This window comes from Clostridium sp. OS1-26 (assembly GCF_030915445.1).
In the GTDB taxonomy this organism is placed as follows: domain Bacteria; phylum Bacillota; class Clostridia; order Clostridiales; family Clostridiaceae; genus Clostridium_AM.
On record NZ_CP133264.1, the window covers coordinates 1,095,061 to 1,152,731 of the forward strand.

Annotated in this window: 47 protein-coding genes and 6 pseudogenes (2 of these 53 only partly in view); 7 read left to right on the forward strand and 46 right to left on the reverse strand. The window is 30.4% G+C overall.

Annotation, left to right across the window (positions count from 1 at the left end; all coding sequences use genetic code 11):
- The 30 genes and pseudogenes from RCG18_RS05395 to RCG18_RS05540 form a co-directional block, all read right to left on the reverse strand.
- Positions 1 to 1,923: the 5' portion of a DNA polymerase III subunit alpha gene (locus RCG18_RS05395; protein ID WP_308040380.1), read on the reverse strand. The gene continues 1,563 nt to the left of window position 1, outside the view; only the first 1,923 of its 3,486 coding nucleotides appear in the window; it begins with the start codon at positions 1,921 to 1,923; its stop codon lies off the left edge, out of view.
- Between the two features lie 235 nt (positions 1,924 to 2,158).
- Positions 2,159 to 2,449: a Dabb family protein gene (locus RCG18_RS05400; protein ID WP_308040381.1), complete on the reverse strand. Its 291-nt coding sequence runs from the start codon at positions 2,447 to 2,449 to the stop codon at positions 2,159 to 2,161.
- 108 nt (positions 2,450 to 2,557) lie between these two features.
- Positions 2,558 to 3,862, reverse strand: coding sequence for a DRTGG domain-containing protein (locus RCG18_RS05405; RefSeq protein WP_308040383.1), 1,305 nt, complete (start codon positions 3,860 to 3,862; stop codon positions 2,558 to 2,560).
- A gap of 9 nt (positions 3,863 to 3,871) precedes the next feature.
- Positions 3,872 to 4,825 carry a DNA-binding protein WhiA gene (gene whiA, locus RCG18_RS05410; RefSeq protein ID WP_308040384.1) on the reverse strand — a complete coding sequence of 318 codons (954 nt, stop codon included), beginning with the start codon at positions 4,823 to 4,825 and terminating at the stop codon, positions 3,872 to 3,874.
- Between the two features lie 11 nt (positions 4,826 to 4,836).
- Positions 4,837 to 6,167 (reverse strand): annotated as a pseudogene (yvcK, locus tag RCG18_RS05415) (uridine diphosphate-N-acetylglucosamine-binding protein YvcK).
- Positions 6,164 to 7,047 (reverse strand): annotated as a pseudogene (rapZ, locus tag RCG18_RS05420) (RNase adapter RapZ). Before rapZ ends, yvcK begins: the two co-directional pseudogenes overlap by 4 nt.
- Positions 7,048 to 7,245: 198 nt before the next feature.
- Positions 7,246 to 8,172 carry a UDP-N-acetylmuramate dehydrogenase gene (murB, locus tag RCG18_RS05425; RefSeq protein WP_308040385.1) on the reverse strand — a complete coding sequence of 309 codons (927 nt, stop codon included), beginning with the start codon at positions 8,170 to 8,172 and terminating at the stop codon, positions 7,246 to 7,248.
- A 61-nt stretch (positions 8,173 to 8,233) separates the two neighbouring features.
- Positions 8,234 to 8,965, reverse strand: coding sequence for a phosphatase (locus RCG18_RS05430; protein WP_308040386.1), 732 nt, complete (start codon positions 8,963 to 8,965; stop codon positions 8,234 to 8,236).
- 12 nt (positions 8,966 to 8,977) lie between these two features.
- Entirely contained in the window at positions 8,978 to 10,843 is a 1,866-nt protein-coding gene (gene uvrC, locus RCG18_RS05435) for an excinuclease ABC subunit UvrC (protein ID WP_308040387.1), read from the reverse strand.
- Between the two features lie 78 nt (positions 10,844 to 10,921).
- On the reverse strand, positions 10,922 to 11,530 hold the full coding sequence (locus RCG18_RS05440) for a metal-dependent hydrolase (protein ID WP_308040388.1): 609 nt from the start codon (positions 11,528 to 11,530) through the stop codon (positions 10,922 to 10,924).
- Positions 11,531 to 11,804: 274 nt separating this feature from the next.
- Positions 11,805 to 13,231 (reverse strand): annotated as a pseudogene (locus RCG18_RS05445) (peptidoglycan D,D-transpeptidase FtsI family protein).
- Positions 13,232 to 13,233: 2 nt separating this feature from the next.
- On the reverse strand, positions 13,234 to 14,436 hold the full coding sequence (locus RCG18_RS05450) for an FtsW/RodA/SpoVE family cell cycle protein (protein ID WP_308040389.1): 1,203 nt from the start codon (positions 14,434 to 14,436) through the stop codon (positions 13,234 to 13,236).
- A 169-nt stretch (positions 14,437 to 14,605) separates the two neighbouring features.
- Complete coding sequence (locus RCG18_RS05455; RefSeq protein ID WP_308040390.1) at positions 14,606 to 15,043, reverse strand: FHA domain-containing protein; 438 nt, start codon at positions 15,041 to 15,043, stop codon at positions 14,606 to 14,608.
- 102 nt (positions 15,044 to 15,145) lie between these two features.
- Complete coding sequence (uvrA, locus tag RCG18_RS05460; RefSeq protein ID WP_308040392.1) at positions 15,146 to 17,968, reverse strand: excinuclease ABC subunit UvrA; 2,823 nt, start codon at positions 17,966 to 17,968, stop codon at positions 15,146 to 15,148.
- 49 nt (positions 17,969 to 18,017) lie between these two features.
- Positions 18,018 to 19,999: pseudogene (gene uvrB / locus RCG18_RS05465) on the reverse strand (excinuclease ABC subunit UvrB).
- Positions 20,000 to 20,002: 3 nt separating this feature from the next.
- Complete coding sequence (locus RCG18_RS05470; RefSeq protein ID WP_308040393.1) at positions 20,003 to 21,301, reverse strand: PDZ domain-containing protein; 1,299 nt, start codon at positions 21,299 to 21,301, stop codon at positions 20,003 to 20,005.
- Positions 21,302 to 21,446: 145 nt separating this feature from the next.
- Positions 21,447 to 22,609: pseudogene (locus RCG18_RS05475) on the reverse strand (S41 family peptidase).
- Between the two features lie 153 nt (positions 22,610 to 22,762).
- Positions 22,763 to 23,653: a permease-like cell division protein FtsX gene (gene ftsX, locus RCG18_RS05480; RefSeq protein ID WP_308040394.1), complete on the reverse strand. Its 891-nt coding sequence runs from the start codon at positions 23,651 to 23,653 to the stop codon at positions 22,763 to 22,765.
- Positions 23,643 to 24,329: a cell division ATP-binding protein FtsE gene (ftsE, locus tag RCG18_RS05485; RefSeq protein ID WP_308040395.1), complete on the reverse strand. Its 687-nt coding sequence runs from the start codon at positions 24,327 to 24,329 to the stop codon at positions 23,643 to 23,645. The genes ftsX and ftsE overlap by 11 nt, the downstream gene beginning before the upstream one ends.
- A gap of 289 nt (positions 24,330 to 24,618) precedes the next feature.
- On the reverse strand, positions 24,619 to 25,473 hold the full coding sequence (locus RCG18_RS05490; RefSeq protein WP_308040396.1) for a YitT family protein: 855 nt from the start codon (positions 25,471 to 25,473) through the stop codon (positions 24,619 to 24,621).
- Positions 25,474 to 25,705: 232 nt separating this feature from the next.
- Positions 25,706 to 26,647, reverse strand: coding sequence for a transketolase family protein (locus tag RCG18_RS05495; RefSeq protein WP_308040397.1), 942 nt, complete (start codon positions 26,645 to 26,647; stop codon positions 25,706 to 25,708).
- A complete protein-coding gene (locus RCG18_RS05500) occupies positions 26,647 to 27,471 on the reverse strand; it encodes a transketolase (RefSeq protein WP_308040398.1) in 825 nt (274 codons plus the stop codon). The genes RCG18_RS05495 and RCG18_RS05500 overlap by 1 nt, the downstream gene beginning before the upstream one ends.
- A 213-nt stretch (positions 27,472 to 27,684) precedes the next feature.
- Positions 27,685 to 28,035 carry a type II toxin-antitoxin system PemK/MazF family toxin gene (locus RCG18_RS05505; RefSeq protein ID WP_178906920.1) on the reverse strand — a complete coding sequence of 117 codons (351 nt, stop codon included), beginning with the start codon at positions 28,033 to 28,035 and terminating at the stop codon, positions 27,685 to 27,687.
- Positions 27,995 to 28,315: a CopG family ribbon-helix-helix protein gene (locus RCG18_RS05510; protein WP_211142708.1), complete on the reverse strand. Its 321-nt coding sequence runs from the start codon at positions 28,313 to 28,315 to the stop codon at positions 27,995 to 27,997. The genes RCG18_RS05505 and RCG18_RS05510 overlap by 41 nt, the downstream gene beginning before the upstream one ends.
- 522 nt (positions 28,316 to 28,837) lie before the next feature.
- The gene (alr, locus tag RCG18_RS05515) at positions 28,838 to 29,998 is read right to left on the reverse strand and encodes an alanine racemase (RefSeq protein ID WP_308040399.1); all 1,161 of its coding nucleotides are present in this window, start codon (positions 29,996 to 29,998) and stop codon (positions 28,838 to 28,840) included.
- 174 nt (positions 29,999 to 30,172) lie between these two features.
- Positions 30,173 to 30,781 (reverse strand): germination lipoprotein GerS-related protein, encoded by a 609-nt coding sequence (locus RCG18_RS05520; RefSeq protein WP_308040400.1) that lies wholly within the window; start codon positions 30,779 to 30,781, stop codon positions 30,173 to 30,175.
- A gap of 100 nt (positions 30,782 to 30,881) precedes the next feature.
- Positions 30,882 to 32,381 (reverse strand): NAD(P)H-hydrate dehydratase, encoded by a 1,500-nt coding sequence (locus tag RCG18_RS05525; protein WP_308040401.1) that lies wholly within the window; start codon positions 32,379 to 32,381, stop codon positions 30,882 to 30,884.
- The gene (acpS, locus tag RCG18_RS05530; RefSeq protein ID WP_308040402.1) at positions 32,341 to 32,757 is read right to left on the reverse strand and encodes a holo-ACP synthase; all 417 of its coding nucleotides are present in this window, start codon (positions 32,755 to 32,757) and stop codon (positions 32,341 to 32,343) included. The genes RCG18_RS05525 and acpS overlap by 41 nt, the downstream gene beginning before the upstream one ends.
- Positions 32,758 to 32,893: 136 nt before the next feature.
- Complete coding sequence (locus RCG18_RS05535; RefSeq protein WP_308040403.1) at positions 32,894 to 33,241, reverse strand: DUF6514 family protein; 348 nt, start codon at positions 33,239 to 33,241, stop codon at positions 32,894 to 32,896.
- 196 nt (positions 33,242 to 33,437) lie between these two features.
- Positions 33,438 to 34,022, reverse strand: coding sequence for a hypothetical protein (locus RCG18_RS05540; protein ID WP_308040404.1), 585 nt, complete (start codon positions 34,020 to 34,022; stop codon positions 33,438 to 33,440).
- A 239-nt stretch (positions 34,023 to 34,261) separates the two neighbouring features.
- On the opposite strand from RCG18_RS05540, the gene RCG18_RS05545 reads away from it, so the two are divergent.
- Positions 34,262 to 36,817 carry an FAD-dependent oxidoreductase gene (locus tag RCG18_RS05545; protein WP_308040405.1) on the forward strand — a complete coding sequence of 852 codons (2,556 nt, stop codon included), beginning with the start codon at positions 34,262 to 34,264 and terminating at the stop codon, positions 36,815 to 36,817.
- A gap of 41 nt (positions 36,818 to 36,858) precedes the next feature.
- Here RCG18_RS05545 and RCG18_RS05550 read toward each other — a convergent pair whose 3' ends face one another.
- The 9 genes from RCG18_RS05550 to RCG18_RS05590 all read right to left on the reverse strand — a co-directional run bounded on the left by RCG18_RS05550 (position 36,859) and on the right by RCG18_RS05590 (position 45,762).
- Positions 36,859 to 37,707 (reverse strand): YihY/virulence factor BrkB family protein, encoded by an 849-nt coding sequence (locus RCG18_RS05550; RefSeq protein WP_308040406.1) that lies wholly within the window; start codon positions 37,705 to 37,707, stop codon positions 36,859 to 36,861.
- Positions 37,708 to 37,849: 142 nt separating this feature from the next.
- Positions 37,850 to 38,395: a ferritin family protein gene (locus tag RCG18_RS05555; protein ID WP_308040407.1), complete on the reverse strand. Its 546-nt coding sequence runs from the start codon at positions 38,393 to 38,395 to the stop codon at positions 37,850 to 37,852.
- Positions 38,396 to 38,672: 277 nt separating this feature from the next.
- Positions 38,673 to 40,091, reverse strand: a complete 1,419-nt coding sequence (locus tag RCG18_RS05560; RefSeq protein WP_308040408.1) for an amino acid permease — start codon at positions 40,089 to 40,091, stop codon at positions 38,673 to 38,675.
- A gap of 158 nt (positions 40,092 to 40,249) precedes the next feature.
- On the reverse strand, positions 40,250 to 41,158 hold the full coding sequence (locus tag RCG18_RS05565) for a DNA-binding domain-containing protein (RefSeq protein WP_308040409.1): 909 nt from the start codon (positions 41,156 to 41,158) through the stop codon (positions 40,250 to 40,252).
- 5 nt (positions 41,159 to 41,163) lie between these two features.
- Positions 41,164 to 41,442: an ATP-binding protein gene (locus RCG18_RS05570; protein WP_308040410.1), complete on the reverse strand. Its 279-nt coding sequence runs from the start codon at positions 41,440 to 41,442 to the stop codon at positions 41,164 to 41,166.
- The gene (locus RCG18_RS05575) at positions 41,430 to 42,422 is read right to left on the reverse strand and encodes a histidine kinase (protein ID WP_308040411.1); all 993 of its coding nucleotides are present in this window, start codon (positions 42,420 to 42,422) and stop codon (positions 41,430 to 41,432) included. Before RCG18_RS05575 ends, RCG18_RS05570 begins: the two co-directional genes overlap by 13 nt.
- Before the next feature lie 56 nt (positions 42,423 to 42,478).
- Positions 42,479 to 42,658, reverse strand: a complete 180-nt coding sequence (locus tag RCG18_RS05580; RefSeq protein ID WP_308040412.1) for a hypothetical protein — start codon at positions 42,656 to 42,658, stop codon at positions 42,479 to 42,481.
- Positions 42,658 to 44,358: a methyl-accepting chemotaxis protein gene (locus RCG18_RS05585; RefSeq protein ID WP_308040413.1), complete on the reverse strand. Its 1,701-nt coding sequence runs from the start codon at positions 44,356 to 44,358 to the stop codon at positions 42,658 to 42,660. Before RCG18_RS05585 ends, RCG18_RS05580 begins: the two co-directional genes overlap by 1 nt.
- Positions 44,359 to 44,460: 102 nt before the next feature.
- Positions 44,461 to 45,762: a GGDEF and EAL domain-containing protein gene (locus RCG18_RS05590; RefSeq protein ID WP_308040414.1), complete on the reverse strand. Its 1,302-nt coding sequence runs from the start codon at positions 45,760 to 45,762 to the stop codon at positions 44,461 to 44,463.
- A 322-nt stretch (positions 45,763 to 46,084) separates the two neighbouring features.
- Here RCG18_RS05590 and RCG18_RS05595 point away from each other — a divergent pair, with 322 nt between their 5' ends.
- From RCG18_RS05595 to RCG18_RS05605, 4 genes and pseudogenes are all read left to right on the forward strand, one after another.
- Complete coding sequence (locus RCG18_RS05595) at positions 46,085 to 46,684, forward strand: tyrosine-type recombinase/integrase (RefSeq protein WP_308040415.1); 600 nt, start codon at positions 46,085 to 46,087, stop codon at positions 46,682 to 46,684.
- Between the two features lie 373 nt (positions 46,685 to 47,057).
- Entirely contained in the window at positions 47,058 to 47,216 is a 159-nt protein-coding gene (locus RCG18_RS05600; protein ID WP_308040416.1) for a hypothetical protein, read from the forward strand.
- A gap of 116 nt (positions 47,217 to 47,332) precedes the next feature.
- Positions 47,333 to 47,623 carry a DUF4372 domain-containing protein gene (locus tag RCG18_RS28985; protein WP_374119120.1) on the forward strand — a complete coding sequence of 97 codons (291 nt, stop codon included), beginning with the start codon at positions 47,333 to 47,335 and terminating at the stop codon, positions 47,621 to 47,623.
- A gap of 64 nt (positions 47,624 to 47,687) precedes the next feature.
- Positions 47,688 to 48,065 (forward strand): annotated as a pseudogene (locus RCG18_RS05605) (transposase); the annotation flags it as partial.
- Positions 48,066 to 48,438: 373 nt separating this feature from the next.
- On the opposite strand, the gene RCG18_RS05610 reads toward RCG18_RS05605, so the two are convergent.
- Positions 48,439 to 50,286, reverse strand: a complete 1,848-nt coding sequence (locus RCG18_RS05610) for a cell wall-binding repeat-containing protein (protein WP_308040417.1) — start codon at positions 50,284 to 50,286, stop codon at positions 48,439 to 48,441.
- Positions 50,287 to 50,511: 225 nt separating this feature from the next.
- On the opposite strand from RCG18_RS05610, the gene RCG18_RS05615 reads away from it, so the two are divergent.
- Together RCG18_RS05615 and RCG18_RS05620 are read left to right on the forward strand one after the other, a co-directional pair.
- The gene (locus tag RCG18_RS05615; protein WP_308040418.1) at positions 50,512 to 51,051 is read left to right on the forward strand and encodes a hypothetical protein; all 540 of its coding nucleotides are present in this window, start codon (positions 50,512 to 50,514) and stop codon (positions 51,049 to 51,051) included.
- A gap of 173 nt (positions 51,052 to 51,224) precedes the next feature.
- The gene (locus RCG18_RS05620) at positions 51,225 to 51,710 is read left to right on the forward strand and encodes a hypothetical protein (RefSeq protein ID WP_308040419.1); all 486 of its coding nucleotides are present in this window, start codon (positions 51,225 to 51,227) and stop codon (positions 51,708 to 51,710) included.
- 477 nt (positions 51,711 to 52,187) lie between these two features.
- Here RCG18_RS05620 and RCG18_RS05625 read toward each other — a convergent pair whose 3' ends face one another.
- The 6 genes from RCG18_RS05625 to RCG18_RS05650 all read right to left on the reverse strand — a co-directional run.
- Positions 52,188 to 52,493: a Tn7-like element transposition protein TnsE gene (locus RCG18_RS05625; RefSeq protein WP_308040420.1), complete on the reverse strand. Its 306-nt coding sequence runs from the start codon at positions 52,491 to 52,493 to the stop codon at positions 52,188 to 52,190.
- Positions 52,494 to 52,735: 242 nt separating this feature from the next.
- Positions 52,736 to 52,888, reverse strand: coding sequence for a hypothetical protein (locus RCG18_RS05630; protein ID WP_308040421.1), 153 nt, complete (start codon positions 52,886 to 52,888; stop codon positions 52,736 to 52,738).
- A 13-nt stretch (positions 52,889 to 52,901) separates the two neighbouring features.
- Complete coding sequence (locus RCG18_RS05635; RefSeq protein WP_308040422.1) at positions 52,902 to 53,552, reverse strand: hypothetical protein; 651 nt, start codon at positions 53,550 to 53,552, stop codon at positions 52,902 to 52,904.
- 987 nt (positions 53,553 to 54,539) lie between these two features.
- Positions 54,540 to 56,030 (reverse strand): Eco57I restriction-modification methylase domain-containing protein, encoded by a 1,491-nt coding sequence (locus tag RCG18_RS05640; RefSeq protein ID WP_308040423.1) that lies wholly within the window; start codon positions 56,028 to 56,030, stop codon positions 54,540 to 54,542.
- A gap of 75 nt (positions 56,031 to 56,105) precedes the next feature.
- Entirely contained in the window at positions 56,106 to 56,831 is a 726-nt protein-coding gene (locus RCG18_RS05645) for an MAE_28990/MAE_18760 family HEPN-like nuclease (protein ID WP_308040424.1), read from the reverse strand.
- Positions 56,824 to 57,671, reverse strand: the 3' portion of a protein-coding gene (locus RCG18_RS05650) for a DUF262 domain-containing protein (protein ID WP_308040425.1). 289 nt of this gene lie beyond the right edge of the window; the window shows 848 of its 1,137 coding nt (coding positions 290-1,137); its start codon lies off the right edge, out of view; it ends in the stop codon at positions 56,824 to 56,826. Before RCG18_RS05650 ends, RCG18_RS05645 begins: the two co-directional genes overlap by 8 nt.

Below are 57,671 nucleotides of genomic sequence, written 5' to 3' on the forward strand. Positions count from 1 at the left end.
CTTAGGTATCTCTGCCATTGGCCCCGGTCTGTAAAGGCTGTTCCCCGCGATTATATCTTCTAATGAATCTGGTTTAAGATCTTTCATGAATGAAGTCATTCCTGGTGACTCCAGCTGAAACACACCTACGGTTTTACCTTCACCTAGCATCTTATAAACATTTTTATCATCATAATCTATGGTGTCTAAATCTATTGTTATTTCTTTGTTCTCTTTTATAATATTTATTGCATCTCTAAGAACTGTAAGGGTTCTTAATCCAAGAAAATCCATCTTTAAAAGTCCCAACTCTTCCAAAGTTCCCATAGTAAATTGCGTAACTATATTCCCCTCATTTTTTTGAAGCGGAACGTATTTTACTAATGGCTGTGATGCAATAACAACTCCAGCAGCATGAGTTGATGTGTGTCTTGGTAATCCTTCTAATGCTCTTGCAACATCAATTAACTCTTTAGTCCTTAATTCATTGTCATAAGCAGCCTTTAGTTCAGGACTTAATTCTAATGCCTTGTCTATCGTTATATTTAAAACCGTAGGAATCATTTTCGCTATTCTATCAACTTCGGCATAGGGGTAATCCATAGCTCTTCCTACGTCTCTTATACAAGCTCTTGCTGCCATTGTTCCAAAGGTTATAATTTGCGAAACACTATCTATACCATACTTGTTTACTACATAATCTATTACTTCTCCACGTCTTTCATAACAGAAATCCGAATCTACATCGGGCATAGATATACGATCAGGATTTAAAAATCTCTCAAAAATCAAACTATATTTAATTGGATCTATTTTAGTTATTCCTAATGTATATGCTATTAGAGATCCTGCAGCACTTCCTCTTCCTGGTCCAGTCATTATACCATTTTCTCTTGCAAATCTCATAAAATCCCAAACTATAAGGAAGTAATCTACATAACCCATCTGTTTTATTACTCCAAGCTCATACTCCAATCTTTCGTTTAGCTCTTCTGTAATATTTTGATAACTTTCTCTTAACCCTTTATAGCATAGCTCTCTCATATAACCATAAGGATCCACACCTTCAGGTAGAGGGAATTTAGGTAACTTAGAGTTATGAAAATCATAGTCAAAATTACACTGCTCTGCAATTTTCACCGTATTTTCTAACGCTTCAGGAACATAAGAAAATAATTCATACATCTCTTCTGGAGATTTTAGATAAAATTCATCTGATGGATATCTCATTCTATCTTGTTCATCTACAGTTTTCCCAGTTTGTATACAGAGGAGTACATCATGAGATTTATAATCTTCTTTTCTTATATAATGTGCATCATTTGTAGCTACTAAAGGAATTTCTAGCTCTTTTGACATACTAATCAATTGCTCATTAACCTTCAGTTGTTCTTCCATTCCATGATACTGAAGCTCTAAGTAAAATCCATCTTTAAATATTTCTTTATAAAAAATAGCAGTTTCTTTCGCCTTATTTAGATTTTCTTTTAAAATATAAGATTGAATTTCTCCTCCTAAACAAGCACTTAATGCTATCAAACCTTCACTATGCTCCTTTAGAAATTCATGATCAACTCTAGGCTTATAATAAAATCCCTCAATAGATGCTGTTGATACTATTTCCATCAAATTCTTGTAACCAGTTTCGTTTTTTATCAACAACACAAGATGGTGATTTTCATTTTCTTTATCATTTTGTTTTATGTGCATGGATTTTGGTGCAACATATATTTCACAACCTATTATAGGCTTAATTCCTTGGGCTTTTGCTTCTTGGTAAAATTCTACACAGCCATACATAACCCCGTGATCAGTTATAGCTATACTTTTCATTCCTAGTTCCTTCGCCCTTGATATGAGCCGAGAAATCTTTGCTGAACTGTCCAAAAGTGAGTACTCTGTATGCTGATGTAGACTCACCCATTGTGGATTACCTATACTCATAGTTTCACCTTCTTTCCTAAAAAACATTTGAATATGCCTCAGCTAAAATATTGACAAATTATACTTAAATTATATCACTATAATCGACACATTTTAATACTATATGTTTTCCAAAAGCAAATTTTCCTCATAGAATTAAGTCATATTCAAACTTTCAGATGTCTAAAATCAATAAAAAAGAGCAACAAAAATAACCGCTGCCCTTATAATAGTATTAAATTTTTACAACAACAGTTTACCCTTCAAAGTCGACTGCTGCTGTTGATTCTAACATTGGTCTTAAATTTGCTAAAACTTCATCTACGTGAACTGGGTGAACTTGATATTCATCCATTCCCTCAAGAGAATCAAAAGTCGCAATTAAAGCTAAATCATAAGACCTAGCGGAGCGTACAACATCTACCCCGACTTTTATGCTTTTTAGAGTAGGTACTTTTCCTTCTACACGCATTATGATTTCTTTTGCCTTCTCTATATTTTCTTTGCTTTTGTCTTTCAATTTAAAAAATACCACGTGTGTAAACATTAATATCACTCCCATTATAATTATTATATGAAACTCCTTCTCCTATTGTCGAATGAGTAAGCGACCATATCAAAATCACAGATTTTGTATGCCTGCTTATGAAACTTCTCATCGTCTTAATATTTTAGCTGATAAAAAGGTCTTTGCCACTAAGTCTCTTTTGTTATCAAACATATCAATTTCAACTTTGCAAAAATTTCTCCCTGAATCTATTATGTCTGTATATATTTCTATCATACTATCCATTTGAACTGGTTTTATAAAATAAGTATTTATGCTATCTACTAGTATATTTATATTATTTTTTTGTCTCAATGTCATAATTCCCATAGTTGATAAAAGCATGTTTAGAGAGCCCCATGATGCAGTTCCTATGGGGTCCAACATTTCAGGAGTTATTTTACCATAAAAATGTCCCTTGTCCCCACTAGGTTTAAATTCAAAATTCTTTAACACTAAATCTTCTAGTGTTTCAGCTGCTTGAGGTTGCCTAGCCATATATTGAAGGGCTTTAATAACGTCTTTTCTTGTTATAACTCCAACTAATTTTTTATTTTTCACAACAGGAAAGAGTTCTATACCTTCCCATCCCATTATATGCGCTGCATATGCCACAGTTGTTTTTGGCGTTAAAGTTATTGGCTCTTTATGCATTACTTTTCCTATAAGTTCATCATCAGAATCCTTGCTTGATAAATCCCTTAAAGTAACAATTCCTACAACCTTATTGTCATCATCTACAACAGGATATCTTTGATGCCTAGTTTCCATAATTACTTTTTTCCATTTTGCTACCGTATCGTTTACATTCAAAAAGTAAGTATTAGTTTCCATGATGTCTTCAATTAGAACTATATCTTTCTTTATAAGGTTTTCTGATATGGCCTTATTTATCATACTGGCAACTGTAAAAGTATCGTAAGTTGTAGATATTATTGGTAGACACTTTTCATTAGCTAGTTTCTTTATTTCTTCACTACATCCAAATCCACCAGTTATAAGGACTCCTGATTGGTTTTCAAGAGCAAGTCTATGTGCTTTTTCTCTATTTCCAACAATAAGAAGACAGTCAGGTGTTATATATTTTGCCATAGCATCAATAGTCATAGCCCCTATAGCAAATCTGTGCAGGGTTTTATATATTCCATCCTTACCTCCAAGTAAGGCTCCATCCACAATGTTAATTACTTCTCCATAGGTTAAAGCTTCAATGTTTTTTTTCTCAACTTTTTCTACTCTTACTGTTCCAACTCTAGGAATAGTAGTAACTATTCCTAATGTGTCTGAATCCTTTATAGCTCTATACGCTGTTCCATCACTAACACCTAAAGCACTTGCTATACTTCTAACTGAAATCTTTGTGCCGACTTCAAGTGAAAGTATATACTTGATTATATCTTCATGCTTTGACATAATCTAAACCTACCTTCCTTCTTTCCTTAGTTCCTCCGCTATTTTTTCTATTCTTCTTAATCTGTGGTTAACTCCTGATTTTCCAACTACTGGATTAAGCATTTCACCTAACTCTTTCAAGGATTCGTCTGGATAGCTTAATCTAAGCTCTGCAATTTCTCTCAAGTTTTTAGGAAGTCTAGCAAGCCCTATTTCCTTTTGTATAAGCTTTATGCTTTCAACCTGTCTTACCGCTGCATTCACAGTTTTACTTAAATTTGCAGTTTCGCAGTTAACTAGCCTATTTACGTTATTTCTCATCTCCTTCATTATTCTTACATTTTCTAACTCTAAAAGAGATGCGTGAGCTCCTATTATATTAAGTAAATCTACTATTTGTTCTCCTTCCTTAAGATAAACTATAAAACTACTTTTTCTTTGTATTACCTTTGAGTTCAAACCATATTCATTTATAAGATTGCTTAGGTCCTCTGCATACTCATTATCATGAGTTACAAATTCTAAGTGATAGGTTTTTTCTGGATTACTGATGCTTCCTCCACCTAAAAAAGCTCCTCTAATATATGCTCTTTTACATTCTTCTGTTTCTATAATATTTCTAGGAATGCTATAGTCTAATGAAAATATATTTTCATTTTCTTTTAGTAAACCAACATCTTTAAGTAATTTGCGCACACCCATTTCTTCATCAATTAATATTATATACACATTGTTTTTTTTAAGAGAATTACTTCTTTTTACCATTATCTTTGTATGAATATTAAAATGCTCCTTCAGCATTTTAAATATTAGCCTAGCAATTGCAGGATTTTCAGTAGTAACTTTAAAGCTAAACTGTTTATTACCACCAAGCAGCAGTGTACCACTGACCTTCATTATGGCTGATAGCTCTGCCACTGCCTCCTCTTTGCCTATACCCGTATATCTACAAACTTCATTTTTAACCTTCAACGAAAAAGACATGCTCTCTCTCCCTATTTATTTTTATTTTCCTTTAATCGCTCTGACAAGTAGAAATACTCAATAATTTTCTTTCTATCAAACAACAATTTTTTATCCATAATAGTTTCAATTAATATGGAAGCTAACTTTTCAGAATTATGTCTTATTAGACCATTCCTAACTGTTATAAAATCACCTTCAATGATACTTACATTTAATTTTTTTAGTTCATTTTCATCTACTGAAACTAGATGAGATGCTTCTTCCTTATATTTTCCTTCTAGCTCATCATCAATTTTACCAACATTTATTACAACATAATCTATAACATTATTTCCAACATGTTTAAAGATTGATCTTATATGATCCTCAACTCCAAAGCCGTCTGTTTCCCCTCTTTGCGTCATTATATTTGATACATATAACTTTACAGCTTGAGTTTTATTTACAGCATCAGCAATATCTTTAACTAAAAGATTAGGAATAACACTTGTATAAAGACTTCCCGGGCCCAATATTATAGCATCTGCCTCTAATATAGCCTCTACAGCTTCCTTAAGGGCCCTTGCATTTTTGGGCTCGATAAATACTTTCTCAATTGAACTGTTCTGTTTAATAGCTTCTAGTGGAATATTTGATTCCCCTTCTACTATTGTTCCATTCTTGAGCTTAGCTTTTAATATAATATTATCTAACGTAACAGGCATTACCTTACCTGTTACCGCCAGAACAGAACTCATCTTATGAACTGCCTCTTCAAAATTGCTTGAGATTCCATCCATTGCTGCCAAAAATAGGTTCCCAAAGCTTTGATTTTTTAATCTACCATCTTTAAATCTATACTGAAGTAGTTCCTCCATAAGTGGTTCCGTATCAGCTAATGATAGAATACAATTTCTTATATCCCCTGGTGGAAGCATCCCTAAGTCTTCTCTTAAATCTCCTGATCCACCACCATCATCTGCCACCGTAACTATTGCAGTTATATTTGAAGTATAGTATTTCAAACCTCTCAGCATTGTAGATAAACCTGTTCCCCCGCCTATAGCCACAATTTTAGGCCCTTTTACTAACAATCTTTTTTCATATATTAAATTTTCAAGTTTCCTAGAATCCAAAGAAACATTCAGATATCCTTTATTTATTAAAGCAATAATTGAACGCATTCCTTGAGTTATAGACACGTATAAAATAAAAACTCCTGAAGTAATCAAAAAACATAAAATGATATATAGTACATGCTATAGAATCTTCTGTTTACAAATTCTAGTACACCAAATATTATAAACAAGATCCCCATGGCTCCAAGCATAACCCATCTTTTAACCTTTATGCCGGGCCTAAACCAGTCTACTATCTTCATAGTTTTTTACCACCTTTATTAGTGTCTTCCTCTATATCTCTATGATCAATATTCACCTTGTATCCATTATCCTTTAACTTATTAAATATTGAATTCGCAATAGTTACAGACCTGTGTCTGCCTCCTGTACAACCTATTGATACTATGAGCTGTCTTTTCCCTTCTTTTAAGTAACTAGGAATTAAAAAGCTCAACATATCCTCTAATTTACCAATAAATTTTTTAGTTTCTTCAAATCCCATAACATAGCTTCTAACGGGCTCATCATTTCCTGAGTATTTTTTCAACTCTGGAATATAATAGGGATTAGGTAAAAATCTTACATCAAATACTAAATCAGAGTCTACAGGTATCCCATATTTAAATCCAAATGAGAGCACTGTTATCATCAATTCTGTTTCCATCTGTCCTTCTTCTGCATAAATCTTCGTTATTTCTTCTCTTAACTCTCTTGTTGCAAGTTTTGATGTATCAATGATATTGTCAGCTCTATCCTTAACCTCTCTTAGTTTGTTTCTTTCTAATAATATGCCATTTAGTATTCTTCCATCTGGAGCTAAAGGGTGCTTTCTCCTGCTTTCTTTAAACCTTTTTATTAATACCTCATCAGAAGCATCTAAAAACAAAATTTCATACTTATATCCTTCACTTGTTAAGTACTTAAGACTCTCAAATAGATCATCAAAAAGTTTCCGCCTCTTATATCTATTACTAAAGCTATTTTATCAATTTTACCATCGGTTTGGTAGCAAGCCTCTGCAAATTTAGGTATTAATGTAGGCGGAAGGTTATCTACACAAAAATATCCTAAATCCTCTAGATTTCTTATAGCTTGAGTTTTTCCTGCTCCCGATAGACCTGTTACTATAACAAATCTCATAGTCAACCCTCCTGTTAGCGATTTACCTTTATTGTTTCTAATGTTAAAATTGTATATTCCAAATACAATAATATACATTCATTTTATAATTATAACACAACAATTTATAAGAAGGAATAGAATATAAAATGGAGAATTTAACATCAAACTAGTGTTAAATTCTCCATTTTTCTATTTTGTAATCTCTACTTTAAATTCCTAAATATTACTGCAATCTTCTCCTATAATTCTTACCTCAGTATATAAATCTACATTAAACTTGTCTTTTACCTTATCCTGTACAAATTTAATCAAGTCTAAGATATCTTTGGCTGTAGCTTCCCCCTTGTTTATTATAAAACCAGAGTGTTTTGCAGAAACTTCAGCTCCACCAATACTTACTCCCTTTAAACCACTATCTTCTATAAGTTTAGCAGCAAAATATCCTTCAGGTCTTTTAAATGTACTTCCAGCAGATGGATACTCAAGTGGTTGCTTTTCACTTCTTCTTCTATTTAGATCATCTATTCTATCCTTTATTTTTTGATGCTCACCTTTCTGAAGCTTAAATGTAACCTCCAGAACAGTATATCCATGTTTAAGTATAGAGCTCATTCTATATCCTAGCTCTAGTTCCTCTTTATTCAGAACTGTTATGTTTCCATTGTTATCTATGATTTTAGCACTTTCTATAACATTTGCTATTTCTCCATTATAAGCACCTGCATTCATCGCAGCAGCTCCTCCAATGCTTCCTGGAATACCGCACGCGAATTCAAAACCTGTTAAACTATTTTCTAGCACCACATCTGAAACGTCTTTTAATTGCGCTCCACTTTGTGCAATTATTTTTTCACCTTCTATTTTTATATCATCTAATTTACATAATTTAATAATTGCACCTCGTATTCCACCATCTTTTACAAGTAAGTTAGTTCCATTTCCTATTATGTAGTATGGAACGTTATTTTCTCTACATAACTTTATAACATCTAATACTTGTTGAAAGCTTTTAGGCGTCACTAATACATCTACTGGACCTCCTACCTTAAAGGATGTATGGTTTTTCATTAGTGCATCTATTTCTATATTTTCATCATCTAATATATTAGTTAACTTTGTACTAAAATCCTTAAATTTATTCATGGCATATTCTCCTTGAAAATTAAAATTACGTATCATTTTTAGTATAATGTATGTACAATTCTTAATCAAGATTAATATCTTGAAGCTTTCCTTTTTTCTTTAAATATTTTATAAATTTAGCCTCATTAACATTCATTATGAGATCTTCAGCTATACCTACTTTTTTTAATACCTTCTCTGCCTTTGGAAATTTTCCTATTTGGAAACAAGTGTGTGCATCACTTCCTAATATTATATTAGTACTATGCTTTTTACATAACTCTGCTATTCTAAGACAGTTGTCCTCGCTACCTTCTCTTGAATTGAAGGAACCATTGTTTATCTCTATAAGAATGTCTTTATCTTTAGCCTTCTTTATCACTTCTTCTTCCCAAATAGGGAAAGCTGGATTACCAGGATGACCGATAATGTGTACATTTTCATTATTCATGATATTCAATAATGCCTGCGTATTTTCATCTTTATTGCCAGGCTTTATACATACATCGTGTAGACTAGCAATAATAACGTCTAGTCTTTTTTGTGTTTTATCTGGTATATCCAAATTTCCTTTAAAATCTAAGATATTTGCTTCACAACCTCTAAGAATTATCACTCCAAATAACTCTCTTGGTAATACTTTTAGATTATTAAAATAGAATATATGTGGTCCACCCGGCATCTTAGGCCCGTGATCTGTAGTTGCTAAAATTTTAATTCCATTATTAGATGCCTCTTTTACATTTTCCAGCCATGTAGTATAGGCATGGCCACTAGCCACAGTATGAGTGTGTGCATCTAAAACATATTTCATTAAGTTACCTCCCTAATTTTGGCTCTTAAAATAGTCTATGATACTTTGAGCCGCCTTTTTATCTATAGAATGTGTATCAATTAATTCATCAAAAGTTGCTTTTTTTATGCTATCTATACTTCCAAATTTCTTTAGAAGCTCTTTTCTTCTTTTTTCTCCTATACCAGGAATATCCTCCAATATGGAATGAAGCACTCTCTTATTTCTTAAACTTCTGTGATATGTTATGGCAAACCTATGCACCTCATCCTGTATCCTTGTAACTAACCTCATAACATTAGAATGCATGCTTAATGAAAGCTCTTCATTATTATATATTAAACCCCTTGTATTATGTTTATCGTCCTTTACCATCCCGCATACAGGTATACTAATATTAAAGCTCTTTAATACATCTAAGGCAATATTCACCTGTCCTCTTCCTCCATCCATTAATATTAAATCTGGAAAAATACAGAACTTGCCTGAACTTAAATCTAATTGTCTCTCTTGTATACCCTTTATTTCTTCTAGTCCATGCTGAAATCTTCTGGCTAAAATTTCTCTCATGCTATCATAATCATTTGCACCTTTTACTGTATTTATTTTAAATCTTCTATAGTCACTATTTTTAGCTCTACCTTCTTCAAAAACAACCATAGTTCCAACAGAGTCCACTCCCTGTATATTTGAAATATCATATGCCTCTATCCTGTGAGGAATATCCTCTAAATTAAGTATATCGGAAATCTCCTTTAAAGATGTCTTGTAAAGTTCTTTTTCCTGAATAATTTTTAATTTAAAATGTTCTAATGTCATCTTTGCATTTTTTTCTACAAGATTAATAGTATCTTTTTTTTCACCCTTTTGAGGTATTTTAATAATTACCTTTGAACCTCGCTTCATTCCCAGCCATTCCTGTAAAAGATCTTGGTCCTCAATAACTGGAACATATATTGTCTTTGGAATATATGCTGTACCTCCATAAAATTCTTTTATGAAGGTAGAAACAACTTCCTTCTTGTCTGCATCAACAGTATTTTCTATAATAAAATGCTCTCTGCCAGTTATTTTACCACCTCTTAAGAAAAACACTTGAACGCAGCTATCTTTTTCATCATTATATATATTTATAAAGTCTTCATCCTCAAAATTTCCTGTAATTATCTTCTGCTTTTCCGTAATTTTTCCCACAGCTAAAAGCTTATCTCTTAAAGCAGCTGCCTTTTCAAATTCTAGATTTTCAGAAGCCTGCTCCATTTCTTCTTTTAAGGATTTTAATATATTTTTGTCTCTTCCTGATAATAAGTCTATTATATCAGAAACTATCTTACCATAGTCCTTTTTACTGATATGCCCACCACAAGGCGCATTGCACAAGCCTATATGATAATTAAGGCATGGTCTTGTTTTTTCTCCATCCTCTTTTATAGATTTTTTGCAGTTTCTCACAGGAAATATCTTCTTGAGTAGCTCTATTGTTTCATAGACAGCAGAAGTATCTGTATAAGGCCCAAAATACTTAGCTCCATCTTTGGCTAACATTCTAGTTGTAAATACTCTTGGAAAATCTTCATTTGTTGTTATCTTTATAAATGGGTAATGTTTATCATCCTTAAGTAGAATATTATATCTTGGTCTGTATTTCTTAATTAAATTACATTCTAGTATAAGTGCTTCCATTTCTGAATCTGTTACTATATATTCAAATTCAGATATATTTTTCACCATAGCCTTAACTTTTTCTGAATGATTTTTTGAACTTTGAAAGTACTGTCTAACTCTATTTTTTAATACCTTAGCTTTTCCAACATATATGATTTCCCCTAAGGAATTTTTCATTAAATATACTCCAGGTTTGTCTGGCAAAACCTTTAATTGATATTCAAAATCAAACACATAATCACTCCTATTAGGCATATTCAAATAAATATACTGTCATACTAACTTGTTATTCATTTGAATATGCCTTAATTCTTATTTACAAAAAATCATCGGAATCTTATATATTGCAAATAGAAGTCCAAATATTGCAAGCAATTCTTCTATAGTAGTTCCAAGCCTCGAATTTGTCTTATATGTAACAGGAAATTTTACTTTTTTACTTCTAAAAGGATATAGAAGAGGAACTCCCCTATTAGTTGTCATATCACATAATAAATGCATGCCATATCCTATCATGAAATAATATACTAAAAAATGTATGTTGTACATATTTCCTATGTATCCTGCAATAAATGAGAAAATAATCATTCCTGAAAGACTATGAGTTAACCCATTTCTGTGCGAGGATATTGCAATTATTATAAAAGATATTCCCACTGCTTTCATAATAGGTTCTTTTGCATAAAGATAATCATACCATAATATTACTACGCCAATACACATATAAAGAATAATTTTAGTTGCTTTATTTTTAAAGGGAAGTATATACTTATTTATAATGCTTTTAGGGTGGTCAATATCTGGCAATATGGATGCCAAAATTACCACTATAATGCCAATGTAATTAGACTTTTCCGGTAAGCTGTTGTAAAGTGATAAGAAAGTGACTACTCCAATCCCAGCATGAGTTTTACCCTTCATAATTACTCCTCTTAAAAATAATCTAATACAAACTTTAGACATATTTATACTAAATTATTTTTATATCTCGATTATTGTCTATATTATATCACTAAAGCTTTAATAATTTTACTTTTTACAACAAAAAATTTCCCGGGAAAATATACAATGTAAAAAAATAAAATGTCAGTAGAAATTTTCCTATATCTACCGACATTTTATTTGCTAATTTACCAAATTAATCCATTTACTTGAATATATTATAGTGGTAAATGAAAAATTAAAGAAATATATATTATTTTCTTAATGCCGTTCTCATCACTTCAGATGCTATTCTAGCTGCAGCTTTACCACCTTGACCTCCATCTTCCACAATTACTGCTACTGCTACTTGTGGATCATTATAAGGAGCGAAACCTATAAACCATGAATGAGGTGGAGCATCTTTTCCTTCATATTGGTGATCTGCTGTTCCTGTTTTTCCGCCAACCTCAATACCCTCTATAGCTGCATTAACACCAGTTCCTTCCTGAACAACAGACTTCATAAAGTCTTTCATAGTATTTGCCGTATCAGTAGAAATAATCTGACCTAATGATTCAGGTTGAATATCCTTAACTAACTGTCCTTTACTTGTAACAATGTCTTTTACTAGATATGGTTTCATCATTATTCCGCTATTAGCTATAGTACTTGTAATTACTGCCATCTGAAGTGGGCTGGCAAGGTCACTACTTTGCCCTATAGCACTTTGAGCAATACTTCCTTTTTCATTCTTTTTCAATGTAGGAAATTTGCTAGCTTCAACCGGAATACCATCTGCTGGTATTTCCTTATTTAAATAGAACTTTTCTGCAGTTTGTTTTAGTTTATCATTACCAAGCTCTAAACCTAGAGTTCCAAATACCACATTACTTGAGTGTGTGTAAGCATCTCTAAAACTTAAATTTCCTAATACTTCACCATTAAAATTATGAAGTGAGTAATCCTTAGCAATATACAGACTTCCATTATCCTCAAATGTTCTATTCTTTATTCCTGGAATATTTTCTAACGCACTTATAGCAGTTATTGTTTTAAATGTAGACCCTGGTGGATATAATCCTGCAGATGCTCTATTTATTAGAGGAAAATTCTTATCTTTATTAATATCAGCCCAAATCTCTTGTAAATTATTAGGGTTGAAAGATGGCTTAGATACCATTGCCAATATCTCTCCAGTTCTAGGATTTAATGCAACTACCGCACCCTTGTTATCACCTAGTAAATCATATGCTTTTTTTTGTGTTTCAAAATCAAGCGTTGTTTTTAAGTTATTACCAATTTTCTCTTCTGTTTTTCCCTTACTTAGTAATAAGCTTTTTATGTTATCTTTAATATCTGTAGACATAAGCTCTTCATCGTATTTCCTCTCAAGTCCTGTTATTCCATATTTTATATCTACATATCCCAATACATGTGCGAACAATTCTCCACCTGTGTATTCTCTTTTTGCGTTTCATTATTAATTCTTTCACTCTTAGTAAGAGGTTTGTCATTCCTATCGTAAATAGTTCCTCTTAACACTTCATTTCTTTTAACCCACAATCTTTTATTGTATGGACTATTTACTATTTTAGGTCCTACTATTATTTCAAAATAAGTTATATAAGATATTAACCCTATAAAACATATCAAGAAAATTATAAGAACTTTTTTTATACTATTTGATATATCGTTCATATTTATCTACCCTCTTCTGATATCTTTTGGATTATACCTAATGAAAAAAACGTAATAAGCATAGAGCTTCCTCCGTAACTCACTAAAGGCAGTGTTATACCTGTAAGAGGTATTGCATTCATAACTCCACCAACTATAACAAGTACTTGTGACGCTATCATAGCACTATATCCAACTGCAAGTAATCTTGAAAACTTATCTTCCACGTAAACCGCTGCCCTCATGCATCTATAGAAAAGCAAGAAATACAATATTATTATCCCGAAACCTATAAGTATTCCAAGCTCTTCACATAAAACAGCAAAGATAAAGTCTGTGGTGTTAACTGGCACATATTCTGGGTGTCCGAGTCCTAATCCAGTACCAGTTAATCCTCCTGAAGCTATTGAAAACATCGATTGTACTACCTGATAGCTTTTTCCAGTAGCATAAGGCCACGGATTCATCCATATTAAAACTCTTGTTTTCACATGGTCAAATAGTCTATAACTTACAACCGCGCCTACAGTAAATAATCCGATACAGGTAGCTACATAGCTAAACTTCGATGTAGTTATATAAAGCATTGTTATTGATATTCCAAAGAATATTAACGCAGAACCAAGATCCTTTTGTAGCACCATGAACCCTAAAGACACCATTACTACTATCCCAGGAATTATGAGGTCTTTAAAATTTTCATAATCCTTTAGCTCAGAAGCTAAATAGGCTACTAAAAATAACTTTCCAAACTCAGAAGGCTGAAAACTGTATCCCCCTATTACAATCCAATTCTTAGAACCATTTATTTCTGTTCCCATTAACATAGCCATACTCATAAATATCAAAGTACATACTAAATAAGCATATTTATACTTACTAAAGCTCTTTAAATCTGGCAGCAATACAACTATTAATATAAATCCTGTTACTCCTATAGCAAACCAAATTATTTGCTTTATTGAATTCGCTGTATTAATTCTATAGATCATAACCATTCCTATAACGGATAGTATGCTAGAAAAAATAAATATATATTTATCACCATCTGAAAAAAACTTTCTTATTATTATATATGAATATCCTATAAGCAAACATGTAACTATAGCCATAATCATAGCCCCTTTATCAACGGGTTGTTTAAGTATGGCTAGGTTAAGAAAACACACTAAACACAAAAGATATGTGTATCTTAAAAGTTTTTTCTCATCTCTACTCGTGTCCAAAATAATCACCACCACATCATAAAATTTCAAACAGGTCATCTAAAAAATAATAGCTAGAGATGGCTAAATAGCCAAAAGTGAAAAAACCTAGGAACTTAAAGTATAAGTTCCTATGCTTTTCACTTTTATCATAATATACTATATAACTTTATACTTAAATATACATTCATCATCCTATAACCCTAAAAGATGTATTACCAATTTTAATTTCATCACCAGAATTTAGATATTCTCTACCCTCAACTTTTAAACCATTCAACAATGTACCATTAGTACTTCTTAAATCTTCTATTATACAATCATTATTCTTTATATATATTCTTGCATGATGCCCTGAAGCATACTGGTCGTCCAATACAAGTAAATTATCGTTTTTTCGTCCCACCGTTATCTCGCTCTGGATTGGAATAACCCCACCTCTTCTTAAATTTGCATTATTTCCAGGCTCTATTATCTCAAGTCCAAAGGATTTTCTGTTACCTGTTCTTGCTCTTCTTCCTCCATTTTTTATATCTTTATACATTATTCTTAATGCAAAGAAAATTATAATATAAATTATTGCTATAATTATAATTTTAAAGACTAAACTTAATTTGCTCAGATCCATATAACCACCTTCTTGTAAATTTATTAAACAAAGTTTTCCTTACTACCCATTAACATATCAAAAGACTAGCATCAGTAAAGGGTTATGCTAGTCTTATATAGATTATAACATCTTTTTTAAATATTGTCCCGTATAAGAATGGCTATTTTCTGATATTTCCTCTGGAGTACCTGTGCATAAAATAGTTCCTCCCTTTTCCCCTCCTTCTGGCCCTAAATCAATAATATAATCAGCACATTTTATTACATCAAGATTATGCTCTATAACAACTACAGTGTTCCCTGTTTCAACAATTCTTTGAAGAATGCTTATAAGTCTATTTACATCATCTATATGAAGACCAGTAGTAGGCTCATCCAAAATATATAAAGTTTTTCCTGTACTTCTTTTAGATAACTCATAGGCCAGCTTAATTCTTTGAGCCTCTCCACCAGATAGCTGAGTTGAAGGCTGCCCTAGTCTTATATATCCTAACCCTACATCCATAAGTGTTTGTATCTTATTCTTTATTCTAGGTATATTTTCAAAGAACTCTAATGCTTCCTCAACTGTCATATTTAAAACATCATCTATAGTCTTACCTTTATATTTTACCTCAAGAGTCTCTCTATTATATCTTTTTCCTTTACAAACTTCGCAAGGAACATATACATCAGATAAAAACTGCATTTCTATCTTTATTATTCCATCTCCGCTACAAGCCTCACATCTTCCACCTTTAACATTAAAACTGAATCTACCAGGCTTATAACCTCTCACCTTAGCTTCTGAAGTGTTTGCAAAAACTTCTCTTATAATATCAAATACGCCAGTATAAGTAGCTGGATTGGATCTAGGTGTTCTTCCTATAGGACTTTGGTCTATGTTTATTATTTTATCTATATTCTCTACACCTAAGATATCTTTATGACTACCTGGATTATCCTTTGAATTATTAATTCTTTTATTCATTCCCTTAAATAGCACTTCATTTACAAGGGTACTTTTACCTGATCCGGATACACCAGTAACACAGGTCAGTATTCCTAAAGGGAAGTCAGCATTTACATTTTTAAGGTTATTTTCTTTGGCGCCCTTAACAGCTATATGCTTTCCATTTCCTTTTCTTCTCTCTGAAGGCATCTCAATTTTTTTCTTACCACTTAAGTATTGTCCAGTTATTGACTCTTCATTTTTCATTATCTCATCAATAGTGCCTGCAGCTATGATTCTTCCGCCATGCTCCCCGGCTCCTGGTCCTATATCCACAATGAAATCTGCTTCTTTCATAGTATCTTCATCATGTTCAACTACAACTAATGTATTGCCTATATCTCTTAGATGTTTCAGTGTGGAAATAAGTCTATCATTATCTCTCTGATGCAATCCTATACTTGGCTCATCTAATATATATAATACTCCAACTAAACTAGAACCTATCTGTGTTGCCAGTCTAATTCTTTGAGATTCCCCTCCTGACAGAGTTCCAGCCGTTCTTGATAATGTTAGGTAATCTAATCCAACATCTATTAAAAACTTTAATCTGCTTTTTATTTCCTTTAATATTTGATCACTGATTATTGCTTCTTTTTCGGATAAAATAATCTCATCTAAGAACTTTAACTCATCTCTTATAGACATTGTACAAAATTGAAAAATATTTTTGTCACCAACTGTAATAGCTAAAACTTCTGGTTTAAGTCTTGCTCCTTTACATTTTGGACATGGTTTATTACTCATATAATTTTCAACTTCGCTTTTAATATAATCTGAGTTTGTTTCTAAGTATCTTCTTTTCAAATTATTAACTACACCTTCAAAAGAGTGATTAAATTCCATTACTCCATTTTCTCTAGCATAGTTAACTTTGATTTTTTCTCCCTTCAAGCCGTATAATAATATCTCAACAACCTCAGGGTTTAATTTTTCTATAGGAGTATCTAGTTTAAATTTATATTCTTTAGAAAGAGCTTTTAGTATACTAAAAGTCCAGGAATCCTCTTTTAAACTTCCACTGCCCCAAGCTGCAACAGCACCATCAAGTATGCTCTTGCTTTTATCAGGTATTACTAAATCCGGGTCTATCTCCATAAGCGTACCAAGACCATCACAGCTGTCACATTTTCCAAAAGGGGCATTAAAAGAAAACATTCTTGGTTCAATTTCACCTATACTGATGCCACAGTCTGGGCAGGAAAATTTCTCACTGAATAGTACATCTTCTTTACCGATTACATTTACAATAACCAATCCTTCAGCAAGCTTTAAAGCAGTCTCAAGTGAATCTGCCAATCTACTTCTTATATCTGGTTTTACTATTAATCTATCAACAACAACTTCAATAGTATGTTTTATGTTTTTTTCAAGCTTTATTTCCTCTTCTTCTAAATCAATAGTTTCCCCATCTATTCTTGCTCTTACAAATCCGTTCTTTCTTATATTTTCTAGTATTTTTACATGCTCACCTTTTCTTCCCTTTATAACAGGAGCAAGTATTTGAATTTTGGTTCTCTCAGGCATAGATAATACCCTGTCTACCATTTGATCAACGGTTTGTTGAGTTATTTCTTTGCCACACTTTGGACAATGTGGAATTCCTATTCTTGCATATAATAGTCTTAGATAATCATATATCTCAGTAACAGTACCAACGGTAGAACGCGGATTTCTACTTGTAGTTTTCTGATCAATAGAAATTGCCGGTGATAATCCTTCTATATACTCAACGTCTGGCTTGTTCATTTGTCCCAAAAATTGCCTTGCATAAGCGGACAGAGATTCAACATAACGTCTCTGCCCTTCTGCATACAGAGTATCAAATGCCAAAGATGACTTTCCAGAACCAGAAAGTCCAGTAAATACAATTAATTTATCTCTTGGTATTTCTAAGTCAACATTTTTTAAGTTGTGGACTTTAGCACCCTTTATTACTATGCTATTTCTCATTAGCTTTATTTACACACTCCTTAATATTTTTTATAATTAGTAAACACTCTTAATTTTTCTTTTGCTTTTTAAGTTTAAATATAATATCACGTAGTTTTGCTGCCTGCTCAAATTGAAGATTTTTAGCTGCATCTTTCATATCTTTTTCGTACTTCTCTATAAGTTGATCTATACTTTCATTATTGGCTTGAATAGCCTCTTCTAAACTATCGTATTCCACTTTTTCTTCTGAAATAGTTGTTGCTTCTATAACTTCTCTAATGTCCTTAATAATAGTTTTAGGTGTTATATTATGCTTTTCATTATATTCCATTTGTATCTTTCTTCTTCTATTTGTCTCCGAAATAGCTTTTCCCATAGAATCTGTTATTCTATCTGCATACATTACAACCTTACTATCTGCATTTCTTGCTGCTCTTCCTATAGTTTGTATAAGAGATCTTTCAGATCTTAAAAACCCTTCCTTATCTGCATCAAGTATAGATACTAAAGCCACCTCTGGAATATCCAGCCCTTCTCTCAATAAATTTATACCAATTAATACGTCAAACTCACCTTTTCTTAAATCTCTTATTATCTTCATTCTCTCTATTGTATCTATACCTGAATGAAGATATCTACTCTTAACATTCATTTCCTTGAAGTAATCTGTTAAGTCTTCTGCCATCTTTTTAGTAAGAGTGGTTACAAGCACTCTGTATCCTCTACTTATTGTCTCGTTTATGCTGGCATATAGATCATCTATTTGCCCCTTTATAGGTTTAACAATAATCTCCGGATCCAACAATCCAGTTGGCCTTATTATTTGTTCAACCACATTTGTAGAATGATCTAGCTCGTATTGCGCTGGGGTAGCACTTACAAATAAAACCTGGTTCAACTTACCTTCAAACTCTTGAAATTGCAAAGGTCTATTATCGAATGCAGAGGGAAGCCTAAAGCCATATTCAACTAAAGATTCTTTTCTCGACTTATCTCCTGCATACATTGCCTTTACTTGAGGTAATGTGACATGACTTTCATCTATAAATAAAAGGTAGTCATCAGGAAAATAATCTATAAGCGTCTGAGGCGGAGTTCCTTTAGCTCTTCCATCTAGTATTCTTGAATAATTTTCAATACCGCTGCAGTATCCTACCTCTCTCATCATTTCTATGTCAAAATTAGTTCTTTGCTTTAGTCTTTGCGCTTCTAACAGCTTGTCTTGTGCCGTAAGTTCTTTTAAACGCTCTTCCAATTCTATTTCAATTTTGTTTATTGCTACTTCAAGTCTATCTCTTGAAGTAGCAAAGTGTGATGCCGGAGATATTAATATATGTTTTGTTGTTCCTATTATTTCACCGGTTAGAACGTCAAACTCTCTTATTTTTTCAATTTCATCTCCAAAAATTCTACTCTTACTCCCTTATTCGTTGATGAAGCTGGAAATATATCTAAAACATCTCCCTTGACCCTAAAAGTACCTCTTACAAAGTTTATTTCATTTCTTTCGTATTGTATTTCAACTAGTTTCTTTAGAACTTCATCCCTATCTTTAGTCATTCCTTGTCTCAGTGATAATGTAAGGTTTTTATACTCCTCAGGATTACCTAGTCCATATATACATGATACGGAAGCCACAACAATCACATCTCTTCTCTCTAGTAATGCTGATGTAGCCGAGTGTCTCAATCTATCTATTTCATCATTTATAGAAGCATCCTTCTCAATGTATGTGTCTGTTTGTGCTACATACGCCTCTGGTTGATAATAGTCATAATATGAAACAAAATATTCAACACAGTTTTCCGGGAAAAACTCCCTAAATTCTGAGCAAAGCTGAGCTGCTAAGGTTTTATTATGGGCCAGAACTAATGTGGGTTTTTGAACCTTCTCAATTATATTTGCCATAGTAAAAGTTTTCCCTGATCCTGTTACTCCGAGAAGTGTTTGAAACTTTTCTCCATCTAATATCTTATTAGATAAATTGTTTATTGCACTAGGCTGATCCCCTGTAGGTTTAAATTTAGAATGTATCTTAAAAACACTCATTCTTTATTCATCCTCATCCTTATCTTTGTTTTTTATTTTATCTAGTATTTCACCAAATCTAGTCTCATCAAGCTTTACAACCATACTGTCCTTTGGAACTCCTCTAGGTACAAACACTATCCCTAGTCTTTTATTGTCATTTAATTTGTTATAACTTACCTGTTCAAACTTTCCTGTAACCTTCTTCACTTTAAACCATATAAAGTTTGAGCATTCTCTTATAGCTTCAGCTATTTTTTCCTCATTTTCAATTTTTTTATTATTAACTTCAACTAATAGATCTCCACATTTAATTCCCATTTCATTAGCCGGAGAGTTTGGCGCAACTGCTAATACCATTATTCCATCTTCTCCGCTGATAAATTTAGGATCTCCTTTAACTTCTACATATCTTTGGAATGCTATAATAGCTTCGTGTGCTGCTGGAGCAAATATTACTACTAAAAATTTAAGTGGTAAATTTAAAACTGCAGCTTGGGCTAACCCAAATAAAGCAATACTATATACTATCATTAGAGAACCTGACATTAGCGTCTTCGACCCTTTATCCTTAGTAAAAGTTATACTATTGTATCCTACCATACCATAAAAGGGAATAAGCGCTACTACTGCATCCTTTAAAATCTCAGCTGGTATGGAGCTTTTTACCAACGGCCACCAAGTGGGAAGTGGTACTTGCCAGGTTGTACTCATGGCAGTGTTATTATGAAGCATAAAAAATATTGCTATGGGTAATGCCCAATATCTTTGAAAAGCAAAACCACCTATTATCTTTTCGTCCCTGCTGGTAAAAACCGGTATAGCTCCTGTTCTTCCATCTATAATTATAAGTATTCCTTCTACAAAGTGAAGAACCGCAATTAGAGTCATAAGTGATACTACATCTATTTTTAAAAAATCCAAATTAGGCATATTAAATGTGCTTGAAACTAAACTTAACATTAAGCTAGTAAAAGCAAGAGCTGCACCTGAATAAGCAAAACAAATAAATCTTGGATTAAAAAACATAAATATTATAGACATTAAGAATATTAAATCCACTGATGAGCTTTCATCAAACACTATTCCTAAATAAGACATTATAACGCTAGCAAGAGTCCCTGCAAATATTCCAATAACTATTTGAGATATAGTAAGCTCGAAGGGAGTATTTACTCTTTCCCCAATTATCATCCTCTGCATTATAGTGGTTTTTTTATTTTTTCTGTAGAGAATAAAAAATAAAATAATCAAAAAAGTAACTAGATATGGTTCCGTCAACGCATAAGCTACAGCTCTTAAAGTAGACATCAAAATATTCATTCAAAAAATTTCCCCTCTCCGTAAAGTGAAACTTGCGCCAAATAAAGATTTATCTTATCTGACGCGCAAGCAATGAAGTTAGACAGAATTATTCTGTCTAACTTTAAAATTGAAATATTATATAAAAACGTAAACCAAATATAACCTATTTAATTTTGCCTTTTGCTATCTCAAGTGCCTTTGCAAATTGAGGATCCTGGCTTCTGTCATACGGTTTTTGTCTAAGTTCATCTGGATATTTCACCTCTATATCAGGTTTTATCCCTGTGTGATGTATATTTTCACCATTGGGTGTGTAATATTTTGAAACAGTAACTTTAAGAGCTGTTCCTTCACCAGTATCTAGAATAGTTTGAACTACTCCTTTACCAAAAGTTTTTTCTCCTACTAAAGTTCCAATTTTATAATCTCTTACAGCACCTGAAAATATTTCCGAAGCACTTGCTGTGCCTCCATTAGTAAGTATAGTTACAGGTAAGCCTTCAGCCACTCCACCTTTAGATTTATATTCCTTTTTATTTTTATATTTATCTATGGTAGAAACTATAACCTTATCCTTAGGAACGAAATTAGAGACCATATCCACACATTCATCAAGTAGCCCACCTGGATTACCTCTTAAATCTATTATTAGTGATTTCATCCCCTTCGATTGAAGGTCTTGTAATTTATTTGTAAAGTTCTTTGCTGTATTTTCATCAAACATTGTAACCTGCATATATCCTATGTTGCTATCTATCATTTCGCCTTTTACTGTAGCTAAATTTATCTTCGCCCTTTTAAGCTTTACATCAAAGGTTCCCTTAGACTCCCTATATAATGTCAATGTAACCTCTGTTCCATCTTGACCTTTCATTAAAGTTACTGCTTTATCCAGCTCTTTACCAGTTACATCTGTTCCATTTACTTTTTCAATTATATCTTTTGGAAGTATTCCCCCTTTTTTGCTGGAGAATCTTCAAAAACATCAGCTACAACTATATTGTCATCCTTAGCCTGAACTTGAAGGCCAACACCACTGTAGTTTCCTTCTGTCTGAACGTTAAATTCATCATATTCCTTCTTGTTCATAAATACAGTATAGGGATCTTTTAAAGCAGATGTCATTCCTTTAATAGCTCCTTCTACTAAATCTGCATCATTAATATTTCCATCATAATATTTATACAAGTCGTTTCTTACTTCAAACAATTTTCCAAACTTTCCTGATTGATTTGATATGTAAGCTTTAGTACCAAACAATGTAATCGTATTAGTAATAAGTAGTGCTGCCACTGTACCTGAAATCCACTTTTTTTTACTATTCAAATTTTCCACCTCTTTGCTTTAAACCTTATACTCTATAGTATTTATATAAACCTTAAATAATTATAACATTAAAAAAAATAAATTTGTAAATTTATTTGTAAAATTTTAATAAAATGAGCATGCAGCTAAATGCTGCATGCTTTTTAAATGAGACTAAACTGCTAAGAATTTTCTTATTGACATAATACTTCCTAAGGAACCTATTACTATGCCTGATACTAAAAACAATCCTAAAATAGTAGTTAAAACATACTGCGGAGAAACTAATTGAATCATCATTAGCCCTGTTGATGCTTTAACATATGCCATTTTATAAGCATAATATAAAGCTAAATCTGCAACTGCTCCTCCTACAATTCCTATAATCATACCTTCAATTATAAACGGCCATCTTATAAACCAATCTGTGGCTCCAATATATTTCATTATTCCTATTTCACGTCTTCTGGAATAAAGTGTTAACTTAATAGTGTTTCCTATTAAAAACAATGAAACTCCTATTAGCACTATAAATATAATACTTCCAACCCACTTTATTGTTCTTGTTATAGCTAAAAGTTTATCTACAACTTCTCTTCCATCTTTTATTGTATCTATACCTTCTAATCCTTTAATGCCATTAACAACAGCTGATACAACCTCTGGCTTTTGAACCTTAATTACATATGAATTAGGCATAGGGTTGTCTTTTTCAAGCCCATCTACAAGGCTTTTATTTTGATCTCCTAATTGTTTTTTAAATTTATCCATAGCTTGAGCCTTACTTTCGTATGTAACCTCAACGACTCCATCAACAGCTTTTATTTTTTTCTCTAATTCACTTTGCTGCTTTGTCGTAATATTATCTTTTAGGAACACCTTAACCTCAACTTTTGATTCAACTTCTAGTATCCCTTGTTTAACATTTAATATAGTAAGAAGAAATATACCTAGAATAAATAATGTAGCTGCAACAGTTGCTGCTGATGCCGTACTTATAGTTTTGTTTCTTCTTAAACTTTTTAATGAATCTTGTATAAAAAACTTTATTGTACTAATCCTCATATCCGTAAGCCCCCCTTTGCTCGTCTCTTACAATTATTCCTTTTTCAACGGCTATAACTCTTTTTCTCATGTTATCAACTATGTCTTTAGCATGAGTGGCCATAAGAATGGTTGTACCTGCATGGTTTATGTCATTTAATGTTTCCATTATATCCATTGCTGTTTCTGGGTCTAGGTTTCCAGTAGGCTCGTCCGCAATTAATATAGCTGGATTATTAACTATCGCCCTGGCTAATGATACTCTTTGTTGTTCCCCACCTGATAACTCATGAGGGAATGCTTTATATTTATTTGCTAGTCCAACTAATGAAAGAACCATAGGAACTTTTTTTCTTATTTCTCTTAAAGGAGCTTCTACTACTCTCATTGCGAAAGCTACATTCTCATATACATTTAGAGTAGGTATTAACCTAAAATCCTGAAAAACTACTCCTATCTTTCTTCTATAGTAAGGTATTTCTTTTCTTTTTAAGTTAGTTATATCTAAATCATTTATTACTATATTCCCATTTGTAGGTTGGACTTCTTTCAAAAGCATCTTTATAAAAGTAGACTTACCTGCTCCACTTGGCCCAACTAAAAATACGAATTCACCTTTTTCTATTTTTACATTTATGTTTGATAAAGCAAACACATTATTGTTATATACTTTACTCACATTTTTAAATTCTATCATCAGAACATCTCCTTATATATATAAGCTTTCGATTTTTTTCACGTAACTATGTTCATTATAACATAATAAGACATGAAATAAATATTATATTCTATTAAATTATTATTAACAGCAAAAAAAGCACATGTAATTGAGTTATATTCAACCGCATATGCCATATATATGTATTAACAGACACTTAAGGCATCTTCAAAAAAGTAACTAGTCAGTATGCTAGTCTATTTTGCGTCATACTGCGTCTGCAGAACCCTTAGATAGTGCCGACTATCTAAGGGTTCTGTTTTATTGTTTAATGATCTGATACAATGTCCTTAAAGCCTTCTCCTAAAACTTCATGTGCATCACTTACCGTAATAAATGCTTTTGCGTCAATTTCTTTTATATAATTTCTCAATTTTACAAGTTCTTTTCTTCCTAGCACAGTATAAAGAATATATGTATCTTCTTTAGTATACCCCCCTCTACCATGTAGAATAGTACAACCTCGTTCCAACTCTTCTATTATGAATTTACTTATTATATCGTTTTTTGTGCTTATAACCATTATTTGTTTTGAGACGTTGAGTCCTTCTATAACCATATCTATTACAAACCCATTTATAATAACAGCTAACAGAGCATACATACCTGCATCAGCACCAAAAGAAAAAGCTGCAAAAATTGTTATAATAAAGTCTACTATCAAAAGTGACTTTCCTATATCTAAATGTAAAAACTTATTAAGTATTTTTGCCAGTATATCAGTTCCACCGGTAGAGGCATTTTGATTAAGCACTATTCCTAGCCCTATTCCAGATATAAAAGTGCCAAATATAGATGCCAACATTAGGTTTCTTGTGATTGCTATGTTTGGAGTCATAATTCTATCCATAATCCATATTGTCCCCGAAAGACTTAAACTTGTGTAAATAGTTTTAGCACCAAACTGATTCCCTATAACAATAAATGCAACTACGAATAATATTGCATCCATAATTAGCATTAAAAGGCCTATAGGAAGACTGGGAATAAAATAATTTATTATTATTGCTGCTCCAGAAATTCCACCTGCTGCAATTTTATTTGGTGCTAAAAAAAACTTTATACCTATTGCAACTAATAAAATACCTATTGTAATTAAAGTATATTCCTTAATAGTTCTCATATTTCCGACCCCGCTACTATAATAAAATTTAAAAGTTGAAAAATCTTACTAAAGCTAATTATTCCCTATTTTTAAATTTTATATTAGGAATCTGCAAGAAAATAGCAAGTTAAAGATGCGACGTATATTTTGTGCCAGACAAGGAAGCAGGTTCCGCAGATAGTGAACCCTATCTAAAGAAAAACGATGATATAAATTACTATATCATCGTTTAAATTCAATTATTATTGAGTTATTTTAGAGTAAGACCTTTCTTAACAGCTTTAACAATATCATCAGCAGTTAATCCATATGCCTTTAGAAGTTCTGCTGGTTTTCCGCTTTCTCCAAAAGTATCCTTAACACCTACTCTTACTACTGGTGTAGGTTGATTTTCGCTTAAGACTTCACAAACAGCAGATCCTAATCCACCTATTATGCTATGTTCTTCTGCAGTTATAACTACTCCTGTTTCTCTCGCAGCCTTTATAATTGCTTCTTTATCTATAGGTTTTATAGTATGTATGTTTATAACCTTAACTTTTATTCCTTCTTCTGCTAATGTGTTATATGCTTCTAGTGCCGCATCTACCATTATTCCAGTTGCAATAATTGCAGCATCTTTTCCTTCTCTTAATGTTATAGCTTTACCTATTTCAAACTTGTATTCTGAATTATCATTGATAACAGGTACTCCAGATCTTCCAAGTCTTACATAGCAAGGTCCTTTATATTCAGTTATTGCCCTAATTGCAGCTTCTGTTTCTACAGCATCACTTGGACTTATAACTGTCATGTTTGGTAAACTTCTCATTAGTGATATATCTTCAATTGATTGGTGTGATGCACCATCTTCTCCTACTGTAATTCCTGCATGCGTAGCACATATCTTTACATTTAATTCAGGATAACAAATTGAATTTCTTATTTGCTCAAAAGCTCTACCACTAGCAAATACAGCAAAAGTACTTACAAAAGGTATCTTATCACAAGTAGACATACCAGCAGCTACAGTAACCATATTACCTTCTGCTATTCCCATATTTATAAATCTTTCTGGACAAACTTTCTTAAAATCAGCTGTCTTAGTTGACTTAGATAAATCTGCATCAAATACAACTATTTTTTCATTTTCTTGACCTAATTTTGCTAAAGCCTTTCCATATGCTTCTCTTGTTGCTATTTTGTTAGCCATTATTCTTCACCTCCGAGTTCATCTAAAGCTTTTTTGCATTGTTCTGCACTTGGTGCATTTCCGTGCCAACCTGCTTCATTTTCCATGAAGGATACACCTTTACCCTTCACAGTTTTACAAACTATTACTGTTGGTTTTTCTTTTACAGTTTTTGCTGCCTCAATTGCATTAATTAATTGCTCAATATTATGGCCATCTACCTCTGCAACATTCCATCTAAAAGCTCTAAATTTATCAGCAATTGGTTCTGCCGACATTACTTCTTGAATAGGACCATCTATTTGAAGTCCATTATAATCAATAAATGCTATTAAATTATCTAATTTATAATGAGCGGCTGACATAGCAGCTTCCCAAACTTGACCTTCTTCTAATTCACCATCACCTAATAGTGCAAAAACTCTATAGTCTTTTTTATCTATTTTTCCCGCTAACGCCATTCCAACTGCTGCTGAAATACCTTGACCTAATGAACCAGTGGACATATCTACTCCTGGAACTTCATTCATGTTTGGATGTCCTTGAAGTATTGAGCCAAGCTTTCTAAGTTTTTTTAATTCTTCTGCATCAAAAAATCCTCTTCTAGCAAGTGCACTATATAGTACTGGAGCAGCGTGTCCTTTAGAAAGAACAAATCTATCCCTATCTAAATCCCTTGCTTTTTCAGGATCTATGTTCATTTGATTAAAATATAAAGTAGTTAAAATTTCTGTCGCTGATAAGGAACCACCAGGGTGACCTGAACTTGACTCTGTTAACATTTTTATAATATCTTTTCTAATTACGTTTGCTACTTGCTTGAGCTCCTCTAAGTTCTTTTTCACAATCTCAACCTCCTATAATAAAGCTTACGTTTAAAAAATTCTTCTACTATTTTACCACAAAAAACTTTTTTATATATAATAAAGGCGGCAAAATTTTTGCAACCTTTCATTTTATCCTATTTCTACTTAGCTACATATATATATATGCGAGTATATATATGATACTAATGCTAATAAAAAAACACGACAAATTGTCGTGTTTAAATATATTATTTACTGTAAACCTACGCTTATTAAAAGCGCCTCATCTACTTTTCTCATATCGTCATCGGTCATATGACCTATTTTCTCTTTTAATCTTCTTTTATCTAAAGTTCTTATTTGTTCAAGCAAAACTACAGAATCTTTATTAAGTCCATAAGCCTCTGATGAAATTTCAACATGTGTTGGTAGTTTTGCCTTATTTATCTGTGAAGTAATTGCTGCTACTATAACAGTAGGGCTATATTTGTTACCAACATCATTTTGAATAATGATTACTGGCCTTATTCCACCCTGTTCTGAACCCACTACTGGGCTTAAGTCAGCATAAAATATATCTCCTCTTTTCACTATAGTGGTCATCAGCTAAATCACACTCCGAAAGCTTCGCTTCATATTCTTTAAATTCTTTCATGTCACTTGCAAAGCCCATTTCTGCAAACTCAAGATTGAGTTGAGCCATTTCTTTATATCCTTTTTCCATTTGTTCTATAATATTTAACCTTTTTTTCTCTTTAATATATAATATGATAGCTTCCCTAATAAATTCACTTCTTTTTTTGCAATCTTCCTCAAGTGCCTTATTAAATTCATTGTATAGTGTTTCTGAGAGGTTTACCACTAATCTCTTTGAATTTGACATATAAAAATTAATACCTCCTATTAACCTAAGCGAAAGATATGTACACACAAATTATAATCCTAAAACTGTCAGCATGTCAAAGAAATTATCCGTAATTTCACCATTTTTCTACTTGTACTTTTACACATAATTTCTTATTTTTACAAGTTCATTATGTATATTGCCATATGTATCTTAGCTTATTATGTGTCTCGCATTATAATTAATAGTTAAAATGTAAATTCAAGTATATTTTATCATAAAAATTAATTTGAAAACTACTTTTTAAGATTAGTTTAAAATAATATATTAGTATATTATACAAAGCATTAATTTTATATACATCATTTATGACAATTGACAATAGGAGATATACAGCTAACAAATATTAAATGAAACTCCTTCTCCCTTCGTCGAATGAGTACACAGAGTGTAAGCGACTATCGCCAAATCAAAGATTCGGGATATCTGCTTAACCGATTCGCACAAAATCATAGATTTTGGCTCTCTGCTTAATTATTAGCTGTATATGTTTTATTTTACTTATACGTAATTTTTTATCTTTATTATCTGTCCATTTTCTATATAAACTCTTGGAACCCTTTTGCTTACCATACATATTACTTCATAATTTATAGTTCCTAAAATAGCTGCCATATCATCAGCATTGAACTTTAAGTTTCCGTCACTACCCATAAGTATAATCTCATCTCCTACTTTTACATCGCCTACATCAGTGACATCTATCATACACTGATCCATACATATATTACCAACTACTGGTGCAAATTTACCGTTAATTATTACCTTTGCTTTTCCCGACATCATTCTAGTATATCCATCAGCATATCCAATAGGTAACGTAGCAATTATGCTCTTTCTCTCAGTTCTAAATTTTCTTCCATATCCAATATACTCACCTTTCTCTAATGTCTTTACATGCACAACATTTGCTTTCCATGTCATAACAGGCTTTATGCTTAATTGATTTTTATCTACTTCGTTCGAAGGATAGTATCCATACAATATTATTCCTGGCCTTGTCCCGTCGTAATGAGTTTCTGGAAGTTCCATTATAGCTGCGCTATTAGCTATATCTCTCATATTTATTTTTATATTCTTGCCGATTAATTTTTCATAAAACCAATTGTATTTCTCAAACTGCATATTTGAGTAGCTCTTATCAGCTTCATCAGCAGTACAAAAATGAGAGAATAATCCTTCTATTTCTATATTAGGCAACTTGCTTATTTTATGTATTTCCTCAACACTTTCCTCGCTTGGTAAAAATCCTATTCTTCCCATGCCAGTATCTATAACTATATGAATTTTAATTGTCTTTCCTTTAGATTGAGCTATATTAGACAAGGTTAAAGCATACTCATAGGAAGAAACTGCTGGTTCGATATCATATTTTATCAAATCATCTGATAGAGTTTCAGGAGTAAGTCCCAAGATCATTATAGGACACTTAATACCACTTTTTCTTAATTCTACACCTTCGGTTAAAACAGCTACTGCAAGTCTTGTAGCTCCGTTTTGTAAAAGTATTGGTGCTACTTCGACAGCCCCATGTCCATAAGCATCCGCTTTTACAACTCCAATTAGTTCCTTGCTTTTAACTTTTTCTCTAATCTGCCTGATATTATACACAAGGTTGTCTAAATTAATTTCTGCCCATACAGGCCTAAAGTCTCTAAACATGTTATTACCCCCCACGTTTTTATTTACGATAAAGTAGCTAATAAATTATAATTGAACTTTTCCCCTACGAGTTAATTATACATTATTTTTAATAATTATATAATTGTGATTTTAAAAAATTTTTATTTTATTCAAAATAATGTGACACAAAATTTCTACAGGTTAAAATTCTAATTATGTTATTTCAAATAAGTCTTTCTGCAACTCTGGGTTAGCTTTAAAATCAGAATATTCTATATCTATCTTTTTATTGCCCTTAGAATCATATATAATAACGTGCTTAGGAAGACTATTGTGCTTATTTATATATAGCTCAGCTTTACTAATATTTTTATTATTACCAGGTATGTCCAAGTGCACAATCTGATACTCTTCATTGCCTATTTTCTTTGATGAATTTTTCACCACTTCATTTGTATATATCATTCCAATATACTCCCCAATAAAACTTAACTTAAATAAACTATCAAAGTCTTTCTCTGTTTCATATTTTAATCCACTTTGCAAATCTTTAACTAGTATTTTATTGTCTTTATATACCATCAGCCGATTTTTGTCTAGTTCAAATCTATATCCATATCTTTTATCATAAAATTGTTTTCCAGTATAATTTATAATTTGTTTATCATTTTCTATTTTCATATTTACATCACAACTATAGCTGTCCAAATTTTTTAGATAATCAATATTCTTTTCTGTATCGTCAGTTTTTTTGCCACAGCTTGTGAGCATTATTATAAAGATAAAAACAAGAATAGTTATCAATAATGACTTTTTCTTCATCTTAATCCCCCTGAATTATATTCTCCTAGGACCTATTTCCCATTATTAATACTATTCTTTTATTTCTTTTTATATTCTTATACCTTTTATTAATTTAAAATTAACATTGTATTTCTTTTATTGAAAAAGGAATATCTTCTAATATATGACTAGCATTCACACAAAACATATTCTTAGAAAGTTTTTCACCAGAATAACCATGTATAAACGCTGCAATGCAAGCAGCTGATATAGATTTATAACCTTGCCCAATAAATGATGCTATCATTCCAGTAAGACAATCACCCATTCCACCTGATGCCATAGAGCTATTTCCTGTTGGATTTATAATTGTTTTTTCTCCATCTGTTATTATAGTATTATATCCTTTAAGAAGTACTATTACATTATTTTCCTTCGCAAATTTTTTAGATATCTCCATTCTATTTTCTTTTATATAATCAATTGACAAACCTGTTATTCTAGACATTTCTCCCAAATGAGGAGTTATAATAATTTTCGACTTTTTATTTTTTAGTATATCAAGTCTATCTTTTAATACATTTATCCCATCAGCATCTATGACTATAGGACAACTAGCATTATTAATAATAGTACTTAGTAAATTAAATGTTGCCTCATTATCTCCCATGCCAGGACCTATTGCAATAGCATCACTTTTTTCTATTACTTCACTTAATTTGTCCTCTTCATCAAAAGAAATGGTCATAGCCTCTACAAGCTTAGATCTCAAAGTTTCTCTAATCTCACTATCACAACACAATGTTACTAATCCAGCTCCACTTCTAACCGCTCCCTGTGTACATATATATGCAGCTCCAGTATATCCACTAGAACCTGCAACAACTAGTACTCTACCATAGTCTCCTTTATAAGAGTACTTATCTCTTACTTGCATATTGCTTCTTATCATATTTTCGTCCATAATAAATTCATTATTATGAAACTTGCTTATTGCTACCTCAGGAATACCTATCTCCTCTATAACTACTTCTCCTGTTAACTTATCTGTTCCATAATTTAAAAAACCATTCTTATACAATTGAAAGGAAATAGTTTTATCTGCTTTAATACAATTGCCAAGTATTTTTCCCTTATTTCCATCAAGTCCAGAAGGTATATCGATAGATACAATATATTTACTATTTTCATTAATTATAGATATGACAGAATCAAATATTCCTTCAACTTTCCTAGAAAGTCCTGTGCCAAAAAGGGCATCTATTGTTACCTGGCTTCGTTCTATTGAGTCTCTTAAGTCATTAATATCTTCAAAATTAGTAACCTTATTAATACTTACACCTATTTTTTTTAATATGTCATAGTTTGTTTTACAATCTTGACTCATTCCTTCTCTATTGCCAACTAAAAACACTTCAACTTTCTTATTTAAAATGTGTAGGTGTCTTGCTACTGCAAATCCATCACCACCGTTGTTTCCCTTTGTACATACTACACAAAAAGAGTGATGTTTATCAAGTTCTAAGTTTTTAATAATCTTTAATGCTGCATTTTCCATCAATAAAATTCCTGGAATCCTAAATTCATTTATACAGTAGTTATCTATCTCCTTCATTATTTCTGAAGTTGCAATCCTCAAGTTTATCAACCTCCATTACTGCATATGCTATAGCATTATCAATACCATGAGATATGCTTACATGAATTTTATAATCACCATATTTTTGAGCCATTAACTTAGCCTTACCTTTTAGCACCACTAAAGGTTTTCCCGCAGTAGTTCTGTCGATTTCTATGTCCTTGAATTCAAATCCACTAAAGCCGGTTCCCAAAGCTTTAGCTACAGCCTCTTTTGCCGCAAATCTACCTGCCACAAACTCTGGTCTCAAGTTTCTGCTTTTAAGATATTCTATTTCATTCTTACTAAACATCCTATCTATAAAATTAGCATGCTTACTTATAGCTTCTTTGATTCTTCTAATTTCAACGATATCAACCCCAACTCCTAGAATCAAAATATCACCCCCATATTAATAATAAATTATACTTTTCTATTTTAAAAGTTGCAAGTAGCTGTATAATCAGTTGTTAAAAGAAAAAAAGAGGATTTTTTCCTCTTCTGATTATAATAATTGCCTATTGTCTTTTATTTTAATATGCTATATCTTTTATTCCTTTATCAAAGTCTACTATATATTCATCAATATAATCACCAAGAACATCAATCAAATGAATTGGTGATACATTATTGTCATACAGTAATTTCAATAGATTATGTACCTTATGTCTTTCTGGACTTATGCTTTTCACACAATCTCTTTCTATATTTACTAACTTTCCATCTACAAGGTCTTGTCTCTCGATCTCAATTCCATATGATTGTACCTCTATGGTATCTACTCCATATGTTATGCTAATGTTACCTTTTAATAATCTGTAGAGATAAACATATTTTACATCGTCTCTACTTTCTGTTCTTATTAAATTTTCTACTACCATAGTGCTGTTCCCCCCATAATTAACTTCATGATTATCTTAACATACTGAATAAAAGAAATATGTCATTTCATGATAAGGTTAATTACAACTTATCTCTTTTATATGACATCAAAAAGCTTGTAACATCATCTATGGCACCATGTATATTACTTTAATGTAACTATTTACCTTTTAATTGAATGTGTTTGTCGAAATTCTATCTATTTTGACTATTTCTTTTTTGCCCTATATAACAGATAGATTCATCTAAAATTTCTTCATTAATTCTCAAAAACTTACAAATATCTTCCAATATTAATATCGTTACAACAACTAAAGCACAGTCATCACCAATACAATGTTTTAAATCATATGCATTTATATAGCCCTGTAGTGTATCTTTTTTAAATTTTATGTCGGAATATATACTATTTAATGTATTATATAATGTTTCATAAGAAAGTATTAAAAAATCCTTTTTAGATTTTTCATTACCATTAACTATGTGCTTTACTATATTATTTAATGATGTTTCTTTATAATATTGTTCCATATGCATATCATAGTTATTAGCTATATATCTACCTATAATATAGCTATCTATTAGAGCTATCTCTCCTTCAGTGTTAAAGATTATTGACAGCTCTATACTTTTCTTTCCTTCAGCCCTTATATCCTTGATCAATTCATTTATTCTTTGATTAAACATTGTTGTAAACTTTGAATCAAAAATAAAATATTCTAGTTCTTGGCTAGAGCATTCCGAAATAAATTCCGAAAAGCTTCTATAAATCTTTTTCATATAATCTTTACTTCTCACATTATCACCTTCTAGAAAATTCTTTTAAGCATAAACACATATCCTATATTTTTTCTCAATAAATAAAAAATATACTAAGCATAAAATTATTTCATATTTTATTATTATATTATCTTCCATTAAATATTGATTTTGATCTTTATATATATTATAATGTTTTTATGGATATTAATTATTAATTAAAATTAAATATTAATAATTTGAAATGGGGGAATAATTAAATGAATGGCATTGAAATTAAAAAGGATATTTACTGGGTGGGTGCTCTAGATCCTAACTTAAGAATCTTTGACATAATAATGTATACTCCATATGGAACTACCTATAATTCATATTTAGTAAAGGGTAGTGAAAAAACTGCTATATTTGAGACAGTTAAAGAAAAGTTTTTTGATGAATTCTTAGAAAGGCTTAATTCCTTAAACACAGATATAAAAGATATAGATTATATAATAGTTGATCACACCGAGCCAGATCATGCAGGTTCAGTAGCTAAACTATTGGATTTAGCTCCTAAAGCTAAGCTCGTAGGTTCATCTACAGCTCTTAGATTTATGAGAGGCATAGTAAATAGAGACTTTGACTCTATTACAGTTAATCATGGTGATACATTAAGTCTAGGAAATAAAACTCTGCAATTTATATCTGCACCATTTTTACATTGGCCAGATTCTATGTATACCTATATTGTTGAAGATAACATTTTAGTTACCTGCGACTCATTTGGAAGCCACTATTCAAATAAAGATATATTTAATGATTTAAATGAAAGTCAAGAAAATTATATGGATGCATTAAAATATTACTTTACTGCAATCATGGGACCATTTAAATCGTATGTCTTAGATGCTATAGATAAGATTAAGGATTTAAATATAGATATAATATGTCCTGGACACGGTCCGGTTCTAAGAGACAATCCTTCCAAAATAATAAAACTATATAAGGAGTGGAGCCTAGATTCTGAAGAATTATCTGAAAGTAAGCATATAGTAATTCCTTATGTTTCCGCATACGGATATACAGAATCCTTAGCAAAGAAAATTGAAGAAGGTATACACTCAATTGGTGAATTTAAAGTAGAACTGTTTGATGTTATACACCATAATGCAAACGACATTATAAGTAGTATAGAAAGATCTCATGGAGTAATATTTGGCTCTCCTACAATAAACGGTGATGCCCTAAAACCTATATTAGATATACTAATATCCCTTAACCCTATAGTTCATGGTAAAAAAACTGCTGCTGCTTTTGGATCATATGGTTGGAGTGGCGAAGCTGTTGGTAATATAGAGAATAGACTTAAACAATTAAAAATGGATGTCTTTTCTCCAGGGCTCAGAGTAAATTTTAAACCTTCTGAAGAAGACCTAGTTCATGCTTACCATTTTGGACAAAGTTTTGCACAAAAGATAGATGAAAATATAAGCAAAGTTAATAAACCTAACAAGCCATCTACATCAAAAAAGTGGAAATGTCTAATATGTGGAGTAGTTTTTGAGGGTTCGGAGCCACCTGAAACATGCTCTGTATGCGGAGCTAGTTCAGAGCAATTCGTAGAAGTTGTTGAATCAGGAGTTGAATTTAGAAATGATGATAATAAAACCTATTTAATAATAGGAAATGGGGCAGCAGGTTTTTCTGCAGCAGATACTATTAGAAAGAGAAATAAAAATTGTAAAATAGTAATGGTATCATCTGAAAATAACTTAACTTATTTTAGACCTCAGCTATCTGATTATTTATCATCTTCAATACCTGACGACGAATTTTATGTAGTTGCTGATCACTGGTATAAAGACAATAATATAGACTTATGCTTAAATTCACATGTAGATAGAATTAATGAAGAAGATAAAAAAATAATATTATCTGATGGAAGACAAATTCCTTATGATAAGCTTATATTAGCTAATGGAAGTTCCAGTTTTGTACCTCCGATTAAAGGAATTGATAAAAAAGGTGTTTTCAGTTTAAAATACTTATCTGATGCTGATGCAATTAAGAATTATATATCAAATTCCAAGAAGGCAGTAGTTGTAGGCGGTGGTTTGCTTGGCCTTGAAGCAGCTTGGGAGCTTAAAAACTGTGGCCTTGACGTAACTGTAGTAGAATTTGCAAACAGACTTCTTTCTCGTCAATTAGATGAAGATGGTGCTAAGTTATTTAGTGCTTCTATTGATAAATCTGGTGTTAGCGTAATACTTCAAGACTCTGCCGTAGAAATACTAGGAGATGATAAGGTTACAGGAGTTATGTTATCAAGTGGTAAAACCGTTGATGCAGATATAGTAATCTTTTCAATAGGAATACGTCCGAATAAAGCTCTTGCTGAAACATGTGGTATAAAAACTGATAAAGGGATAGTTGTAAATGATAAGATGGAGACATCTGTTGAAAATGTATATGCATGTGGAGATGTTTGTGAATATAACGGAAAAGTTTATGGAAACTGGCAAGCTTCTATCGAAATGGGAAAAACCGCAGGCGCTAATGCTGTAGGTGACGAATCCTATTTCACTGACTTTGTATCATCTGTAATTTTTTCAGCGATGGATACCGAATTATTCTCCTGTGGTACATTTACATCGGAATCTAAAGCTTTATCTTCCTTAGACTCTCAAAAGGGTATATATCAAAAATTATTTTTTAATAACAATAAACTAATTGGAGGTATACTACTTGGAGATACTAAAAAATCTGGCAAAATAATATCTGCAATACAAAGTGGTAAAACCATAAAAGACATTATGTCTGATAACTTTTTCATATAGTATTTTATAGGGTTTCTAATTGAAACCCTATATTTTATATTTTAATATCTAACGCCTTTCGGTTTTTCTTTGCCCTCTCTATCAAAGGCAAGGGTGGCATTTAATTCTCCCCCCATTAATATTATTATCGATAATATAAATAGCCATGTTAAAAGCACTATTACAGTTCCTATACTTCCATATATCTTTGAATAATTCCCAAAATTATTTACGTAATATGCAAATCCTAAAGATACTATAGTTAACGTTATAGTTGAAAAAATGGCTCCCGGCATAACTTCCTTCCATGTAAGCCTTCTGCAAGGTGTGTATCGATATAAGGCTGCAAAAATAAATGTAGCAGATATAATCATAATAAGATATCTTAGTTTATCCCATACAATTACAAAAACATAGAATACACCTAAACGAGAGGCTAATGTATTTCCTATTATTTCTCCAAACACTAATAATAAAAAGGTTAATATTATTATAAAAGTTAAAGCAAAAGTACACAAAACTGCTATTAGCTGCACTTTTAGCAACGATCGTTTTTCTCGTTCACTATATGCCTTATTAAGCCCTCTAATCACCGCATTAAACCCAGCAGAGGCAGACCATATAGTAATAATTAAACTTAAAGATAGTAAATGCCCACGTTTCGTATCAACTACTTCTACTATAGTATTTTTTACAAGTTCTACAGCACTATTGGGAAGTATTGGTTTTAGTCCCCCTATTACATCTCCACTAGTTATTGGGCTAAAACCAACAAAAGTCATAAGAAATATTATAAATGGGAAAAATGAAAATATTAAACTATATGCTAACTGAGATGCTAGAGATAAAACTTCATCATCATTAAATCGAAATGCTAGATTTTTTATATCTTTTACTAATTTACTACTCAATAAAAACTCCCCTCCTTAATATTAAGTTTTTCCTATGATGAAGTATATTATTACTATACAAAAGAGCCCGTATCTGAATTCAGATACAGGCTCTTTCGTATTAAGTTTAATTTATTATATTTTATATTTGTAAGAGTGATTTCTATTTAAAATATCTGTTTAATAATCCCTTAAATGCTGCTCCATGTCTAGCTTCATCTTTGCACATTTCATGTACTGTATCATGAATTGCATCGTAGTTTAACTTCTTAGCTAAAGTAGCTAAATCCTTTTTACCTTGGCATGCTCCATGCTCTGCTTCAACTCTCATTTCTAGGTTCTTCTTTGTATCAGCTGTTACAACTTCTCCAAGTAACTCTGCAAATTTTGCTGCATGTTCTGCTTCTTCAAAAGCTATTCTTTTATAAGCTTCAGCTATTTCTGGGAATCCTTCTCTATCCGCTTGGCGGCTCATTGCTAAATACATTCCTACTTCTGTGCATTCGCCCATAAAGTTTGCTTTAAGTCCTTCTATAACCTCTGGATCTATATCTTTAGCTATTCCTACTTTATGCTCATCAGCCCAAGATAATTCCCCTTCTACTTTTTCAGCAAATTTATCACTACCAGCTCCACATTGTGGGCATTTTTCTGGTGCTGCTTCTCCTTCATAAACATATCCACATACTGAACAAACAAATTTTTTCATTTTAAATTCCTCCTGATTATATCATTTTTATATTTTTAATTAATTTTTTCTCGTTCCTTATATTTATTATTATATAATAATAATTATTAATTTGCAATACCTTTTTAAAAAATTTTTATATAATATTTTTTATTCATTGATATTTAATTATATTCTTTCTATATATAAATAAAAAAATAGCCAGGCTTTCTAATCTCTTTCTGATTAGAAATTCCTGACTTTCAAATCACTATATCAATTCACTATATCAATTTTTTCACTATATATAATTTCTCAATTAAGCACTTTTTTCTTCTAATAAAGGCTCAGAGATATTTTTATCTTGTAATGAACTATTTTTGTGTGAATATACAAAGTAAACAACTACTCCTAATACATTCCACACACCAAAGTATAACCATGTTGTCTTTGATAAACTGAACATAAGGAATACGCAACATACTATTGCCATTAAAGGTATTGCTGGTACTAGAGGTACTTTAAAACCCCTTTCTAAATTTGGATGAGTTTTTCTAAGCACAATTACAGATAGTGCTACAAGTGAGAATGTTCCTAAAAGAACCATATTAGCAAGATCAGCTAATTGTTTTAGATCTACAACTCCTGCAAGTAAAGCACCTAGACATCCTACTAACCAAGTTGAAAGTACAGGTACATTTGTTTTTTGGTTTACTTTAGAACAAACTTTAGGAAGTAATCCATCACGGCTCATTGAAAATAATATACGTGATGAACCGTAAACGTATGCAAGGATAACTGCTAAAATTCCCACAACTGCTCCAATTGAAAGTACAGAAGCTGCCCATCCTTGTCCAACGGAACTTAATGCATAAGCCATAGCATCACCAACATTTAACTTAGTATAATGAGTAACACCTGTTAAGACTAAGCAAACTATGATGTATATAATAGTACAACCTATCATTGAAGCAATAATACCTATAGGTAGATTTTTTTGAGGATTTTTTACTTCCTCAGCAGAGGTTGAAACTGCATCAAAACCTGCGTAAGCAAGGAATACAGATGCTGCACCGGCAAATACTCCCTTAAAGCCAAATGGCATGAATGGTTTCCAATTTACTGGCTTTATAAAAAATGCACCTACAGCTACAAATAGAACTATAACACCAAGTTTTACAAATACCATAATATTATTTACTTTTTTGCTTTCCTTTGTTCCTCTTGATAAAAGAAGTGTAATAAATAATACTATAATAACTGCTGGAGCGTTAAGTAGTCCTCCTTGACTTGGTATATTGACAAATATACTAGGTAGATTAAGCCCACACTCTTTTAATAAGCTATTAAAATATGCTGACCAACCACCGGCAACAGTCGCAGTACATACTGTATATCCTATAAAAAGTGACCATCCAACTAAGTGAGCAACGAATTCACCTAATGATGCATAGATATAAGCATATGCACTACCTGAGGTTGGGATTGATGATGCGAATTCAGCATAACATAGAGCTACAAGTATACATGCAATTGCAGAGCCGATGAATGACAGAACAACAGCAGGACCTGCATCTCTTGCAGCAACAACACCAGTTAAAACCATTACACCAGTTCCAATTGTTGCACCAATACTCATTAATGTTACGTCAAATGCACCTAAAGTTCGCTCTGAAGAGTTGTTTCTATTGCTGTCTAGAATAGAGTTTACGTCTTTTTTTCTAAAAAATGACTTCATACTATAGCCCCCTATAAATTATATTAATGGTTAGCTGTAATTATTGACTTGATTATACTAGGGTGACTACAAAATGCTTCACAATTCTTCACAATTCTTCACGCAAAAGCGAAATGCTTTTAAAATTCTAAACTTTAAAAGCATTGCTTAATTTCAAATCATTTGTATGAATTATCTGCAAACACATCCTCAGCCCTATAAAACTCAATATATGCGATCAGGGAATCTCTAGTAATCTTCGCATTGTAACAACAATCCCTCAAAAACTTTCCTATTATTACCTTTCCACCAGTTTTATTCTTCCCCTTAATAAAATCCATCTCGGCTTTAACACTTGCAAAATCAAACATACCTTTGGAGTACTCCTGAAAACTTTCATTATAATAATCTTCTATTCCTATATATGCAAGATTCGTCAATCCAGTCTTAATTGCCCTCCTCATTCTTTGTTGTACTGTTTTGGGACTATCCCCAATAATACTACATAAATCATTAAAATTGCATTCTTCAAATGATTTTTTTGTTTCTAACAAATACATGCAGATTTTGATAATATCACTCGTTCCCTTTTCACCTAACATTCCAAATTTACTTAAAACATGCTTGATTCTTTTCATATTATCGTCTTTATTGTCTTGAGGTTTTTTTTGAGGATTCATATCTTTAAATACTTTTTTTATATCATAAAGCATATTTTCAATTTCAATTTTTTCAGCAACTTTACTTGTAACTTTCTCTACTTCAATTTTATTAATAGGCTTGCTGATAAAAAACTCAATTCCAGAATTATAGGAATCCTCTACTAACTTTATATCTGATACTTGAGAAATCATTATAAATTTAATTTTGGGTTTTAGCATCTTTACTTCTCTTACCAAACTATTACCATCCAATTTAGGTAGAAGCAAGTCAACTAATACAATATCCGGATTGCAAATCAATATTTCGTTAAGCGCTGTCTCTCCATCATTGGAGCTACCTATTACTTCACCTGACCCGTTTTCTTCAATCAAATTAGTCAGTATCTTAACAATATTAACATCATCGTCAATAATATAATATCGCATTATGCTTACCTCCTAAATGAGCTTATTGGAATTTTTACTGTAAAAGTTGTATTTTTATTTTTTATAGATTGTACAGATATACTTCCTTTAAAAATATCCTGGACCAGATCTCTTACCAAAGTAAGCCCTATACCTCTACATATACTACCAGTTTCCTTATTATACTTAGTAGAAAAGCCAGGGTTAAATATAAAATCTAAATTACTATCACTTATACCTGTTCCATTGTCAAATATAGAAAAGACATATTCATCTCCAATCTTCTCAATTTTTAGTTTAACCAATCCTCTTTTTTGTTATCTATAGCTTCTATACTATTAAAAATAAGGTTTCTTATAATTGACATCAAATAAAAATGTTCGAGAACATAAAATTCACATTCAACTCTGAAATCAAGTTCAATATCCAAATTTTTGGTGATTATGTAATCCTTTATATCTATTTCTAGAATATCTATAATATCCTTTATCTTCATGCGTTCAATATCTATTTTATCATTAGCTATCTCCTCAAGTCCTCTCATAACCCTAATATAATCCTTTTTAATCTCGTGAACATCTTTAGCAATATCAAGCGTAAGATTTTTCAATTCGTCAGGGTAATGATTCTCTGAAACGATCTCGTAAACTGAAAAGGATTTCTTCATTACGTCTTCTATTTCAGCAGCATTCTTATTCATGAAATATATTTCACTTTTGAATCCAGAGGTTAATAATATCAATCTCCTATAGCGTTCTTCATGTTCTTCTTTTATAAGAAATGATTTATAATATTTCATTGCTATTAATATAATTAAAGTCATTAAAGATCTTACACAAGCTACTATTAAAAGATCTTTTATCATATTGCTATTTATACCAGTTATTTGAGTTCTAATACTTAATTCAACAATATTTGAAAAAAGATCGCAGAAAAATATTGAAATCATGAACTTTGTCAGATCCTTTTTCCTATTCTTATAATATAAAAAATAAAACATGACTCCGTAAGTGGCGTAAAATGCTATTTCTGGCGTAATTGTTTTAAGGGTTTGGGCAAAATTCATAATACCAGAATAAATCCATAATGATTTATTAAATGATGTGATTATTCCTGTGATTATCGCTGTTTTTATTGGATTTAAGCCAACATAATTATAAAGAAGTATAGAAAATACAACAACTGAAAAAGATATAGTAAAACCCTGGATTAAAAAATTAAAATATATCTGAGATGCTATACTTACACAAATTACAACTACAAGAATATTCTTGAACTTTTTCATCTAGCACACCTCTCTTTCATTTACTAATTCAATAATAGTATACTATAAATTTCACTTTAATTCATCAAAGTGTTTTTAAAAACTTTAAGTGCTGCAGCGCCTTCATAACTTTGTTTTAATGGAACTATTTTATTGAATTCTTTAATTTCTGCTAAATACAACTCTTGATTTTCTTTTACGTGTACAAAAGAGACAACCCTAACTTTACATTGGATTGTCTTTTTTAACTGATACATTAATCATTTAATTTAAATTGCTCTACCATATCTCTCATTACTTTTGCTTTATAATTAAGTGTTTCTGAAGATGCTGCAACTTCTTCTGATGATGCACTCATTTGCTGCATTGAGGCCGCTATTTCTTCTGAAGAAGCAGACATTTCTTCTGAAACTGATGAAACTGACTCCATATTATTTATTATTACGTCTTTTTTATTATTTATATTTAATGCAATTTTATTGATGTTATCAATTTTAGGCAAGATTTCATTAACCGATTTTACTATGTCTTCAAATGAATTTATAGATTTTTCTATGATTACTACTTGTCTATTCAACTTATTATTAACACTTTGAGTAGTATCCATAACTATACTGCTTTTCTCTGATATTTTACCAACAAGATTACTTATATTTTCCGAGAATTCTTTTGATTGTTCTGCAAGTTTTCTTACTTCATCTGCAACAACAGCAAATCCTCTCCCTGATTCTCCTGCTCTTGCCGCTTCTATAGCTGCATTTAATGCAAGAAGGTTTGTTTGCTCGGATATGCTCTTTATTAAATCAGTTATCTCACTAACTTTCAATATGTCCATTCCAAGTCCTAAAACTTCATCTTTAGTTTCATTAAAATCATTTTCAATTTCTTCAATAGATTTTGTGACTAAGTTCATTTCTTTATTGCTTTCCGAGGACATTGAATTAATGGCTTTAGCATTACCGTTCACATCTTTAATGGATTCTACTATGTTTTCTATTTCACTTCCAAGATCACTTATAGTATTATTTACTTTAACAAACTCTTCTGCTTGGTTACCTGCTCCATTTGCAACATCTTGTATTGTAGTAGATACTTCTTGAGATGATGAAGCCATTTCTTCTGATATAGCCGAAAGAGTTTCTGATTGATCCAATATATCCTTTGAATTCTCTTTGACCATCTTAATCATAGATGAAATGCTTTGTATCATATGTATAATTAAAAGGTTCATCTTTCCGAATTCATTATTACTATCGTCTCGTATTTTAACAGTAAAATCTCCATTTGAAACTTGATTAAGGTTTTCTCCCATTTCATTGATTGAAATTTTAATTGTTTTTGTAATTAATAATGATACTATTAATAATACTATAAAAGCAATTATTACAATTACTATAAAATTTCTTATAGAATTTTTGTATATTGTATCTCCTTGTAAAACAAGATTATTTGCTTCATCTATATTATATTTAACTAAGTCTCCAAGTCTTGTTAATGTATCAGAAGCAATTTTTTTAAGATTATTCATTTCATCCTCTGTTGGTTTCTTGCCATTCGACAGTTCAGAATTAATTTTATCCCATCCTGCCATATAATTCGACAATCCTTTTTTAACATCATCCATAATAACTTTTTCTTCATTAGTCATATGTAATTGTTCATGTTGTTTTATGATTTTATTTATGTCAGTATGATATCCTTGTATTTCTGAATTAGAAGTATCTTTATAATTATACAATGCTTCAGTAACTCCCGTCCTAATTAGCAAAAAATCTTTTCTTATGTCTGCCGCCTGCGTAGAAGGAATAAATCTATCTCTATACATTTTATCCATACTAGCATTAATTGTTTTAATATCAGTTATGGCAATTATTGATATTATCATCATTGCCATCATTGCAAAAGCAGATATAACCCTCACAGTAGTTACAATTTTTAAGTTTTTTAAAATTTTCATAACAATTATCCTCCCCATTTTTACCACTTTCTTAAAATACCCTCTTACTTTTAGTTAATAATTTTATCATGAAGCTTTGCTTTTATATGTGTATCATAAAACTTATTTAAACTTATTTAATAAATTAATAAATTCATCGGCAGCAACAGGCTTTCCAAAAATAAATCCTTGGATTTTTTCACAATTAATTTTTTTCAACACTTGCAACTGCTCCTTCTGCTCTACGCCTTCAGCAATTATTTCAATATTAAGTTCATGTGCAAGCTTAATTATATTTTTTGTTATTATTAATTCTTTTTCTGAAGATTCTATTCTATCAATAAATGATTTATCTATCTTTATTCCATCTATAGGGAAGCAGTATAAATAATTTAATGATGAATACTTTGTTCCAAAATCATCAATAAGTATTTTCATTCCTTTACTCCTTAATGCTGAAAGTATGTTTAACATATTCTTTGATGGATTTATTAGTATTCTTTCTGTTATCTCTACATTAATATATTTTGCTTCTACTTGCGTTTTTTCTAAGACTTCATCAATAAAACTTAAAAATGAAGTATCTCCAAATTGTGTTTCCGAAACATTTATTGACATACATAGGTTACCGAATCCCGATTTATGCCACTTTTTTAATTCTTTGCAGGCTCGATGAAAAACAAATTTTCCTATTTCATTAATCATTCCATTTTGTTCAACTATATCAATAAAATATGAAGGGGTAAGTATTCCTTTCTTCGGATGTCTCCACCTTAATAATGCTTCCATTCCAAATACTTTCATTGTATTAATATCTACCTGTGGCTGATAATATAATATAAATTCATTACTATATATTGCATTTATTAGTTCTTCTTCTACCTTCCCTCTTTCAATAGTTTCATGATGCATTGTTTGTTCAAAAAACTTATATTTATCATTATGGCACTTTTTACTATAAGTTAAAGCTATTTCGGCATATTTGAGTATAGCCTCTATGTTTGTACTATCACGAGGATGTATGGCTATTCCAATATTAGTTGATATTCTTATTTGCTCTTTTCCTATATCGATTGGATAATCAAAGATTTTTAAAATATCCTTAATAATATTTTCTACTTCACTTTCACTAATTATATCTTTCAAGAGAATTAGTAGCGTATTTCCTCCAAATCTATATACTTTCCCTATATCTCTAATGGCCTGCTGTACTTTATAAAAAACAATTGTTAATACTGCATCTCCATATTCATATCCAAACCTATAATTATAGAATTTAAAATTACTAATATCTAAAAGACAAACAGCAAATTTATCATCTTTTTTAAAATTATTATAAATTAATTTTTTGAAACTACTTATTGAATAATTAAGATTACAGAAGTCTAATAAAACTTCCCTATTTCGTTCGTATTTTATTCTCATAAATCTACTCCTTTGTTTACGTAAATGCCCAATCCTAATTATAAAATTTATATTTTGACTTTTCTTTTGATACACGTTATTATTGATTAGAACAAAATAAATATTTTGTTCAAAAAATGATGATCTTATACCTATTTATCATTTCTTTAATCCAACATAATTCCATATATTCAAAATTACGTTATCAACTTTTACATATCATTCCATATTATCACGATTTGTTGACATTGCTTTAATAAAAATTGGATTTTAACCTATATTATGCTATAATTTATTAGACAAAATATTTATATTGTACAATTATCTAAAAAGGGGAAGGTCAATGGCAAGAAATTCTAGTAACAAAATTAAATATCTTACTCAACAGGAAGCGAAAAATCTTTTTAACGCTATCATTAGCTTAGAAAGCGTACATGCAATTAGGGATTTATCAATTTTTAGGGTTGCATATAGATGTGGTTTGAGAGCCTCGGAAATTGCTTTAATTAAATTAGAAGATTATAATGCTTCAAAAGGCGAACTTTACTGCAAAAGGCTAAAAGGGAGTTGTAATAATACTATAAGACTTGATAGTAAAACAAAAAACGCATTAGATAGATATATTCATGAAAATAGTATATCGTCTGATTCTGAAGTGCTGTTTAAAAGCCAAAAAGATAGGCCTATTTCCAGACAAACTCTTGATTATCTGATGAAAAAATACTGTTCCCATGCTAATATTCATGATAAAAGTAAATACCACTTTCATTCTCTAAAACATACTACAGCAGTTCATTTGGCAGAGTCCGATATGGATATAAAAGAATTGCAATGGTGGCTTGGTCATAAATCTGTTTCAAATACAGAGATTTACTTTCAATTTACAACAAAACAGCAAGAGAAAATGTACTCTAAACTTGAAGAAAAAAGCGAAATGGTCTAGAAAATATAAAAAGTTGGGTGTGATTAAGATATATTAATTCAATACTCAACTTTTTTGTATACACGGAACAAGTTATTTTTCCACTAAAAACAAACAAATCCTTGAACAGAAATGCAGTGTCTTCTGCACTCCGTCCAAGGACTATGAAAAAGCTTTATTGTTTAGTTTACAATTTTATTATCTAGATTAATACTTTATTATATTTACACAACTGTAGGTTTGTAAAAAAGTTTGATTAAAATGTTCCTTATAAACGTTACTTCTTCATAAATATAAAGAGCTAAATTTTGAAAATAGTTTGATCAAAAGTTGGCTCTTTTCATTTTTATAAATATTTATTTTTGTAAAAAAGTTTGATCAAATCCAAAATAGTATGAGTAACGATATTTTCTTACTATTCAGCTTCGTCATTTTTGTTTCTCAAATTAATTTTATATACATCAGTAATGATACTGTTGTTGCATCAAAGAAATATATACTTGTTGACAATGGAAATAATTTAATAATGAAAAAAAGAACCTCCTTTGGTTAAATAGATTTTGACAAGAAATCTACAAAAGGAGGTTCTTTATATTTGACTACTATTAATAATAAAATATTTTTTAATAAATTAACACATGTAATTTTGGGAAATGTACTAAACAAACTATAAAGAAATATAATTCTGATTTTAGGGTGCAACATTTTGATACTAAATCACATTTATATTCAATGCTATTCTTTCAGTTAAAAGGACTAAATAACCTTCATGATTTACAAACGCAAGTTTCTAATAATAACAAATTAAGAAAGCTAATAAGCATACCAATCGTTTCACAGTTATCAAAGAAAAATGCTAATAGAGATTATAGGATTTTTGAAGATCTTTATTATTACCTTGTTAATTACACTTATAAAAAGCTCGGAAGAGCTAAAGTCCAAAAAACTTACCTATATTAAAAATAATTGACTCAACCATGATAGATCTTCCTTTTAATTAGCTAAATATTTTCAATATGATAATAAACAAAAACGCTCAGCTGTTAGAGTAAGTACATTGTTCAATGGTCCGTATCCCGAAAGGATTAATATTGTTATTGGAAAAGTAAATGATCGAAAATGTATCAGCAGAATGATTGAAGCTAAAAAGTGCATTTATCTTTTTGATAGAGGATACTATAACTACAGTTGGTATGATAACTTTACAGATTATGGATTTGAATTTATAACAAGACAATCCTCAAATGCTTGTGTCGAGGAAATCCGAAACACCTATGTTGATAATGATTTTATATTTGACTATGAAATCACATTAGGAATGAATATACCAAAAATAGAACTCTCAATACCTATAGAGAAATTCTTGCCTTTGATGAAAATGAAGAAAAATTTAGAGTTTTAACGAATATATTTGACATGACATCTTAAGATTAAGAAATGTATAGGCTACAATAAGAATAGCATTAAGATTCAAGTATATACAGCACTTATAACCTGTATGCTTATCTATATTTTAAAAGAAGTACTTAAAGTAAAAACTTCAATGCTCAGAGTCACGAGGATAATAAAATCTAATATTCTAGAAAATACTGAGGATGTTCTTGAATATATTGTTGATTCATAACATAAATTAAAATTTTAAAAACTACGTTTTAGATATATAGTTCAATAATATTATAATTAAGAAGCCTACAGCATTTTTAATAGAAGCCGTAGGCTTTTCTAACTTGTCAAGTATTTATTATTGGTTTAATGCAACACTAGTAGTTATTATCCTACTTTATAATGATCACGTTGCAATTTGGTAATAGTTTTTTTAATTGCTCGGCATTAGAATCAGTAATCTCGTTATAATCCATGACAACTTGACTCAAGTTGGTTAACTGCTTTAATGGAGATACATCTTTAATTTTGTTTTCTTGCAAATAAAGAATTTTTAGGTTAGTTAAACCCTTTAATGAAGTTATATCATTTATTTCATTATAAGCTAAATAGAGTTCGTTTAGACTCGTTAAATTTTTAATTGCTTCTATATCTTTTATCTTATTTTCAGATAATGTAAGATGTTGCAGTTTATTAAATTCTGTCAGTACATCTATATTATTTATTTGATTGCCCAATAATGAAAGATATTCAAGGTTATCCAAGTTTTTTAATATACCTATATCAGTTAATCCATTATTGTCTAGTCTAAGATTTGTTAATTTATTTAAATTACTTAGTATACTTAAATTTTTTATCCTAGTATTACTTAAATTAATAGACGTTAAATTATATAAACTACCAATAGGGCTCATATCATTTAATTCGGAGTCGGAATTTAAATTAAGCTCTTCTAGATTAACTAAATTTTTTAGTACACTTATATCTCGTATTTCGTTGGATGACAAATTTAGGTCTTTTAAATTTATCATGTTTTTTAGTGGTTCTATACTTGTAATATTGTTATTAGATAAATTTAGTTCTCTTAAATTAGTTAAGTTACCAATATCACTTAAATCACTTATTGAACTAAAACTTGCATCTAGTACTAAAATATTTTTAATATCATTAGTATAGATATCACCATTGGGCTTATTTATACTTTTTCTTATTACAGCTTCTAGATTCTTATCAGAAAAGGTTACTATAGTGTTAGGTACTTCAGTCAACTTATTTTCTACATCTGTACTTATGGAGCTTTCTCCTCCAAGCAAAATTAATTTTTTATAACTAGTAGTATCTAAATAACTTTTTTGAGCAGAAATATCTTTTCCATTTGTAAGTATAACTGGGGCATTTAATTTTGCTGCTAATGCACTTCCGCTTAAAGCATCTGGGAAGTCTTCGCCGCTTGCAATTATTGCTGTATTTCCATTTAAATTAAAATATTTAGCTACATTTAAGGAGGTCTCATATCTATCTGCTCCACTAATTCTTGTTATTTTACTGTTATTTAAGCCTTTTATAGTATTATTTATATTGTTAACCACATTATCACTTATAGCTCCTTGTCCTCCTATTATAAATATCTGAGATGGTTCAATATTCTTTAGCATCTCTGCTGCATTATCATTAAGTTTGTCTCCAGCAGTCATAATTACTGGATAGCCTTTTATGGCTGATATACTTGAGACGCTTAAAGCATCAGCAAACTCATAACCATTAACTATAATAACGGGAGTTCCTTTTTTTACATTAACATAATTTATAATTGCACTGTTGGTACTAAATCTATCCGACCCACTTAATCTTATAGTTTTTTGGAAAGCTATTTTTTCATAATTATTACTTATTGAAGCATCCCCTCCCAATATATATATATTTGCACATCCTCCTGTTATTTTGTCTATACGATTTCTCAAATTTTTATCTTCTTCCAAGTTTTTATTAACTAATAAAATTGGGGCATCTAGTTTTTCTGAAAGTATAGATCCTGCTATTGCATCAGGAAAGTTTTCTCCATTTGCTATAATTATATTTTTTGAATCATCATTAAAGAAATTATTAGCTATGTTTAATGATGTTTGATACCTATCATTTCCACTTATTCTAATTACATTATAATTACTTTCGGCATGCACAATATGAAAATTTCCAATTAAAAGTATTCCAGCAGTAATTAATATTAGTATTCTTTTCAACCCAAACACCCTTTCTAAACATTTTTACTCCTTTATTATCAAGTAGTACAATATACTTGTACTATTTGATAATACTACAAACAGCACTCAATGTAAATTAATATATTTAATTATGTTTTTTGTCATATGATGAAATATATATATTATTATAAACCTATTTACAAAAATGTATTACTATGGTAAAGTATGAATTGTAAAAATTTTAACAAAGAAAGGTGAGGAAAAATGCTAAAAAAAACAAAATTATTTTTTGTAGTAGCTTGTTTACTGCTATCATTTGCTCAAGCAACTCCTAACAAGACCTTCGCTGCTGAAATGACTTCACAGTCTCAATCAACAGTAAAAAATGATTATACTACTATTAAAACTTATGTACAAAAATTTTTTAATAGTCATAATGGTAAAGGTACTCTAAATGATCCTATTGAGTTGTATAATTTAAACAATAACTTACAAGCATTATTCTTTTCTAGTAACTCAGGTGGGTATTTAATAGTAAATTTAGCTGATTATACTATTCCAGAATTTTCACCAGTAGATAAAAATTCATTTATAACCGTTAATGGGAAAAAACACTTTTATAATGGCCCATTATCATATTTAGAAGAGGATAATAATGGACAAGTTATTGATTCTAAGACTAAGCAAAATAGGGGTTCATTGAAAAATTTAAAAGATCATGATATTTTCCAAAAAGGAACAATAATAGAACAATTAAGAGTTCAGAACACCTTATACCACCTGAAAATTCAGATTTATTTATAGGTAGTAACACTATACTCTCAGCCAATTCGTTATCTGATCTTAGTGGGAATTATGCAGTAACTTCAGCAGTAACGCCAACAGTAATTTCAATTACGAAGAGCTACACTATAAAAAATCAGTTATCTAATTATTTATATAACCCTGATGGTAGATGTTTTGTTACTGCTTCCGCAATGATGCTTGACTATTATGATCGTTACTATAATAACAACTTTATTCCATCTGATTTAGAAAGTCCTACTGGTAGAGCTTTAATTGATTATATAGTTGCTAACTATATCCCTACTAATAGTAGTTCCGGGGCACAGCTTACAGGATTGCAGAATTATGTAAATGCCCGAAATGTTGGCTATACTGTAGATCAAACTCCTTTGAAGTATGATCCTATTTCTGGTTATTATACTTTTGATCCAACTATTGCCGCGAACTCTATTAATAGCGATAAACCTTTTATAGTACAATTGACAAATGATTCAGTGTCAAAAGATGGCTCACTAAAATTTGGAAATCATGAAGTAGCAGCTTATGGATACGCTACTGTACAATATGATACTAATTCTTCACCAAACTATATGTATACTATAGTGAATGATGGTTGGGGACATACTTCGGTGTGGATAGATAAAAGATATCAAACTTATTTAACATATATTAGATAATTATTTTTAAGTAACCAATATTATTAAGGGTGCAGCCAACAGAGCCGATAAATCCCACGCTAAGAAATTTAGTTCCATAAGCCCTCGTTATTAGCACTATTCGTTAAGCCTTTAAAATAGCTGATTTATCACTAATTTTCAGTATTAAAACTATTAAAACAAAGTATCAAAACAACGTATATTTAACCTTTATGGTATTTATTTATAGATAATATTGGCTTAGAGTGAGTAAAAACTATGTTTTGTATCCAATTTATGACTTAACCTGGGTCTTGTCAGAAATGTTGCCAGCGCCCCTTAATAAGTTTTTCTTTTAGAGCTTTAACTTTTCATATATACGTTCTACTTTTTCATAAATACTCTTTTTTATATGCTTATTTCTATCTACCATTATTCCCTGATTGTATATTTTTTTATAACATCATTACTCCACTTACCGCTCTCCTCAACTAATCCTAATAATAATTTACTATAAATCTAATTCCACTTAGCACTATTGTTAGCTTTTAATAATAACATTGATAGAGCTCTACCTTCTCTCTCGACTTCAATTAAGCTATATTCTCTACCATCTATCATAACCATCTTTTCAATAGTATATCTTCTCTTAGTTATTCCATCACTTAGCCTTGAAAATCCCCTACTTCTTTTGCCTTCAGGAAGTTCACCAATAGTTATCTCTACAGATTTTACATCATGTCTTTTTTCTAACAATTTTAACACCTCTATAAACTCCTCTAATTCACCTTTTTCTTCTACATTAACTATGTTAGTAAACTCCACCCCTCTAATCAGATCTTGTCCGCCTATATTTGTTGTTATCCTAAACTTTTCATTTTCTAAAATATACTTTTTAGTGGTTTTATCTTCTTTAGTTCTTTAAATTTTTCTGCCACTTTTCACCTTGTTTATTCTAGGAACAGTCTCATATTCGTGTGTAATCAAAAATGTATTTATTTCATCTGGGCTTTTTGTAGCTCCATCTGCCCCTGAATCTAATTTTTTATTACTGTTGGTATTTTTATTTATATAAGTCTTTTTTTAGCTGCATTTGTGCTTATTGTTTCATCCAAACTTTGATGATATGTATTTACTTCTTCCACATTTATTCTCTTCTTTCTAAGAGACACTATTTCTAATACTCTAATGTATCTTTCCTTTCTCTCAACTTTTGTCATTACATTAAACTTATCAAAACTCTAATTCTCCTAACAGCCAAATATTTTCTCCTATAGAATTAAACATTTTAAACATTTTCGGATTTGTAAGTATCCACACTATATGATTTACTTTCTCACTTTTTAATAACTTTTCTTCATATTCAGACGTAAAATAAATATCTAGCTTACTTCCATTTATCTCATAAGTAAAATAATTCTCTAATGTATCCATTTCAACTATTCTATTTAACATAAACCTATCTGGTGCTAAAACAGCTCTTATTATTTCAATTATAGGTATTGTATATAAATTACCATTCTTAATAAAATTAAATGTCTTGGATTTCGTTTTATCTTTAAATCCACTTCCCGAATTTACCCAATCTCTTTCCTTATATTCCGCTTTAACACCATTTGAATTTATTTCTATAATATCTTCTTTTTCTAAAACTTCTCCATTATTTAAATTTCCATCAGTATAATATTTGTCAACTGATAAAAAGTGTATACTGGCCCAATCTAACATAATTCTTCTTGTAGCTTTAATACCTTTACTACCTTTAAAATATGTATTAACCATCCATTTGTTATTTTCTTTAAAAGGTTCTCCAATCCATGTTAGCCTTACTTTCTCTCCTTTTTCAAAAGGCCAATCTTTTATCTTAACTGCTTCCCTCCTCATATATACCCATGTTGTTTTCTACATTAATATAATCTACTATTTTTTCTTTTATCTTTTTAAAGTCTCTAGTTCTAATACCTGCAAGCGTCTGTATTTTCCACAGCTTTATATCTTCATCCTTTTTTAGTTTGTTATTTATTATATTTTTACATCTTCTTATTTGAAACTCTTCTACAGTTTCTGTTATATCATTTAAATATCTTTCTGTTTCTGGTAACTTATTAAGATTCTTTTCTAAATCAGCAAGTATTCCTAAAGATTTACCTATTTCAAATCCCTATATCCATTTTAAAATCTATTTAACCTCAAATTAAGTATTTTCAGGGCTTTAAGCTACTTTAAATTCGGCTTTATTTTCTATTTTCTTAACCATTACTCCTTCAACCTTTTCCCTACAAACAGATAAATCCCTGAACGGAAATACAGTGCCTCCTGCACTCTGTCCAAGGATTATGGAAAAACTTTATTATTCAGAGAAAAGGTTTATTATCTTAGAAAAGGATTTAAGCCACTAATGCACCTAGCTCTTTTTGCCATATAATCATCATACCTTTTTATAAGGCAAAAACCACACACTCTCACCTAAGTAAGAATGTGCAGTTTAATTATTTGTTCTATTTTTTGTTTTAATTTAAAGTTATATACACTACACATCTCAAGTATAGTATTTAGTTTCTTCTTTGCTTTTATTTAATCTTTGTTTTAATATTTCAAACTTTATTTTAAATCTGTGATTTTGTAAAAAAATTCAATCAAAATCATTGGGTAAAATCATTATTTACCATAAGAAAAAAAGAGCTAAGTTTTGAAAAAAAGATTGATCAAAAGTTAGCTTCTTATATTTCGATAACTATTTATTTTTGTAACAAAGTTTCATTAAAAATTAATACTAATACAACATAATTTCCTTATAGGTTCCAAGTCTCAAACAATAATAAAAGTATTCTATGAATAATATAATAAATTTGTATTCAAATTTTTAAAAATCTATGTGTCAAAATATTCATTGATTAATTCATTTATATCTTCTTTATTCAATTGTTTTTGCCTTATAAGTTTCTTACCTATATTTATTAAATCCTCTATTCCTGGAAAATACATTGAACTTAATTCAAATATATTAATTGTATGTGTTCCATTTATTAATAAATAATACTCAGAAAAGTAATCTGAAACAAGAAAAGCATACAATCCATAGCATTCTTCAATAGACATTTCTCTATTAAGTCCTTGAAAAAATATTAAGTTACTATCTATTCCTATTATTTCAGTTGAAAAGTATTCTTTCTGAAGTATTGCTCCTACTATAACTTTTTTATCATCTTTTGCAGTTACCTTTCTTAAAAGCAACCCATTTGTATTTCTAGTTAACCTCGACTTTATTTCACCAGAAATATATTTATATTTTTCATTTCTATTATTAAACAAAATAAGATTATCTTTTAAATCTGATGGTATTAAAAATGGAATATTGTTTTTGTCTGTTTTATTTTTACTTAAATATTCTAAATTTCTAAATTGAACAATTGGACCAACAATACACCTTATTCCTATGCTGGAAAGTTTCTTACCTCTCTTATGAAAGCTATTAATAACAGATAACGACTCTTTTGTAGTAGGAAGTACTATCATATGCTTGTCTTTATCAAACATCAATTTATTTATTGAGGTTGTAAATTTGCTTGATGAATTATATGATACTTTTATTCTACTATGCTCATAATTAACAATTCTAGTTATTATAACCTCTTGGTTTACTTCTTTAAATAAACTTCTGCTATCAAATGAATGTAAATTAGCTATTGAAAAATTATTTAGTATCCACCGTCTAAGTTTACAGGTATATTTCCCTACAAGATAATTTCTTGGTGTGAGAGTTATGTACTCCCCATTTTCCTTTAGAAGTTTTAGGCTAAGCGCAATAAATAAATGATACAAATTAGGCTGATCTGTTATTATATTACTCATTATACTCGCCTGAGCGTCAACTCTTTTTATTTTCTTATAAGGAGGATTCGAAATAATCAAATCAAATTTGTCTATTTCTTGTGTATTTTCATTACTCCAAGCACATTCGTTAAACAAAATAAAATCTTCATTAACAATTTTATACTCTAGATTACAATCATATGCATTTAAATATTCCTTAATCACTTTGATTATTGTAGAAAGAGAGTCACATATAATACTATCATTTTCGTATAAAGTAAGCATTATCTTTTTTATTTTTGTTCTTCTATTTAGTTCTAATATTAAAGTGAAAATTAACATCCCAAACCCAGCTGAAGGTTCAAGTATTTTTATTTCATTAAAAGATTTATACCTACTCATATTAATTAGTTCTACCATTTTGGTCGCAACATTACATGAAGTAAAAAATTGCGATTTTTTCTTCCTGGTATCTACATCAATATCTTTTATATATTTTTCTGTCTCATTTTCAATCATGTTTAAAATTTTTTGTTCAATTATATCCATAATTAATCACCCATATCCTATATCATCACTTATATAGTTTACTATAGGTGCAATAAAATTACTATATAGTAATTTTTAAATGACTTTATCCAAATAATGTTCATTCATTAAATAATCAATAAACATATTTTTTATAAGATCTAAAGCCCCTAATACACAATTATAATTTTCAACCCAATTTTTATAAGCAAAACTCACTTGTCCATTAGTTATATCTTTTTGTTTTGAAATTGAAAATTGATTGGAAGTAGATATATCACCGTGTGCAATCTCATTTCTTCTAGCGTAAAGAATACCTAATTCTGCCTTTGGAAATTCTCTGAAATTTTGTTTATCAATCAATATCTTGTCTAAATCTATACCTAATATTTCACATGTTTGATCTAATGTATCATGATTTAAAATATATTTATCCAATTTGGTTACATTTAAAATATTATCATTATTTTTATATATTTTATCAAAATTGCTTATTAATACTTTAGATTTTGATTTTTGACTTGAAATATGGTCTTCTAAATTGGTAACCAAGCACATAATTAAAAATTTTTTATTTATATCACTATTATCAATATCCATTGACTTTATTGTTTCAATTAATTTTTGAAAGCTAAATTTTAAAAAACCTTCATAATGAGCATATAAAGATGGAACAGTATTCCTAATAATCGTGAATTTATTAGGAATATTCGTTATTGAATCCAAAATCTCTTTTATTAAATATAATTCCTTCTTTCTAATAGATAACTCAGTATCCATGTCATTAATAAAAGCTTCTATTAATTCATCATTACTACTCATTTAAATTAAAAACCTCTTTTGCTTCTATTTTAGCTTCTTTAAGTCTTTGAATAACTTTTAAATTAGAAAGAGATTTTGATTGTTGATATTGTCCAGTTCCTTTTAATTTCTTAATTTTACTTACTATTAGATCTCTATCAGAATCTAGTATTGATATGTCATTAAGAACAGTTATACCCCATATTACAGTTTCAAAAACAAACCAATTAAAAGCTCCCTTAAATCTTTTAGCGCTATCATTATATACTTTAAAACCATATTCTTCATCTATATTACATTGTAAAAAATTGATTAACTTATGAAACACCTCTAAGTCTTTATTTATTTCATAATCCTCTTGTGAAATTATATCCTTTATAGCGTCATCTAAAAATTCATTTATTTCTATTGTATTTGATACCGAATCTAATTCCCTATAGTTTCTCATAACTATAAATCTTGTTAATATATCCATATCCATTCTAAGTTCTAATTTATTATCTGATAAACTTAATAAACTTTTAAAATTGTCACTCTTGCAAAAATTATCCATCTTGTTATAAACTTGTTCATTATACATTAATATAAGTGCATTTCGTATTTCTTGTGAACTTAAATGTGATCCACCTGTATTTAATCTTTTGAACAATTCATATTTTGAATTCTGCTCACTTCCATGTTTTAGAACAATTACTGGAAAAGTTGATCTTTTAAAATCAATTCTTGTAGAAACATCTAAACATTGACTAGGATCTTCTTTTGAATAATATTTCCCCTCTAATTTAGTTAAAATTTTTGCACTTTCAAGTTTCAGTGCTTCAATTTTTTCTCCTGTATCTATATCTCTTAGAATTCCAGCAA

What these genes read in the sequence shown, in the direction of transcription:
- RCG18_RS05440 (WP_308040388.1), bottom strand. Translation starts at nt 11,530, where the DNA reads ATGAAGGGTAAAACTCATGCTGGGATTGGAGTAGTCACTTTCTTATCA.
- RCG18_RS05545 (WP_308040405.1), top strand. Translation starts at nt 34,262, where the DNA reads ATGAATGGCATTGAAATTAAAAAGGATATTTACTGGGTGGGTGCTCTA.
- uvrA (WP_308040392.1), bottom strand. Translation starts at nt 17,968, where the DNA reads ATGAGAAATAGCATAGTAATAAAGGGTGCTAAAGTCCACAACTTAAAA.
- ftsE (WP_308040395.1), bottom strand. Translation starts at nt 24,329, where the DNA reads ATGATAGAATTTAAAAATGTGAGTAAAGTATATAACAATAATGTGTTT.
- alr (WP_308040399.1), bottom strand. Translation starts at nt 29,998, where the DNA reads ATGTTTAGAGACTTTAGGCCTGTATGGGCAGAAATTAATTTAGACAAC.
- RCG18_RS05615 (WP_308040418.1), top strand. Translation starts at nt 50,512, where the DNA reads ATGCTAAAAAAAACAAAATTATTTTTTGTAGTAGCTTGTTTACTGCTA.
- RCG18_RS05400 (WP_308040381.1), bottom strand. Translation starts at nt 2,449, where the DNA reads ATGTTTACACACGTGGTATTTTTTAAATTGAAAGACAAAAGCAAAGAA.
- RCG18_RS05620 (WP_308040419.1), top strand. Translation starts at nt 51,225, where the DNA reads ATGATGCTTGACTATTATGATCGTTACTATAATAACAACTTTATTCCA.
- RCG18_RS05600 (WP_308040416.1), top strand. Translation starts at nt 47,058, where the DNA reads ATGAGTAACGATATTTTCTTACTATTCAGCTTCGTCATTTTTGTTTCT.
- RCG18_RS05645 (WP_308040424.1), bottom strand. Translation starts at nt 56,831, where the DNA reads ATGAGTAGTAATGATGAATTAATAGAAGCTTTTATTAATGACATGGAT.
- RCG18_RS05635 (WP_308040422.1), bottom strand. Translation starts at nt 53,552, where the DNA reads ATGAGGAGGGAAGCAGTTAAGATAAAAGATTGGCCTTTTGAAAAAGGA.
- RCG18_RS05490 (WP_308040396.1), bottom strand. Translation starts at nt 25,473, where the DNA reads ATGAGAACTATTAAGGAATATACTTTAATTACAATAGGTATTTTATTA.
- RCG18_RS05555 (WP_308040407.1), bottom strand. Translation starts at nt 38,395, where the DNA reads ATGAAAAAATTTGTTTGTTCAGTATGTGGATATGTTTATGAAGGAGAA.
- RCG18_RS05505 (WP_178906920.1), bottom strand. Translation starts at nt 28,035, where the DNA reads ATGACCACTATAGTGAAAAGAGGAGATATATTTTATGCTGACTTAAGC.
- RCG18_RS05560 (WP_308040408.1), bottom strand. Translation starts at nt 40,091, where the DNA reads ATGAAGTCATTTTTTAGAAAAAAAGACGTAAACTCTATTCTAGACAGC.
- RCG18_RS05430 (WP_308040386.1), bottom strand. Translation starts at nt 8,965, where the DNA reads ATGAAATATGTTTTAGATGCACACACTCATACTGTGGCTAGTGGCCAT.
- RCG18_RS05535 (WP_308040403.1), bottom strand. Translation starts at nt 33,241, where the DNA reads ATGGTAGTAGAAAATTTAATAAGAACAGAAAGTAGAGACGATGTAAAA.
- RCG18_RS05575 (WP_308040411.1), bottom strand. Translation starts at nt 42,422, where the DNA reads ATGAAAAAGTTCAAGAATATTCTTGTAGTTGTAATTTGTGTAAGTATA.
- RCG18_RS05540 (WP_308040404.1), bottom strand. Translation starts at nt 34,022, where the DNA reads ATGAAAAAGATTTATAGAAGCTTTTCGGAATTTATTTCGGAATGCTCT.
- whiA (WP_308040384.1), bottom strand. Translation starts at nt 4,825, where the DNA reads ATGTCTTTTTCGTTGAAGGTTAAAAATGAAGTTTGTAGATATACGGGT.
- RCG18_RS05520 (WP_308040400.1), bottom strand. Translation starts at nt 30,781, where the DNA reads ATGAAGAAAAAGTCATTATTGATAACTATTCTTGTTTTTATCTTTATA.
- RCG18_RS05495 (WP_308040397.1), bottom strand. Translation starts at nt 26,647, where the DNA reads ATGGCTAACAAAATAGCAACAAGAGAAGCATATGGAAAGGCTTTAGCA.
- RCG18_RS05590 (WP_308040414.1), bottom strand. Translation starts at nt 45,762, where the DNA reads ATGAGAATAAAATACGAACGAAATAGGGAAGTTTTATTAGACTTCTGT.
- RCG18_RS05565 (WP_308040409.1), bottom strand. Translation starts at nt 41,158, where the DNA reads ATGCGATATTATATTATTGACGATGATGTTAATATTGTTAAGATACTG.
- RCG18_RS05405 (WP_308040383.1), bottom strand. Translation starts at nt 3,862, where the DNA reads ATGTCAAAGCATGAAGATATAATCAAGTATATACTTTCACTTGAAGTC.
- murB (WP_308040385.1), bottom strand. Translation starts at nt 8,172, where the DNA reads ATGAATAAATTTAAGGATTTTAGTACAAAGTTAACTAATATATTAGAT.
- RCG18_RS05455 (WP_308040390.1), bottom strand. Translation starts at nt 15,043, where the DNA reads ATGGATCTGAGCAAATTAAGTTTAGTCTTTAAAATTATAATTATAGCA.
- RCG18_RS05630 (WP_308040421.1), bottom strand. Translation starts at nt 52,888, where the DNA reads ATGACAAAAGTTGAGAGAAAGGAAAGATACATTAGAGTATTAGAAATA.
- RCG18_RS05640 (WP_308040423.1), bottom strand. Translation starts at nt 56,030, where the DNA reads ATGGATATAATTGAACAAAAAATTTTAAACATGATTGAAAATGAGACA.
- ftsX (WP_308040394.1), bottom strand. Translation starts at nt 23,653, where the DNA reads ATGAGGATTAGTACAATAAAGTTTTTTATACAAGATTCATTAAAAAGT.
- RCG18_RS05585 (WP_308040413.1), bottom strand. Translation starts at nt 44,358, where the DNA reads ATGAAAATTTTAAAAAACTTAAAAATTGTAACTACTGTGAGGGTTATA.
- RCG18_RS05595 (WP_308040415.1), top strand. Translation starts at nt 46,085, where the DNA reads ATGGCAAGAAATTCTAGTAACAAAATTAAATATCTTACTCAACAGGAA.
- RCG18_RS05580 (WP_308040412.1), bottom strand. Translation starts at nt 42,658, where the DNA reads ATGTATCAGTTAAAAAAGACAATCCAATGTAAAGTTAGGGTTGTCTCT.
- RCG18_RS05510 (WP_211142708.1), bottom strand. Translation starts at nt 28,315, where the DNA reads ATGTCAAATTCAAAGAGATTAGTGGTAAACCTCTCAGAAACACTATAC.
- RCG18_RS05470 (WP_308040393.1), bottom strand. Translation starts at nt 21,301, where the DNA reads ATGAATATTTTGATGTCTACTTTAAGAGCTGTAGCTTATGCGTTGACG.